Below are 53,854 nucleotides of genomic sequence, written 5' to 3' on the forward strand. Positions count from 1 at the left end.
GCTTAACCAATACGTATTGCAATTTACCTTGGAAACCGTTGTCCCAATCTACGCTGTCGTCTTGGTTATCCGTTAATACGATGTATTTCGCGTTCACGTTACCGCCGAAGAACTCAATACCGTCATCCGCGTTTTGGTGAACTTGAATGTACTCAACCGTTGTGCCTGAGCCAACACCACCAAAGGTGATACCGTTAAGTTCGTTGTCTGGTGCAATTTCAAAACCTGCATGCTTAACGCGAACATAGCGAAGCACACCGGAGTTATCGTCGGTAGCTGTACCGCCGAATACCGCGCCTTCTTCTACACCTTCAACTTGGAGCGCGCAGTCAGAGCCATCAACCGGACACTTGTTAGAAGGGGCATTGCCCAGTAACACGATGCCGCCCCATTGACCTGCTGCCGTTACATCACCGGTGATGTCTTGGCTAGAAGTGAAGGTAATGGGGTTGGAAGCGGTGCCTTCTGCGTTGATTTTTGAATCACGGCTAACCACTAAGTAATCGTTACCAGAACGACCAAATACCGTTACCCCCGGTTCAATAGTTAAGGTTGCACTGTCAGCTTTATCGCCACCGACAAATACCGCACCAGAAAGTGCATAGTGGTTGCCGGCTGTTAACGTCATATCGGAGGTAATGCGACCAGAAATTTGACACGTTGTTACGCCAGCAACTGGAGAGATTGCGGTTGTGCCAGTCGGACAACCTGCAACAGGTGCCGCAGCAGTTACTTCACCACCGCCAAAGCCAAATGCCCAACCTTGACGCCAATCGTCTGAACCAACTGCACCAATGAAGTCTGTTACATCGAAGAAGCCGTCAACTTGAGATGCGTCGGTACCTGTACCTAACAATGGAGAACCTGCAAGTGGTGCACCGTCGTTACCTAACATCACTGCGGTAGAAATCGAGTTGCCTGTTTGTGTGTTTAAGAACCAATCTTCTAGGTCAACCGCGCCACTCGCATTTTTAAAGTTTTCGCCGTTGCTACACGCGATAACAGAGTTAGCAATAGTGATAGTGCCATCAGCAAGGTTTGCTTGGCTTTCTGCGATGTTTTCAACTTCTAAACATTCGCCCATTTCAGAAGGACCAGTAATCACCATGTTATAGATTTGCGCACCCGTACCTTCACGTAGGTAAACACCCTCTGAATCGTCTTCACCGTCAAAGTTGTTACCAATAATGGTCAGGTTTGAAATGAATGGATTTGATTGAGGCTCGATGTCCGGCGTAGAACCGTCGTTATCCGCTTCAATACCACGGTTAGCGTCGCCTGCGTTTTTGTCGTGCTCAATATAAACGTATTGCATTTTACCGCGGAAACCGTTATCCCAGTCTACGCTGTCGTCTTGGTTGCCAGTTAACACGAGGTGTTTCGCTTGAACGTTGCCGCCGAAGAATTCAACGCCATCGTCTGCGTTAGCGTGAACTTGGATGTAATCAACGTTGGTACCTGAACCAACACCACCGAATGTAATACCGTTTAATTCGTTATCTGGTGCAATTTCAAAACCGGCGAATTTCACTACAACATAGTTAAGTGAGCCCGAGCTGTCAGTGTCGTCTGTACCACCGAATACCGCGCCTTCTTCAACGCCTTCAACTTGAAGCGCGCAGTCAGACCCGTCAACAGGGCATTTATTTGATGGCGCATTACCTAAAAGCACTAAACCGCCCCATTGGCCTGCTGCCGTGGCATCACCTACCACGTCTTGTAAAGAAGTCATGATGATGGGGTCGTTTGCAGTCCCTACCGCTTCAATTTTTGAATCACGGCTAACCACTAAGTAATCGTTACCTGATTGACCGAAAACAACGGTCCCTTCTTCAACAGTCAGCGTGGCGCTGTCTGCTTTGTCGTTACCAACAAATACCGCACCCGAAATCGCATACATTGCGTCGTTGCTAAGCACCGTGTCTTCAGTAATACGACCAGAAATAACTTGAACTGTTACCGTTTGACCTAACGCACTGGATACGGCTTGGCTTAAGCCTGCATTAAACTCACCCGGTAAATCCGGTGTTGTAGGAGTCGTTGGCGTTGTCGGTGTTGTTGGAGTCGTTGGCGTAGCTGGAGGATTCGTTACACTGTTATCGATGTCACCTTCGTTGATATTAACATCGCCACCACAGCCAGCTAATGCAAGTGCTGCCGTAAGCGCAGAAATTTTAAATACGTTTTTAAATTCCATTAGTGTGCTCCAATTCGGAATTTTAGATTGTGAGAAAATTCTGGCGCAAAGCCTATCGGACAACTGTGACACATTTGTTACAAGCGAAACCTGTCACAAATGTTTAATAGATATACATCGGATTTAGCCCAAAGAATCCGCTATGGAGGGGGAAAAAAGTTACTGATTGAAGGTGCGAAACCACTTGGTGATCACGTATTTTTCGCCATTTTTTACCGGATGAGCATGATGTATGGTCATGGGATTGACCGTGCCATTCGGCAGCAAATTATTCCACACGAGAGCCGTACCTTGTTCCGGCTTCACCGCATGATTTAATGCAATAAACTCAGTTTCGCCGCCTAACTCAACGCGGTTCAAATAAATCATGCAAGTCCATGTGCGTTGGCCTCGAACAGTAGCATGCTGACGAAACGCCTCTGTGCCGGGTTCAAAATAGTCAGTATGTGCTTTGAACTCTTGCCCAAGTTGATAACGCTGCGCTTGCATCACCTCGGTTTCGCCGATACCAAGCTGTAGCAAAGACACAATTTTTTGCTCCACAGCGCCAACAATGGGTGCATCCAAAAACGTTAAATTACAGGTAGTGGAAGTACGATGAGACGCATACCCAGACTCTGCGGCAATCGTCGAAGGCGTAAACCGATTGTCGGTGGCACGAATAATTGCATTACACTCATCTGCGCTTAAAAAGTCTGGGAAAGAGTACAGCTGGATTTGATGCCCCACACCTAACGCCTTGCCAATGTCGCGATATTCAAATGCCGCGTTATTTAAAAATGCCGGTTTAGATAACTTAAGATAAAAATCATCATTCAACGGACTTTTTACCGACGCAGGTAAATTGCTCCCCAGCACCGCTTTTGCATCTTCAAAACGAAAGCCATTTTGCATTAATGTCGATAGAATTTCGGTTGCAGAGGTGCCATTTAACAACGCCTTGAGTACCCAGTTTTTCCATTGCACCGGTAAAGCCATAATCGAATCAACACCTTTATCGCCGCAGCAAATTCAACTGACGTTTAACAGTCACTTCAGGAACACTCACGTACCCGCCCTGCCTAACCAAAGACTGCCCTTCATCAGATAAAATAAAGCGAAGAAATTCATTGGTGATAAACGGAAGCGGCTCTTGTGGTGCTTTATTGATAATCAAAAATAAGGTTCGCGACAGTGGGTATTCCCCGCTGGCAATGCTTTCTGAGGAGGGTGGAATATATGTATCGCCACTGGATTTAATGGGCAACACCTTCACACCCGAATAAGTATATCCAAAAGCTGCATACCCCAAACCGCCGGGTGAAAATGCGACAGACTGAATAATGGATGCCGAGCTTGGCATTTCATTCACATTGGCTTTGAAGTCGCCACGACACAAAGCGAGTTGTTTGAATAACCCATAAGTACCGGATACCGAATTTCGTCCAAAGAGCTTCATTGGCAAGCTCTTTTGCTTGTTATCACCGATTTGCTGCCAGTTGGTGATATTTTGGTTAGCCCCGCAATAGCGGGTCATCGAAAAAATAGCATCCACTTCTTGTAACGACAAACCTGTTACGGGGTTATCCAGCGACGTAAACAGCGTAATGGCATCCAAAGCTACTGTTAAGCGCTTTGGAGCATAACCAAACTTACGCCTGAAATATTCGACTTCACTTGCCTTTAATTCCCGGCTCATGGTGCCAATATTGGCCACCCCTTCTGTTAACGCTGTAGGTGCCGTTGCCGACCCCGTTGCTTGCATTTGAACATTAACATGGGGATAAATTTGCCGAAAATGTTGTGACCAAAGTGCCACCAACCCAGCCATCGTATCGGAACCAACAACGGTAACAGTTCCTGCTACACCCGCTTGTTTTTGATAAGGCGCCGCAGTCACCGCGCCACCGCCCCAAATGCTGAGCATCAACATCCAACCCACTCGCTTGAGTAAGCAACGTGGAAGTGTGAAACGAAGGTAAGATGGCCACTGCATGTTAGTCACGATTTACTGTCATATCTGCTTTGAAAACAAAAGAAAACTCACTGCCTTCACTCACGCGACTGGCAATGTCTAATTTCGAATTATGGTGTGATAATACATGCTTCACGATGGATAAACCTAATCCTGAGCCGCCGGTTTTTCTTGAACGTGCCTTATCCACTCGGTAAAAACGTTCGGTTAAGCGATTTAAATGTTCAGGGGCAATACCGTCGCCATTATCACGCACAGAAAAACGCGCACCATCGGGCAGATTATGCCAATCAACAACGATTTCACCGCCATTTGGTGTGTAATTAATGGCATTAAAAATAAGATTGGAAAATGCACTGCGTAGTTCCGTTTCCACACCTAACACAAGCAAGTTATTATCAATATTAAAACGAATTGTGTGCTGCTTGGTTTTATTGAGCGATAGGGTTTCAGTTTCGATCGCCTTTAACAACTTGGGTACGTCCACGGTTTTCTCGTAAACACGTTCAGAACTGGCCTCAATACGTGATAGCGTTAACAGCTCCTCTACTAAGTTCTGCATTCTCGTTGCTTGCGAGGCCATTTCGCTATGAGCTTTGCTCAGCAGTGCAGGCGGCATATCTACTTGGCCTTTAAACATTTCTAAATACCCAGTTAATACTGTTAACGGGGTACGTAATTCATGAGAAACATTAGCGACAAAATCTTTACGCATTTGCTCTAACTGGGAAATTTGAGTGACGTCACGAGCAATAAACAAGTAATGATTTTCACCATAAGGCATAACTCGGTACTCGAAGGTTTTGTCAACATTGGTCGGAGAAGGAATTTCCACTGGACGCTCGAAATTCCCCGCGTTAAAGAAAGCAACAAATTTAGGGTGACGGATAAGGTTATCTAAACGCCGCCCAGAATCTTCCGGCCACTTTAACCCAAGCTCTAAACGCGCTAATCGGTTACACCAGAAAATGTGTCCTTGATCATCTACCACAACCACCGCATCGGGCAGAGCCTCGGAGCCTTCTCGAAAACGACGGATAAGCAGACCCAATTGCTTACGTTTATTTCGCGCACGACGCTGGGAGTAATAAATGCCATCATAGATATTACCAAGCACGCCTTTAGCATGAGGAGGCGTCATTTTTTTGCTATACCACAACCAACGATTTAACTGAAATAATCGCCAATAATTGGTAACAACCAGTGCCGTCATAAACCCAGCCCAAGCAAGCAGAGTATTATCAAAATAAGCACCAATCATGAGCACTAACAGCAGCAACGCCGCTAATTTGGCAATGTTTTTAAACCAAGAAAATGGGTAGTACACGAGTAAAGTCGCCCCCTTGGAGCTTAAATGCAACAACCTATTTGTGCACAAGTGGATAAAAAAGTGAGGCTTATCTCAGTGATTTTTTATCGGTCATTGCAGAATAAAACCAATAGACAGAATAGATTACATTTTCGCAGAAAAACGGTATCCCGCACCACGAACGGTTTGTATCATATTTTCGTGCCCATTGCCCGAAATGGCCTTGCGTAAACGTCGAATATGAACGTCTACGGTACGATCTTCCACGTAAACGTTTGTTCCCCACACATGGTCCAATAACTGCTCTCGACTGTATACGCGGTCTAAGTGTGTCATAAAAAAGTGGAGTAATTTAAATTCGGTTGGCCCCAGTTTAAGATGGTTATCATTAGATGAAACACGATGAGAAACAGGGTCAAGAATCAAGCCATTAATATTAATGGGTTCATCTGCCGATGTGGGTGAAGCACGGCGCATCACGGCCTTTATTCGCGCGATAAGTTCTTTTGGAGAGAAAGGCTTAGTGACATAATCATCCGCTCCCGATTCTAACCCGCGCACCTTATCTTCTTCTTCACCTCTGGCGGTCAACATGATAATGGGGATGTCTCGAGTATGTTCGTGCAACTTCAACTTCTTCGCGAGTTGCACACCTGAGCCGCCCGGCATCATCCAATCTAATAAGATTAAATCTGGATAAGGTTCCTTTACCTTCTCCAGTGCGACATCAAAATCTTCAGCTTCAATCACTTCAAAATCGGATTGTTCTAATACAAACTTCACCATATCACGGATAGGTGATTCGTCTTCAACAACAAGAATACGCTTCGACATGAGATAACCCAGTAGTCCTAAAAATTCGCGGCAATTATTTGTCTAAAATATGACATTTTCATGAAATGTCTGAAAACTTTAGCCTAGTCATTGTAAGCTAAATCGCGTACATTTTTGTTTGTAATTTTGATTTTGGCCCGTCGAGCAGCATCCTCATTAGACTAAATAACGATGTCATTTGAGCAAATAGATTTCGACACGCTTATAAAATCAGCTTTACAATTAACGATTAGAAATTCCACGCATTAACATTAATGGTATACATTTCTTCAAGATAAGAAGTATTCGGAGTTGTTCCTGCCATCGCTCACTTGAACCGTTCAATAAGCAGTATAAACAATGGTTTACGAGTAAATAGCTGGCACAGACAGCGTCATAATAATAAGGGTTCTTTAATGTCTAAAGTCAAAACCGGGCTATCCACCAAACTGCTTACCCGGGTTTTATCGGTTTACTTTATCCTGACGCTGCTGGTAACTGCTGGTCAAATTCTGACGGAATATCTGAATGCAAAAAAGCATATTGTCGATGAGCTACAAACGTTAAAAAACACGTTTAGCGTCAGCTTAACCCGAGCCATTTGGGAGCTTAATACCCCACAAGCTAAATCAATTGCCGAAGGTTTAATGGAATTACCCATTGTTGAAGGGGTGCAAATTCGCGATGAAAACGGCAGCTATATTGCCAATTTAGGAACAACTTCACTTCTAGAAATTCCCCCTGTTAACACGGGTGTACGCCATGAACATGAAGGAGGCACCTTTGGTTTCACGTTCCCGCTTATTTTTGAATTTTCTGGGCGCACTTCGAATGTGGGCGACGTTACCCTCTATTCCAGTTTTGAAATTATCTTTTCACGAATTGAAGTAGGCATTTATTTTTTAATCAGTAATGCCATCTTAAAAACCGGTTTTTTGGTTTTTTTATTCCTCAATGCATTTCGCACGATGCTGACCGACCCTTTGTCCGAGCTCACACGACAGATGAATGAATTCGACATTGAGCGACTTGAGCAATCTAAACTAGTGGTGAAAATAGGCGAGAAAAACGAGTTGTATGTTTTACGAGATGCGTACAATGATTTGGTTGATGACCTCATCGATTTTCAAAGTCGGCTTGGAGGGGCGCAATCAGAGTTGCGCGATGCCAACCGCAAATTAGACGAACAAAACTTGATGCTCGAACAGGAAGTGGCCAGAAAAACAGCGACTCTCAGCCGAATCATGCTGGACTTAGAACAACAGCGTGATGAACTCATTGATAAACAATATGCGCTGAAAAAAGAAAATGAAAACCGCCGCCAAATTGAAACGCGCTTGCTTGAGAAAAACAAAGAATTAGCTGACTCAATGGAAACGCTACGCCTAGCTCAAGATCAACTTGTAGAGTCAGAAAGAATGGCCTCTTTAGGCGGCTTGGTGGCCGGCATTGCCCATGATGTGAATACCCCGATTGGTGTGGGTGTGACCGCTGCGAGTATTTTGCAAGAAAGACTACAAAAGCTCCAAAGTGACTTTGATAATAAACAACTCACAAACAAAGCCATGGCTAACTTTCTGGAAGATACCAGTAAAACAACTAATCTGTTAATGAATAATTTAAATCGCGCCTCCAACCTCATTGCCAGCTTTAAGCAAGTCTCGGTTGACCAAACCAGCGAAGCGATTCGAAACATCAATTTGCTAGAATACGTGAACGAAATCATTCACTCCTTAGCGCCCAGATTAAAGAAAACCGAGCATAAAGTGAACGTGAATTGTCGGGACGACATTACCGTATGTTGTGCTCCCGGCGCGATTGCACAAATCATCACCAATATGATGATGAATTCCCTGATCCACGGCTTTGAACATGTAACAAGAGGCACTATTACCATCGACATTTATCAAAAAGATGATGACATTTGTATCGATTACAAAGATGACGGTAAGGGTTTAAACGCAGAAATGTTAGAAAGGCATTTCGACGCCTTTTTCACCACTAAACGCGGTAAAGGGGGGAGCGGCCTAGGCACACATATTATGTATAACTTGGTCACGCAAACACTTAACGGGGAAATCACAGTGGAAAGCCGAGAAGGCGAAGGCGTTGCGTATCATATTAAATTCCCAAATCATAATATGAATGATGCATTCTGCTCGGAATAACTGGTTTGAGGCGTCACTTCCTGATAACCTCGCCCACCTAATTTTCGCACGTCATTCTTGCGCCTTTCAACACTCCGGTATCTAAGGGAAACAGCATTCATGTGGTTTAAGAATTTAAAAATTTACCGACTCACAGAAACCCTCAATCTTGATGAATCACAACTTCAAGATTTACTTACAGAAAACAGCTTCCGCCCTTGCGGCAGCCAAGAACTGGCAAGCATGGGATGGACCAATCCACTCGGTCAAGGCGAAGCCTTATATCACTCTGCGAATGGTAATTTCTGGTTCACCTTACGCAAACAAGAGCGCATATTGCCTGCGTCAGTTGTTAATGCAGAACTGGAAGACAAAGTAAACGAAATTGAATCCAGCACCGGCAATCCTGTTGGCAAAAAAGCCAAGCAAGATTTAAAGCAAGAAATCGTACATAAACTTTTGCCACAAGCCTTCACTAAAATTGGCGACACTCACGGCTTTGTTTGCTCGTCTGCCAATCTCATTATGATTGATGCCTCTGCCGACGGTAAAGCCGAGACCTACCTTGCGGTTTTGCGTAAAACACTAGGCTCATTGCCTGTTGTGCCGCTTTCCAAACGCAGCATCGCCGAAGAGCTTACCGATTGGTTGGTGTCCGATAGCTGGCCGCGCGACATCGAGTTATTAGAAGAAGGCGAATTGAAAGACCCAGCAGAAAGCGGCGGCATTATTCGTTGTAAAAACCAAGATTTATTCGCTGACGAGATCAAAGCGCATTTAGACGCTGGCAAACAGCTTCATAAAGTGGAAATTAGCTGGAAGGAAACCCTGACCTGCATTATCCAAGAAGATGCGTCAGTTAAACGTATTAAATTTTCCGACATGATGCGCGAAGAAAACGACGATATTCCACCTGAAGAATTATCCGCCCGCGCCGACGCCGATTTTGCGCTTATGGCTGGTGAACTGGTGAAACTCGCTGAGTGGATTGACGAAACCTTTAATTTAAAGGAATCGGGGATTTAAACCCCCCAAGTTAACAGAAAAGGCTACCTAAGGTAGCCTTTGTTATTTATTCCACTCTAAATACGTACTTTATCTTTTGCAGAAACTTTTCAGATCCGCAGAATCGCCAGTATCAGGATAAGGGGATTGAGTATAGTTACAACGTAAATCCCATGTCGTTACTCCTTCCCACGTACCATAGGTTTTCACCTCCGCACCTGTTCTCTTGGATTTTAACGTCATGACATACGGCACACTTAAGGTAGCTCTCCATACTTCTGCCTTAGCAATAACTTGGGTGTGAGGTGGAGCCACCACAGGGAAATTACATTGATAACTTTCAGAATAAGATTGTTCTTCACCAAAGGTTACCGACTCCTCTGTTGTGACCTCGATCGAGCCTTCCACATCTGCAACAAATGGAATTCCCGCTGAAAAGGTAAACCCTTCGGTTATGGAAAAGCCTGATGTCCGAGAAAAGCTAGAACTATTCTCTACCGATTTAGTTTTATCCAATTCCATAACTTGATCAGAATCAGTATCATTCTGATTTGTTAAGGTTGCTAAAACGTCTGGAGTCTGGTCGACTATTTGTGATTCATTGGTTTGATAATCAACATCTGTTACTTCCATATCTTCGTAGATGAAACAAAAATATTGGTCATTATAGATACCGCCGTCATAGGGGTAAGTAATAGCAGGATTACGCTCAACAATGCATTTAGAATCCTTATAAGCGAGAATTCTAAAATATCCTTCCGTCTCACCTGAGCCCGCTTCAAAACGCCAATATTGATCGCTATATACACCGCTACCTTTGTAATATTCGACAACATCTCGCTCAACAATGCAGCCACCATACTCAAGGCCAATAATCCGGTAATACCCCTCAAACTCACCCGTACCTGGCTCTAAGTACCAATACTGATCGTCATAGGTATTACCTGAATACATGACAACATCTTCATCCCGACCTATCAGCCATTCTTTAGTAGTAAACCCTTGTAGCTTAAACCTAATATCGCTTGGGGGAATATACATTGACATACTTCACTCCTTTTTTAACAACCTAAATATGGACCTTATTTTATCCTATATGTCAATTTATAAATAATAGATTTGCTTTCACATGACATAAATTCATACAAAATAATATTAAAAAACATTGAAACTTCTAAATTTTAAAATTTGAACAAAAATGTAATGTGTAATAACGTGAAATAGGCAAATTCTCAGACCACGACTACACTCATTAAGCCCAGTAATTTTCTAGGCACCCATCGCTAGCATAAAACAATACAGTATCGGCTTGCGATGGCTCATAACCACACTACAAACCTAAAAAGCGATAAGGCATGCCGAGGAGGCAATATGCAGCCCAAAAGAAACTCTCTTTATCTACGCTTATACAAAATACTACCGTTGATCATAGCAACATTGATGCTATCAATGAGCACCAACGTCAACGCTAAGCAAAACAGTGAATGTTTAGCAGAACCTGATTGGTTTCCTCATTCTCAAACACCAAGGCCAAACGATGCCACCTTTAAAAGTTCCACCAATTGCGTGTTCCACCAGTGGTCATGGCAAATGTTTTTATGGTTAACCCAAGAAGATGAAAACGGCAATCCGCGATTTTTATCTTTTGAGTCGCCGCAATCTTTAATAGGAATGGAGCATCGCGGCCTCATGCCACGACGTACCAAACATGCTACGGCAATGTCGTTTGATGAATATCTACAAGCGGGAACAGATGGCATTTTAATCGACCATAATGGTAAAGCGGTATATTACTCGCAATACGTGAACCCAACCTTTGCTAACTTTATTAAGGGAAAAGACGAAAGTGGCAACTACAACAAAAGCCAAGATTTTCGCTTCCCTCAAAATGTGATCAACATGGGTAAAACCGCGCCTCAAACCGAATTCCCCATTTATGGCACAGCGGGAGCATTAGAGTTAAAAGCCGCGTGGCGTGTGGTAAAAGAAGGTGAAGACACCAGCGATGTCTTTACTATGAAAACCGAGTTAGCCAAGCTCGTTAACACGGCTAATGGCATTCAAGTGAATCATGAGGAAACTTACTCAGCAACCGTAGCCTTAGTTGGCTTTCACATTGCAGGGATTGTACAAGGTCATCCTGAAATGATTTGGGCAACGTTTGAGCATCATAACAATGCGCCCGATGTGCAAGCCGGAACCAGCTTTACGTCGCCTGTTTCACCAGATGACTATACGTTTTACACGGCGAACACCAAACTTCAAGATTGCAACATTAACCCCGCCAAAGATGGTATGGAGTTAAACGAAGCAACGCAAACCTTTACCCCAATCACACAAGTGTGTCGACGCTATCCTTTTGGTAACGCCCCCAACGAACAGCAAAGCAATACCGCTCACATTACCCAGCTAAACGCGAGTGTCCAATCTAAACTCGATAACGGTGATGTTTGGGAAAACTACGATGAAATTGGCGCGATTTGGTTCGGTGGGGAAGACAAGCTAGTTCCCGGTTTAAGATTGGCTGACGATAGCCTGCTAACGGGTTCATTGAAGCTTTCTAACAGCACCATCGAAACCTTTACGCAAGTGGCAGACAGCATGAATAACTGCTTCCGTTGTCACAATACAGCGCAAGAATTCCCGCCGAAAATGAGTTTAGACCCACTCCCAGCCACCAACTTAAACATTAGTCATGCTTTCCAGAACATCTTTTTCTGGTCGCAAGAATTGGAAGAAGTCAAAACGTACCTCAATAAATTAGGAGACAAGAAATGAGTTACTTTCGCGTTCATCCCACCATTAACTTTGCTCGTGTTGGAAACAGTGAAGAATACTATCTTGCTCCTGAAACTGCCGCAGGAGAATTAATCGACAGGGAAACGGGGTTATTTGGCGGCTTACCGGTCAAACCTAACACAGAAGACACCCCCATCGACGAACATGATTTTCGTGATGGCGATGGTAAAGTGAAACGACAAGCAGCGCGTTTCCGCTTATTCGCTTACGACCAAGAACAAACCAACTACCCAGCAGAAGACAAAGGCAGAGAAATTAAGATTGGCGATACGGTAGGTGGCAAAGTCATTAAAGATATTGTTTGGCAAGTGCATTTAGCCAACAAGAAAAACAACAATTACACCATAGTTAACGATCAAGGCGAAGAAGAAGGCATCATCTCGTACGAAAATGGGAATACACCACCAGTACGCAACCCGCAGTATGGTGATGATTTGTCGAGTGCTAACCGCTTAAACACGTTAGTGGTAGATGCAGGCCCAAGAGCCATTTCAGTGTTAAATAACGCTGGAGCACAACTTGAGTTTAGCCAATCTTCTGAGGCCAGTTATACCTTAGATAACGGCAGCATTAAAAGCCTACCAAGCTACCCGATCAGTTTCCCGAATCAACACTTTGATATGTTTGAGCCGCTTGGCACAATCGATAGCTTAGGCGAAATGCAAATTGAGCAAATCTCTGGACGCTTAATTGTGACTGGTGGATACGGAAAAGCCAGTGCAATCAAAGACGATGATGGCAATCCGCCAAAACTCGATAACGCCATTGATAATGACAATTGGTTTGACGACACGTCCGATGGTCCTGTCTGTGCGACGGTGGTTTTTGAAGATGGTTCAAGCGTACAAGCCGTTCATGGTTGGATTGTTTGTACCGACCCTGGCTATGCACCACAAACCCGTAATGTAGTATCAACATGGGACGATGTTTACGACACTTGGGTGCAGAACTTATCATTAACACCAAGCATTTATAACGATGGCTTCCAAGACGGTTACAAAGCCTCTTTTTATGGCGATGTCATCCCTGTTTTTCATGCGGCTTTTTTACAACGTTGGAATACCGCATTACCTAACAAAGGCGTAAAAGGCCATGATTTCATGGCACAAATTAAGCCAACGGATGATCCTTCCAGCAAGATTCCTTCATTTACTAGCTTAATCCGCAAGCCTTCGCCTCCGGGGACATCAGATGCGCCGGGCAATGAAGATGGTGTTCCGGGTAAAATGCCCCTTGCCCTTGGCGACGCCATGAAGAGCTTTTTATCGCTAACTGAGACACAATACTTTTTGCTCATGCAGTGGTATCAAGGCCAATCGGTTGAAGCTTATGAGCCTTTAGGAAAGGGCGAGTATATGGACAAAATGGTGTTAGAGAACTGCTTAGGTGGACGTTATTCGCCGGGTATCGATCTGACCTTCATCGTGCGCGATGTCCACTTGTACCAAAAAGAGTGGCAAGGTAAAACAGGCCCTTTCCGTATTAACATGAAGCCTCTTAACTACAGTCATGCGACGGATAAAAGCACCCACTTTTTAACAGAGGGTTATGTGCCATTGCGTAAATACCAAGTAGAGCCGGGAGACCTGTGTAAATTCATGTCTCAACCTTGGCATACGGACTATAACAGCTGTGCAACCCACACCACCGACCCTAATCCAGATCAAAGCAATACGCTTTACTGGTCGTGGCCTGCGCAACGTCCGGTGTCGGTTTACCCGAAAGAATCCTGCCGATATGACAGCAAAACACAGACTTGGAGTATTGGCGATACTCTATTCAGTGTTAGAGGTACAGGAACGGAAACTCCCTACCCTCAACAACAAGGTCGATATCAATGTTATTTCGATTTTGTTGAAAATTGGCATAAAGTCGGGTTTATTATTCAGGGAACACAAATTGCCGATGAGGAACATAATACCCATTATGGTGCAGATAAGTTCCTTGAGGTATCCAGTCAATTTGACAGTCATGGAAATACGGTTGAGCCTTGGCCCACCGCGGTAGAACCGGGTTATACAAAGCCCAGTGACTGCGGCCCCAAATAAACAACCGACAGTAGCAATGGCTCAGGTAATGATTCAGGAATAAGCTTTATGAACTCTACTAATCTGAGCGTTAGCATTATTGGTGGCGGCCCTGCGGGGTGCGCCACTGCGCTAGCTCTACAAAAACATGCCAGACGAAAAGGATTTGAACTCAACATTTTCGTCTTCACCGCACCCAACACCAATGCCCCCTGCATTGGCGAAACGGTGCCCCCCGTGCTTAATCAACACCTCCGTGACATTGATGCCCATGAAATACTTGAGGGTGACGATCATCTAATTTGCCCCGGCAGCATTTCTGAGTGGCAAGAAAGCCGAGCAGGATATAACGACTTTCTATTTACTCCAGTTGGCAACGGATACCACTTAAATCGAGAGTTGTTTAATCAACAACTTTTAGCAACCTGCAAAAAGCAGCTTATTGAAGTGGTCGACAATGCACGGTTAACCGATATTGAACCCCATGAAAATGGATACCGCCTTGCTCTAAAGCGAAATGGTCAGCGCAACACGCATTACAGCGATTTTGTTGTAGATGCAACAGGCCACAACCGTAGCTTTACCTCTAAATTAAATATTGCTGTCAATCACTTCGATAAAGTGATGTCGATTTGCGCGATTTACGCCTTACCAGAAGGCGAGAAGCGCGCCGCAAATACGATGGTTTCGAGTGCACCGAGTGGATGGTGGTACGGTACACAATTACCTGAAAATAAGGCGCTTATTAGCTTTTGCACAGACTCATTCGAACTCAAGTCGCAAGATTTGTCTGCGCCACGTAATTGGTATCGCACATTACTGGATAGCACATGGTTTTACCAACAATGCATCCATCAATTAGGTTGTGAATTACCTGAACCAGACAGCCTACATTTACGCCCATCTCCTTCCGATATTTTATCGAATGTGGTTGGGAGAAATTGGCTAGCGGTGGGTGATGCTGCCTCAAGCTACGATTCAATATCTTCAGCAGGAATTACCAAATCAGTGATACACGGCAACCTCGCGGGGGAAGCCATCTGTAAAAGCATTTGCAAACAGGATGAAAAGCCGCTTCTGGATTATCAAGACAGTGTATTCAACGACTTTTCCCAATATATCAAGCAACATCAGATGCATTACCACGCAGGAGGCAGTCGCTTTAACTATTCAGGTTTTTGGAAACGAAGACTGGTAAACGCATAAAATTCCTTTTTACAAAGCAAGAAATCAAGTACCTATCAGTCGAACGCCTCTTTCACAAGCTGTAAAGCGTCAAGGTACTCGGTTTCTTCGAACACCTCTATATCTCGAATGATGTTCTTCTTCATTGCTGTCTCTATCACTTTTCCTTGATGTGATTTGAAATACCCTGCGGCGACCGCGCCTAGGCGTATGAAATCGGTGTAATTTGGTTGCGTTGATTGCAGGTTCAGATCTCGCCAGCCCAATACGACCTGCTCGAAATCACTGCCCAAATGCCAAGCACGAACAATAGACAAGCCAATTCTGCCGGACAATTTTTGGATAGCTGTATTTAGAAAATCAGGGGTAGCGTAGTCTTTCGGTGAGCGCTCCGCTTCGGTTAAAATCGGTAATACCCCGATATTATGCAACAAAGCACATAACGTCATCACATCCAAGTCCAGCTTTGAGCCTTTATGGTATTTGGAGAAATAGTGAAAAACGGCAATCGAATGCGACATCACAGCAATGTTACGTTTCCAAACTTGCTCTAAGTAGGCTTTTATTACATCATTTTTACTAACGTATAATTGCTCAAGCGCCAACGCCGTAGCAATGTTTTTGATTTGATCAAGACCGATTCTATTGACCGCCTGCAACATTGATTCCGCTTTTATGGCTCGTCCTAAAAACGCACTGTTTGCGATACGCATCATTCGCGCACTTAAGGAAGGATCGAGTGAAATGACTTCCGCCATTTGATTTAAGCTCACATTTGGATCATCTGCCGTTCTTCGCACTTTTAACACGATGTCAGGTAGGGTTGGCAACACGAGAGTGTCGTTGTTGATTTTATCGACCAGCACTTTGAGCAGTGTATTTTCAGCAGACATGTTCGAATTTAACCCATCCCAAAGGTTTAAGAATATCGGCATTAATTGCCGCACAGTATCCACCATTTAAACAAATGTAAATAGTGGGAAATGCGTGGTAAGTATCAATTTGTATCTTGCGATTAGGCGTTGCATTCTCCATCGATGACAGCAAGAATAAGCGCAACCATAACTATAACGAATAGAGATCATTGCATGAACAAAAAGCTCATCGCCCCAGCACTCATTGCAGGTGGACTTATCCTCGGCGGCTGCTCCCCTCAAACAACCGAGCAGACAACCAATAGCGTATCTGCCAGCAGCGAAAAACCCACCTTACTTCCCGATTTCAAAAAGCGCTTAGATATTTATCATCCCGTTGAATTAACCGCAGACATCTCTCACCTTAACGCTAACCAAAAGAAAATGTTAGGCGTTTTAATTGATGCGTCGAAAATTATGGATGAACTGTTCTGGAAACAATCCTATGGTCCCAATTATCAAGATTTGCTAAACAGTATTACCGACCCTGCCACTCAAAAATTCACCGACATCAACTATGGCCCTTGGGATCGCCTACAAGGCGATGCGCCGTTTTTAAGTGGCGTTGAAGAAAAACCGAAAGGTGCACAATTCTATCCTGCGGATATGACCAAAGAAGAATTAAACAGCAGTGATGTAAAAGACAAAACCGGTTTGTATTCCATGATTGTTCGTGGCGACGACGGCAAGCTGACCAGCGTCCCTTATTCAGAGTATTTCAATGAAGAGTTAACACGCGCGGCCAAATTGCTAGAGCAAGCGGCATCATTGGCTGAAGATGAGTCATTCGCGAATTACTTGACCATGCGTGCAAAAGCCTTGCTGACAGACGATTATCAAGCATCAGATTTTGCATGGATGGATATGAAAACCAACCCTATTGAGTTGGTTTACGGTCCTATCGAAACTTATGAAGACTTACTGTTTGGCTACCGCGCGAGTTTCGAGTCTTACGTTTTAATTAAAGACTTAGAGTGGAGCGCACGTTTAGCAAAATACGCCGCGTTTTTGCCTGAACTGCAACAGGGCTTGCCAGTTCCAGCTAAATACAAAGCGGAAAAGCCGGGGGCTAATGCCGACTTGAATGCTTACGATGTGATTTTTTATGCGGGCCATTCCAATGCGGGCAGTAAAACTATTGCTATTAACTTGCCCAATGATGAGCAAGTTCAACTAGAAAAAGGCACGCGCCGCTTACAATTGAAAAATGCCATGCGCGCTAAATTCGATAACATTCTGGTGCCAATTGCCAACGAATTGATTGTACCGGAGCAACGCAAACACATTACATTTGATGCTTTCTTCGCCAACACCATGTTCCATGAGGTTGCACATGGCTTGGGCATTAAAAACACTTTAGATGGCAACAGCACAGTGCGTCAGGCGCTACAAGAGCATGCTTCTGCATTAGAAGAAGGTAAAGCTGATATTTTGGGCCTGTACATGGTTAGCCAACTATTAGAAAAGGGTGAAATTACCGAAGGCGTTTTGGCTGATTACTACGTCACTTTTATGGCCGGTATTTTCCGTTCAGTACGTTTTGGCGCTTCTAGTGCTCATGGTAAAGCCAATATGATCCGCTTTAATTATTTCCAAGAAAAAGGCGTATTTAGTCGCAACGACAAGGGCTTGTATCAGGTGGATTTAGAAAAAATGGGCGATGCTGTTGATAGTTTGTCTGAACTCATTTTAACGCTGCAAGGCGATGGCAATTACCAAGGTGTAAACACGCTAGTTCAAGAGAAAGGCGTGATTGGTAAGCAACTGCAAAGCGATTTAGATCGTTTGTCGAAAGCCAGCATTCCTGTTGACATCACCTTTAAACAAGGCCGCTCAGTTATGGGGCTTTAATCGCTCTCTTAAAACATAATTAAAACAAAGGAAGGACAAGTATTAATCGCTTGTTCTTCCTACTTCATGTCCTCCCTTTACACATCCTGATTTACCCCCAACGCTTTTTGCTTCTTCTTCGTTAATCCCAGCGAAACTAAACGATACGACTCACTTAAATAGTAACGCAATTCCTCGTCTCGCTCAGCGTTACTGGCAGTTTGTTGAATCCATTTTAATCCTCTTGAGGCTAGATACGGTGCGGGCCGATACCCCTCACTTTGCTTTAAAAAGTCGTAGTTTAAGTCGGATGTTTTAAAGGTATAGGCTGGCAATCCATCGTTATCAGTTGTGCCAATCGCAAACACTTTCTCCCCCACTTTCCAAATATGTGAATTTCCCCATTGCATCACATAAGTTGTGCCTGTGTAAGATTGGCAATATTGGTTAAATTCGTCGTGTGTCATATTAACTCATTGGGTATCGGGAACTGATTACTCCATTTAAAGCATCTTGTGTGAGATTTCAAATAAAAAGGGGAAGCACGGCGCCTCCCCTTCTTTGTTTTACGTTAAATAACGTTAACCTTAATCATCTCCAAATTCACGAATAACAGAATTAAGCGTGTCTTTGGCGTCTCCATATATCATACGGGTATTGTCTTTAAAGAATAATGGATTATCGACGCCCGCAAAACCGGCATTGGCAGTACGTTTCAGTACAAACACAGTACGCGCTCGTTCCACTTCAATAACCGGCATACCGTAAATTGGGCTGCCTTTCATTTCTTTTGCTGCGGGGTTAACAACATCGTTTGCCCCAATAACAATTGCCACATCGAAGGTTTCCATGCGCTGGTTCACCGCATCCATTTCTAGCAATAAATCGTAAGACACATCTGCCTCTGCAAGTAGCACGTTCATGTGACCCGGCATGCGCCCGGCAACAGGGTGAATTCCGTAAACCACTTCGCCACCGTTACTTTCAATGAGTTCTTGTAACTCTTTTACCGCATGTTGTGCTTGCGCTACCGCCATACCGTAACCCGGCACGACTAATACACTTTGTGCAGCTTCTAACACGTAGAATGCATCTTCTGGCGATAATGCTTTAAGTTCACCTTCAACCTTCATTGAAGTATCAATAGGTTTGCTAAAACCAGACAACAGCACATTCACTAGGGAACGGTTCATAGCTTTACACATGATATTAGTGAGAATGATGCCGCTCGCGCCCACCAACAAACCCGCTACAATCAAGATATTGTTGCCAATAGCAAAACCTGCTGCCGTTGCTGCAATACCGGAGTAACTATTTAATAGCGAAATCACCACTGGCATATCTGCGCCACCAATGGGAATGACCGACAGCACTCCTAACACAACAGACAGTACGATAATGCTATAAATTAGGTTGGCATTATCTGGCGTTTGCGTTAGCTGATAACTAACTGCCACCAAGGCAAGAATCAAGGCAATATTGACCCAACGCTGTCCTGCAAAGGTGATAGCACCCGAGGTCATTTTGCCGCTGAGTTTACCCCATGCAATCACACTGCCCGAAAAGGTAATGCCACCTATAATGATAGATAAGTTTGAAATGGTAAGAGAAAGCCCTTGGTTTGAACTCCCTTCGACGACCCCTCTGGCTAATTCAGAAACACTTTGATTCGCCAAAGTGAGTACCGAGATCCAGCCAACCGCTAAACTCGCTAAGCCGCCAAAGCCATTAAACAACGAGACGAGCTCTGGCATGGACGTCATTTCGACTTTCTTGGCAAATATCGCCCCAATAACACCACCAATAGCAATGCCGGTAATGATCCAGTGATAGCTAATAATGTCTTTATCTAGCAAGGTAATCACCACAGCGAGAAACATGCCAATAGCAGAAACCGTGTTGCCCTTTCTTGAAGTGGACGGATGGCTTAACAACTTTAAGCCAAGGATAAATAAACATGCTGAAACGATGTAGGTAGCATTAATTAAAATTGCACTATTCATACTGGCTACCCCTTATGCGTCTTTCGCTGATTTTTTCTCAGCTTTCTTTTTGAACATGGCAAGCATTCTGTCAGTTACCATGTATCCGCCCACCACGTTAACAGTAGCGAGCACAACAGCAACGGTGCCAATAATGGTAGTTAAGGTTCCGTCTTCGCCCCCTGCGGCAACCAACGCTCCGACTAAGGTAATGCCAGAAATAGCATTCGCCCCAGACATCAAAGGGGTATGTAATGTAGCGGGCACTTTACGGATAAGTTCAAATCCCAAGAAGGCTGCCAAAACCGTGATGAACAACAGATAAATCGTTTCCATTGTTTATTCCCCCTGAAGTGTTTGGTAGTGATTAATTAGCATCTCGTTACGTAACTGCCCGTCATAGGCAATGACGCAACTGGTCAAAATGTCGTCATCAAAATCAATGGCTATTTCGCCTTTTTCGGTATCCCAATATTCATCTAATAAATTGAAAACATTATTGGAATACATGGCAGTGGCATCTTTTGCGACTTGATTTTCCCAGTTTCCTGTTCCAACAATATGCACTCCATTAATTTGCGAGACCTCACCGGGAACAGAACCTTCTACATTCCCCCCCATCTCGGCTGCCATATCAACAACAACACTGCCCGGTTTCATCGCTTCAACCATATCTTTGGTAACAATAACAGGCGGTTTTCGACCAAATAGCTTTGCTGTAGTGATAACAATGTCAGCATCGGCAATGGCTTGCTTTTGACCGGCTTTCTGTTTTTCGACCTGCTCAGGTGAAAGCGCATTGGCGTAACCATCTTTGGTTTGTCCGGTTTCACCAAGGTCGATTTTTAAGAACTTGGCTCCTAAGGATTCCACCTGTTCAGCAACAACTTCTCGGGTATCAAAGGCAAGCACACTGGCACCTAAGCGTTTTGCCGTTGCAATTGCTTGTAAGCCGGCAACACCAGCTCCAATAATGAAAACCTTGGCGGGTTTAATGGTGCCTGATGGCGTCATCATCATGGGTAGAATGGTAGAAAGTTGATGAACAGCGTTCATTACCATCACATACCCAGCAAGGTTAGATTGGGAACTTAGCGCATCCATTTTTTGCGAGCGCGTGGTCCTTGGGATCATTTCCATACTGATGAGGCCAACTGACTTGGCAACCAGCTTTTCGATGAGTGATTTTTCAAAAAAGGGATCTAAATGACCAACAACAAGCTTTCCGGCGCGTAATAGCGCAATATCAGCTTCGCTTGGTCGAGTGACGTAAAGAATAATGTCAGCAACCTCGATGGCTGCCTTACGATCGGAAACAAGCTCTGCACCCGCTTGTTCATATTCGGCATCCAGATAACCTGCTAACTTCCCCGCTCCACTTTCAACGAGCACCTTGGCGTTTGCCAGTTTCATTTTTTTAACCGTGGCTGGAGTTGCTGCACAACGTTTCTCTGTTGCGACTCCTACGTTATCTAACGTAATACCAGGAGATTCATTAATAACTAATATTGTGGACATCGGGAACTTTCCTCTGACAAGTTCGATTAATAAGTGTTTGGCCTGATTAGAAAACTTATATCAGGACAAACATCCTATGCCAACCGAGTCTATGAGGTGTGTTCCAAATAGGAAAATAAAGATTTCCTATTGTGACAATCAGCTTTTACGTATACGTAAACTCAACAACAAAACTTATTCGACTTTTAGCGTATCCTGATAAGGAGGCCAACCCATTGGTTTTCCTGCCAAAACATGAAGGTGAAGATGGTAAACCGTTTGACCACCGAATTTATTACAATTCATCACCACACGATACCCTTCATCTGCGAAACCCTGATCCTTTGCAATTTTCGCAGCAACGAAATACAAATGACCCATAACTTCCCGGTCTTCTTCTTCAATGTCATTAATTGTTGCTATCGGTTTTTTCGGAATCACTAAAAAATGAATAGGGGCTTGAGGGGCAATATCATTAAACGCAAGTACCGAGTCATCTTCATAAATAATCTCTGCTGGGATTTCTCTGTTGATGATTTTGGTAAAAATCGTATCAGACATATTTAAGTTCCTTATACGAATAAATTAAACGAAAAAAAAGAGGGCCACATGTAACATGCGCCCTACTTTTATAAAAAATTTGCTTAGATTCAACCCAAAAGTTGTGCTTCTAACTACAGCAACAATACCAGCAAGAAAACGCCAAGTAAAAGCCGATAAATGACGAAAGGCAACATACCGATGCGCTCTATCCAAGAAAGGAAAAGATAAATACAAGCGTAAGCACTGACGAAGGATAAAAGCGTGCCCGATACGATCATGCTCCAATCTACGGCTTGCGATGTTGACAGCAAATCAAGCCCCAAAAGTACACCGGCCCCTAAAATCGTTGGAATTGAAAGAAGAAAGGAAAAGCGCGCAGCGCTGTATCTGTCTAGCCCTAATAATAAACCCGCCGTGATCGTAATTCCCGAACGCGATGTCCCGGGAATCATGGCAAGCACCTGAAAAAAACCAATGGTTAACGCTTTTTTCCAGCCCAATGATTTCAAGCCTTCTGCTTGCTTCGCCCGTGAATCCGCTAACCATAGTAAAGCACCAAACACTATTGTGGTAAACGCGATGACTAAACCGGAACGAGCAAACTCTTCCACTAACGATTTGCCTAAAAACCCTAGGACAACCGCAGGAAGAGTGGCAATAATCAACCACCAAGCCAATTGACTTTCTGCTGTTGCTTTACCACCAACAAGTTGACGCGTCCACGCTTGTGTCATGCCCCATAAATCATGTCGAAAATAGATAACAACAGCGGTTAAACTGCCAATATGCACCGCCACATCAAACGCTAACCCTTGCTCTTTCCACCCCAATAAAATACTGGGCAGTAAAAGATGCGCGGAACTTGAGATAGGCAAAAACTCCGTAATACCTTGGATAATAGCGAGAATAACAACTTCAAATAGGGTCACAATTTAGTCCTGTCCATTCCAAATAAAGGGAATTTTCCATAATTTTTGAGAATCTTTATCAAAGCATTTCCAAAGCTCTGAATAACTTTTTTTCACTTCTGGATGTGATTTGTGAGGCGTTAGATCTTGTAAAGGTAATAAGACAAAGGCGTTGTACAAAATTTCCGGTCTTGGCAAAATAATGGGTATTTTTATTACCTCATCATTAAATAATAACAAATCCAAATCCAAGGTACGCGGCGAGAATTTTTTCTCTGATGAAATGCGCCCATTCTCTTTTTCAATTTTTTTAAGTAGATGACAAACCTCTACGAGTGATTTTTCTGTTTTAGCGCCAACCACCAAATTGTAGAAAGGATTTCCATCAAACCCAACCGACTCACTTTCATACACGGGACTCAACTCCAGCTCACCAAACGCTTCAAATAGAGCATCCAAACCCGCTTTTGTGTGTTTTTCTCGCTCAATATTAGTACCAAGACTAATGTAAATGTGATTCATAAATGGCAAGCCTGTTAATCATGACAGCGACATGAGGAAGATTGATGTGTTATCCATTATTGACTTCACGCTGCAAGTAAACCGCCACATTTTTCGCCTTTGGCAATATATCGGGTTTGCTCAGCTTAATTTCCACTTTCTCAACCGGAAAATTCGCTAGGATATGCGCACACATGGTTTCGGCAAGAAATTCGAGCAATTGGGGTTGGTGGATCTGACACAGGTTTTCCATCGCCTCTGCAATTTTCGCGTAATCAACAGTATGGCTCAAATCATCTGACTTCCCGGCTTCTTGCAATGGCAAGTGCAGCACTAAGTCGAGTAACAAGCGTTGCGGAGCCTGACGCTCCCATTCGTAGACGCCAATAATGGCAAGAAGCTGAAGCTCCTCTATATATATTTTATCCATCAAGGATGTTACCTTTTTACACAGGGCGCGTTTGAACATAACGCGTGAAAGTCGAGTACGCTTAAACGGGAGGCAGTTTACCTGTTTTGTAATGTGGGTCCAACACCATGACAGCACTTAGTTTACTTCTCGTTGTTAGCGCTTACTTAATAGGCTCCCTCATGGGCGCGCTAATTGTAAATCGTCTTTTTCAGGTTGCCGATCCACGACAATCCGGTTCGGGTAATCCCGGCGCATCCAACATGCTGCGTAATTACGGTAAATGGGCAGGTTTTTTGACGCTGTTCATTGATGTCATTAAAGGCATCGTTCCCGTTGCAACCGCATTATTCTTGCAGCAGCCCGAATGGGTACTTGGCGTGACTGGTGTTGCGGCTTTGCTTGGTCATATTTTCCCACTCTACTACGGTTTTTCTGGCGGAAAAGGGGTGGCGACGGCACTGGGTATTTTTTCTGTTTTTAGCTTAAAAATAGCCAGCGGTTTACTCTGCATTTGGATCGTAATATTTGCACTAAGCCGTTATAGCTCCTTAGCTTCCCTTAGCGCAACATTGGCAGCACCGATTCTCACGTATTACTTTGTGCCAACGTTTTTTGTACCTGTGATTGTGATGTCATTTTTCATCTTTCTGAAACATAAAGATAATGTGAATCGATTGTGTAGAGGCAAGGAATTTCGCTTTTCCGTGAAAGAAACAAAAAAGACTTCAAACTAGGCATCACGCTGAATAGAAGCGCCTAACGCCCCAACACAAAAGGATTCACGCAGACTGAGCTCCAATCTCATCCTGCGACTATGGATCTACGTCTAATTCATTTAGCGCAACTTAGGTAGTTTCAGAATGATTTAAAGCGGGTAGATTATCCAGCGACCAACGTGGCGAAACTTGCTCAGACATATCGCCTAGCTGACCCGCCTCAAGGCGCTTCGCACCAGCATAGGCAATCATGGCACCGTTATCAGTGCAAAATTCCAAACGTGGATAGTAAACCTGCCCACCCAGCTTTTTCATCATTGTTTGCAAGGATTCGCGCAACGATTTATTGGCGCCCACACCACCAGCAATGACTAATCGCTTCAAGCCAGTTTCTGTTAATGCGCGTTTGCACTTAATAGCTAAGGTTTGCACTACCGCAGTTTGAAACGCGAGTGCAACATCGGCTTTATCTTGAGGCGATAACTCCCCTTGTTTTTGAATATCTTTAATGGTGTTCGCTGCAAAGGTTTTAAGACCACTAAAGCTAAAATCAAGACCGGGCCTGTCAGTCATTGGGCGAGGAAAAGTAAAACGCCCCGCAGTACCATCGTCTGCCATTTTTGCCAGCACAGGGCCTCCGGGGTAATCTAAACCGAGCAATTTAGCCGTTTTATCAAAGCCTTCGCCTGCGGCATCATCAAGTGTTTCACCTAACGTTTGATACTCTCCAATGCCATCAACTCTGACCAACATCGAGTGACCTCCAGAAACGAGCAATGCAACAAACGGAAATTCAGGTGCGGGCTCATCTAACATCGGGGCCAGTAAGTGTCCCTCCATGTGATGCACTCCTACCATAGGTACTTTCCAGCCATAAGCCAAACTGCGCGCAAACGAGGAGCCAACAAGCAGTGCACCAACCAGTCCCGGCCCACGAGTGTAGGCAACGCCATCAATATCGGCTTGGGTAGAGTTCGATTCCATTAATGCTTTTTGTACTAAAGGAACAAGCTTGCGAATATGGTCACGCGACGCTAATTCAGGAACAACACCACCATAATCAGCATGCAGCTTCACCTGACTATATAATGCATGGCTTAATAAGCCCTGCTCCGTGTCGTACACAGCCACACCGGTTTCATCACAGGAGGTTTCTATTCCTAATACTCGCATTTTGTCTTCTTTAATTGGTTCTTAACTGAAAATTTGGCTGGCATTCTACCTAAGCTTAGTGTAAAAACTAAAGCGAATTACTTGCCTAAATTCGATAAATTCAGAGATAAATTCAGAGTAAAAGCTCTGTATTTTCCGTGAAATCACTACCTTACAAGCACACAATAAAAACACCGCATTAGTTAAGCGCAAATTAAGCTAAATAAATAGTCACTCCAGCTTTACTTTGATTGTAGATATGATTAGAATTGCGCACCATTTTTAAAGATAGCGGTCATTTTTTGACCCACCTAAAGACCAAAAATACAGATTTTATTTTTGAAGTGAGAGATTAATGCCAATAGTAAAAGTCAGAGAAAACGAGCCGTTTGACGTAGCATTACGTCGTTTCAAGCGTTCATGTGAAAAAGCAGGTGTACTTTCAGAAGTACGTCGTCGTGAGTTCTTCGAGAAACCAACTTGGGAACGTAAGCGTAAAAAAGCTGCTGCTAAAAAACGCCATTTGAAAAAACTAGCTCGTGAAAATGCTCGTAGAGTAAGAATGTACTAAGAACAACATTTGTTGTTCTTTTTTGTACAGTTTTACTTCTATTAGTAGTTAATCGACTTTCAAGGTAATTCATTGATGTCTCTAATACTTAGACTCAAAGATGCTCAAAAAGACGCAATGCGTGCCAAAGATAAGGTACGCCTAGGTACAATTCGCTTAGCTTTATCTGAAGTTAAACAACGTGAAGTTGATACCCGCGAAGAGCTTTCTGACGAAAATGTTATCGTTTTACTAACCAAAATGGTTAAGCAAAGACGTGACTCTATCACCCAGTTTAAAGCTGCGGAGCGTCAGGACCTTGTCGATCAAGAAGAGTCTGAACTGGCTATTTTGCAAGAGTTCCTTCCTGAACCACTTTCTGAAGAAGAAGTTGCAGCTTTAATTGCGGAAGCGGTTGAAGCAACAGGAGCAAATGGAATGCAAGATATGGGGAAAGTCATGGGTTGGCTGAAACCAAAAGTTCAAGGACGCGCAGATATGGGTAAATTAAGCGGTCAGATAAAAGCAAAGCTTAATGCTTAAGCTAATTTATTTCGTACTCATCAAGGCTTAATTGCTCATTTCTAATACCAACAAGAGGCTTTATTGCCTCTTGTTTTGTTTTTACACAACGACTTTATTTCTCAAGCTGTTTTTCTAAATTTAGGCAGCACCTTGCCCCAATTTATTTATAATGCATTCCTAATTCGGTAAATAACGCAAACACATGTCAGGCAGAATTCCACGAAGTTTTATTGATGATCTCCTCGCTCGAACCGATATTGTTGAGCTGATAGACGGTTTCGTACCGTTAAAGCGCGCAGGAAAGAACCATCAAGCATGCTGCCCTTTTCACAGTGAAAAAAGCCCTTCATTTACTGTCAGTCAAGAAAAGCAGTTCTATCATTGCTTTGGTTGCGGAGCCCACGGCAATGCCATCTCTTTTTTAATGGAGTATGAGCGTCTAGAGTTTCCTGAAGCAGTTGAAGAGCTTGCTCGTTATCATCATGTAGAAGTACCTAGGGAACAAACTGCTTTTTCAAATGCCAAACCCTATATTCCTGCCAATAAACTTGAAGATGACTTCAATTTAATGGAAAAGGTAAGTCGTTATTTTGAAAAACAGCTAAAAGATAATACGCAATCAGCCAAAGCCATTGACTACCTAAAATCACGCGGACTAAGCGGCGAAATTGTTAAGGCATACAATATTGGCTACGCCCCGGCACAATGGGACGCCATTTTAAATGCGTTTGGTCAGTCTCAACCTGTACAGCAACAATTGCTCGATTTAAAACTCATCACGGAAAACAGCCAACACAAACGTTATGACTTTTTCCGTGACCGCATTATGTTCCCTATCCGCGACAAACGCGGCAGAGTCATTGGTTTTGGTGGTCGAGTGATGGGTGATGACACGCCGAAATATTTAAACTCACCTGAAACCCGAATTTTTCATAAAGGCAGTGAACTTTACGGCTTTTATCAAGCTCGCCAACAACACCGAAAATTGCAACGCGTGCTGGTCGTTGAAGGTTATATGGACGTAGTTGCTCTGGCGCAGTTCGGCATCACCTACGCCGTTGCGGCACTTGGCACAGCAACCACGCCTGAACACATTCAAATGTTATTGCGCAGCACACCTGAAATTGTTTGCTGTTACGATGGTGATAGAGCGGGCCGAGAAGCAGCCTGGCGGGCCATGAACAATGCACTTCCCCATTTAAAAGACGGAACGCAAATGCGCTTCTTATTCTTACCTGACGGCGAGGATCCCGATACCATGGTGCGCAAAATCGGAAAAGAAGCGTTTGAAGATTTGTTGCAAGACAAGGCAGTGCCGTTATCAAAATTCTTGTTCGATAATTTATTACAGCGCCACTCAGTTGCCACAACAGAGGGGAAAGCATCGCTGAAAGCTGAAGCGGAACCGCTTATTTCTCAAATTCCCGGCGAATATCAACAACAAATGCTAATGGAAGTGCTGAGCAAGCATACGGGTGAATATGAAAAACACCGTGCTCAAGTTGCCGCTAAAGAATCCAATAACCAATCACAAATTGCCAAAGTAGGTTACTCACGACCCAATAAACCTAGCTTCTCACCTGGCAGAATGATGTTACGTTTGCTACTCGACAACCCGAAGTTAGCCTCTGAGTGTAAAGATGTGACTCCAGAAGCAACACAGCAACTTCGTGTTGGCAACTTAGACATGTTAATCGATATGATGCGGTTGTGTATCCACTCCCCTCATTACAGTACCGCGCAAGTTCTAGAACACTATCGCGATCACCCAAATTATAAGGCGTTAGGCAAGTTACTCTCATGGGAGCACGCCGTATCAGATGAAACGATGGCAACGGTTTATCGTGACAGTTTCAACCGATTAATTAACCAGCATTTACAGGGTAGAATGGAAGAGCTTTTATCAAAAGCACGTCAAGGAAACATAACAAATGACGAAAAAAAAGAGCTTATGTTGCTAAGCAAAGCTAATCAATAATGTATAATTTTTGCAGGCTAAGCTTGAAAAACCAGCAGCTAGCCCTCATTGTAGGTTAGGTTGTCCTCGACACTGCCTTGTAGCCGTAGCCGCAGCGTCGAAAATTCACTATCTCTTAAACAAACAAACGTAGAATGCGCTGTAACTTTTCTGCTATAATGGTCGATTCTGTGTGCCCTGTATGCCATAACTGTTACGTTTTTGCTTTATTACAATCAGAACGCTATTTTTACTAAATGGCGGGCGAGTGAATTCAGGCCACAGATAATACTATATATTTATAGTCGAGTGCCCTCAGGGCTAGTTCTACATTAATTGGTCGCGGAAGTATATGGCAAGCAAGCAGTCTCAGATAAAACTCCTCATCGCTAAAGGTAAAGAGCAAGGTTTCCTAACGTTTTCAGAGGTTAATGACCATCTACCTCAGGATATTGTCGATTCAGACCAAATTGAAGACATTATCCGTATGATCAACGACATGGGTATTCAGGTGTTCGAAAACGCTCCAGATGCTGATGAATTGTTGATGCAGGAAACAACTACCGATGAAGAAGTCGCAGAAGCGGCAGCACAAGCTTTAGCTACCGTTGAAAGTGAAATCGGTCGAACAACTGATCCAGTGCGTATGTACATGCGTGAAATGGGTACAGTTGAACTACTTACTCGTGAAGGCGAAATTGAAATCGCAAAGCGCATTGAAGAAGGTATCAACCAAGTTCAATGTTCTGTTGCAGAATACCCCGAAGCTATCACTTATCTACTTGATCAGTGGGACCTTTTCGAAGCAGAAGAAATCCGCTTAAGTGATATTATTCTCGGATTTATAGATCCAAACGAGGAGCAAGATCTCGCTCCCACCGCAACACACATTGGTTCAGAATTGTCTGATGAAGAATTAGACGATGAAGATGATGATGGCGATGACGATTCAGAGGAAGAAGAAGACAACTCTATCGACCCTGAACTAGCACGTGAAAAGTTTTCGGCACTGCGTACTCAATATGAGAAAACGCGTGAAATTATCGCGAATAAAGGTCGAAGTCATGCCATTGCAAAAGAAAATATTGGGATTTTAAGCGATATTTTCAAAGAATTCCGTTTGGTACCTAAACAGTTCGATAGAATGGTACGCAACATGCGTAACATGATGGATCGCGTACGCGTTCAAGAGCGCTTGGTCATGAAGTATTGCGTTGCGAATGCAAAAATGCCGAAAAGCGACTTCATCAAGATGTTCGCTGGCAGCGAAACCTCTACTGACTGGTTAAATAAAGCGGTCAACTCTGATGCGCCTTACGCTCAACTACTCAGTGCTTTTAAAGAAGAAATTGAGCGCTGCGTCAATAAAATTAATCAGGTTGAAGAAGAGACCGGTTTAAATATTGATGACATTAAGGACATCAATCGCCGTATGTCTATCGGCGAAGCCAAAGCCCGTCGTGCGAAGAAGGAAATGGTTGAAGCTAACTTACGTTTAGTTATCTCCATCGCCAAAAAGTACACAAACCGAGGCTTACAATTCTTGGATCTTATTCAGGAAGGCAATATTGGCTTGATGAAGGCAGTGGACAAGTTCGAATATCGTCGTGGATACAAGTTTTCAACTTACGCAACGTGGTGGATTCGTCAGGCAATTACACGTTCTATTGCCGATCAGGCAAGAACAATCCGTATTCCTGTGCATATGATTGAAACTATTAACAAGTTGAACCGTATTTCACGCCAAATGTTGCAAGAAATTGGTCGTGAGCCAACACCGGAAGAATTGTCAGAGCGCATGATGATGCCTGAAGACAAAATCCGTAAAGTGCTTAAGATTGCAAAAGAACCCATTTCAATGGAAACACCAATTGGTGATGATGAAGATTCGCATCTTGGTGACTTCATTGAGGATAGCACGATTGTGCAACCTCTGGATTCGGCAACAGGTAACAACTTGAAACATGCGACTCAAGACGTCCTTGCAGGTTTAACTGCAAGAGAAGCAAAAGTATTGCGAATGCGTTTTGGTATCGACATGAATACTGACCACACGTTAGAAGAAGTCGGCAAACAGTTTGACGTTACTCGCGAACGTATTCGTCAGATTGAAGCAAAAGCACTTCGCAAGCTCAGACATCCTAGCCGTTCTGAGCAATTACGTAGTTTCCTTGATGAATAAAACGTACATAGCTATTAATTAAGATTTAAAAAGCGGCCTTTAGCCTAATGCCGATCAGTTAAGAAGTTGACATTTGGCATAAGAGGATAAAAATCCGATGATCGTAAGGTCATCGGATTTTTTTGTGCAACTTCAACAAGCCCTTAATACTAATGCCAGTCAGCTTAACTGACTGGCATTAGCCTTTAGCCGCTTTTTTACTATCTTAGATTGTGCAAAAGCTTCTCTTCACAACCTATGTCTCTGGCTATCACATCACAAGCAGCCTTTTCCTCGAATAGATCAAACTAAGGTAACTATTATTACCTATTCATCGTTAATTTATGTTTATTCATCTCAAATCAGTACATTTTTTCACAATTTGTAAGATTTTGTCCTACCTTTTATTGCATAGATAGTTTCTCCGTCAACGCTTTCGATAACTCAAACCTACAACGAGAGGCAAACTCGTGCGAAAAACTGAATGAAACCGATAAAAATTAGAAACATATTACTTATCCCATTTAGCCTACTTATTATTGTTTTTTCAGCACTTGTAGGCTTTCAGTCGTTGTTAAGTAGCCAAAACTACATTAATAATCTTCTAGCTGAGATCATGGTAAATACCTACCAGCTTATTACAGCAGAGATTAGCGACAGATTATCGGTGCATGAGCAACTCAACCAAGCCAATCGTATCTACCTTGAACAAAATGATTACAAAGAGAATTTTGAAGCGTTAAACAACCTTATGTTTAACCAGCTAAAAGCTTTCCGAGATATTGATGCCGTTTATTTCAGCTCTCGGGAGAATTGGTTTTCAGGTTATGCCCGATTCGACGACACTATTGTTCACATGTATGCAAATGAGGACACACAATACAACATTCATTATGAACAGCTTCAAGAGGATCAAAAGACTAGAAAGCTATTACAAATTGCGCCCGACTTCTACGCCACACAAAGTAACTGGTACCAAGAGGCTGCCCCCCAACCAGAACGAGGATGGGGCTCTAGTTTTTCGTACTATGTTTTGCCAACGCTGGCAATGCCTAATAGCGTCAAGATTATTGACGACAACGGTAAAGACGTGGGAGTTGTGGGTAATGACCTATTTCTCGATAAGTTAGGTGACGTATTAAAAAACTTTTTTGAACTCAACAGCGGCAGCGCCTTTATTATTAACGACTCTGGAGACCTTATCGGTAGCTCCAATCATTATCGTCCTTATCACATTATCAATGGCGACATCATTCAGACCAACGTTGAAGATAGTCAAGACAGGCTTATTCAAACAGGCATGGAAGTCTACAACTCTCTCCCCAGAGAAGAACAACGCTCACCGCAACTCCGTCCAGTAACGATTGATGATCAATCGTACCAATTAGGCATCTTCCAATTTACCCACGGCGATAGCATTAGCTGGACCCTCTTTATTTATTTGGCTGAACAAGGCATTTTGGAACAAGCCAACCGGAGCTTGTACCAATCTTTAAGCTCTATTCTTGCTGGTATGTTGCTAACCATGTTTATGTCGGCTTTCCTAGCCAATAAAATTGCAGCGCCCATCCATAACTTGAATAAAAAAGTACAAGAATGGAAAAACCACCCTTCCAAATTAGTCGAAGAAGAAAAAATAGAATCAAGAATTGTAGAGGTTGGGCAATTAACTGACTCCGCTTTGCAAATGCATAACAATACCGCACGAGTCATGCAGGAACTTCAGAAAACAATCACCGAAAACCGCCATTTTATTAACGAAATTGAAAAATTAGCAATGGTGGCGGAAAACACCGATGACATGGTGCTCATTTGTAATGCTGAGCAGATGATAGAATGGGCCAATAACAGTTTTCTTAATAACTATTCTTTGGCATTAAGTGATGTCATAGAGTGCTCCGCGCTTGAACTGCTACTCTCACCAAAAGAACGTGAAACAGAAACTCACTCAATCAATGTACAATTGTCTTCCCTCGGGTTCGCCAAGGTACAACATGTCCACTATGACGCTACTGGCTCCCCTCATTGGGTTAAGATCAATATTCGCCAAGTCATGGAAAAAAGTGACACCAAACATTACATATTTATTATGCAGGACATCACTGCACAAAAGTCGTATGAACAAGAATTAACAAAATGGAAAACTGTTTTCTACGCAGCGGATTGGGGCATTGCAATATCAGAAAATGATGACATGTCATTAACGCTCGCCAATCCGACTTTTGCCAAGCTACATGGATATGATCTACAAGTTTCTAACAAGGCCAATATGAGTATGTTTTATCCTGATGAAGCACTTCCACTCATCCGTGATTACATGAATATTGCCAAAGAAACAGGTTCCGTAACCTTTGAAACAGAGCACATTAAGAACAGCGGACAGCGCTTCCCCGTGCTTCAAAATATATCCGCGTTCCATGATCAACAAGGCGAATTAGCCGGTTATATTACTTCCATCCAAGATATTTCTGAGATCAAGTCTTTACAGTATCAACTGGTGCAATCTCAAAAAATGGAAGCCATGGGAACGCTTGCAGGAGGCATGGCGCACGACTTTAATAATATTTTGGCCTCCATTCTCGGAAATGCAGAGTTATGTAATTTATATATTGAAAACATCAGTGACGTATTCAAACATAGCCACCTAGAAACACTTTCTGAGCGACTCGAATCTATCGTAAAATCTTGCAGCAGAGCATCCGACTTAACGAATAAAATTCTGTCCTATAGTCGCATGGATTCACCGGATTTTGCGCCGTTACACCTGAGTGAAATATTGCAAGAATCCATTGCGATGATTCGCCCAATGCTGCCCGCAACAATACATATTGATTTTGAAGATAACGCATATATCGATATCATCGAAGGAAATGAATCCCAGTTACAGCAAGTCTTTATGAACTTGTTGACAAATGCACTTCACGCTATCGAATCAGCCAATCGCAAATCAGGAAATGTTTGCGTACACATGGAAAATCAAGTCGACGATATTGGTGAGGCTTATGTCAAACTCGAATTATCCGACAACGGAAGTGGTATTTCAAAATCCGCTTTGACACATATTTTCGATCCTTTCTTTACGACCAAGGAAAAGGGAAAAGGAACCGGACTCGGGTTATCCGTTGTTAGCGGTATTCTAAGGGGCCATAACGTCAAAATTGATGTAAAAAGTGTCGTTGATCAAGGCACCCAGTTTATTATGCTATTTCCGTTAAATGGCGACCAAGCGCTAATCCCTAGAGAAACCGATGCCAATACCATTCTACCCGATATTCCAAACAACTCTCACCTTGTGATTGTGGATGATGAAAGTCAAATTACAGAAGTTTGGGGAAGGATATTATCGGAAAAAGGCTTTAGAATTACCGCCTTTAATGATGCTAAATCGGCTTTAAGTTTCATTCGTGACCACTATAAAGAAGTTGATCTTGTTATATCTGACTATGATATGGCAGATATGAATGGTGCGGAATTTTGTGGACAACTGCATCGAGAACTTCCAACCTTACCGTTAATTATGCTAACAGGCTATTCTGAGAAAATGGATGATAACTTGGCAAAGGAACTCGGGATCTGTCGCCTGCTTTTAAAGCCAATTTCTCTTGGTGCCTTGTTGAAAGCCATTACCCAAACGTTACGATAAAAACCTCAATTGCAGTTTGCGGTAAATTTCAGTTTAATAGCCTCCCAACGATACCGAAGGTTTTCCATGAAATTAACAAAAGCGCTACTGGCTTTCACCTTATTGCACTACATTACTGCTTGCTCTTATGCACCACCTTCTAGCCCAATGTGTCGCATTGCCAAAGGTCAACAAGAAGCCCCCCCGGCAAACGCTGGCTGTATTGTTCGTGTCAAAAAGCGCATCCTCGCTATTACCCACTTTTATTCAGGAAAATTTGATTTACCCGCTGGCACAAGTGCTGATTCTGATGAATCGGCTCAATGTACGGCACATCGAGAAACATGGGAAGAAACAGGTTTTAACGTTGAAGTGGGAACATTGCTCGGCATAGCCGATAGTGGAATGCACTTTTTTGCATGTGAACTAGATGACGACTTCGACGGACTCATTACCGAATTTCCTGTTCCGGCTTGGTCTGAAACAGAAGTGAATGCCATTCGTTTAATTAACCCTTTCTCAACAACCCCTTCTGAATGGCGCTTTCCAGACCAACTAATAAAAATACGAGATGCATTCAATAAACTCGGGGAAATTCAATCAAAACACGCTAAAACTAAAAAAGCGCACGAATCTTCTTGATTCATGCGCTTACACTGATTCTACGATGAGAAATTACGATGAACGATAAGCCGCAACCAGTTTATCAAGTTGCTCAGAGAGCGCTTGTAGATTAACGCTGGCTTTTGCCACATCGTCAGACGCGCGCAAATTCACTAAGGTATCTTCACGAATTTGCTCTAGGCTAAAACTTATGTCTTTCGCGACCACGGCCTGCTCTTCTGTTGCGGCGGCAACTTGATTATTAATATCTTTCAGATGAACAATACCATCCGCAATATTAACCAAAGCACTTTCTGCTTCAATCACAGCCTCCACCCCTCTTGAAGCATGGGACTTGCTCTCCACCATCAAGCTTACTGCGGTTTGCGTTTCTTTTTGCAACTCTGTAATAGTTGTTTGAATTTCATCTGTCGATTCAGCCGTTCGTTGCGCTAAAGAACGGACTTCATCCGCTACAACAGCAAACCCTCTGCCCATTTCACCAGCCCGAGCCGCCTCAATGGCAGCATTTAATGCTAATAAGTTCGTTTGCTCAGAAACGCCTCGGATAACCTCTAATACCCCGCCAATAGCTTGAGTATGACTGGCTAATTTATTGATAACCGCACCGACGTCATCAACATGATGCGACAACAATTCTATGGATTTTTTCGCTTTTATTGAGACCTCTTTCCCCTGACTTGAAGAAAGCTCCAGTTCATTGGCGGTGTCAGCTGCTTGGGTAGCGTTACCAGCGACTTCATGTACCGTATTCCCCATTTGTGTCACCGCAGTGGCCACTTGCTCGGTATGAGTAGATTGCTGTTGACCGTGATGTAAAAAGTCTTTTGCCGATTGAGCAACTTCACCAGCGTTGTTACGTAATAATTCACTGGTGTTTGAAACACGCTCAACTGTTGCCTGTATCTTGCTAACAAAGGCATTAAAGCCCTCTTGAAGCGCCTGCAATTCTGTGGAGCTTTGGCGCTCCAAACGAACATCTAAGTTTGCTTCTGCTTTTCCTAAATCAGCAAACACTTCTGCAAGATGTGTGATCGGCGCAGTTAAACGTTGGGCCAGCCAAAGTGCAATAACAGTGAACAGACCAGCTAGCACAATGGTCCACAAAATCATGCGTAAACTGTTGGCATTAAGCTCGGCAAAAATTTCACTTGCGGGGACCCTTGCAACGATATACCAATCCGCAGATTCTATATAGCTACTAGCGAGGTACACAGCCTCGCCATCGACTGTGACTTCCTCAAGCGCGAAGGCTTGTCGCCCCAGTAAATGTTGTTGAGTGTCAGCGCCGTATATTTCAGACAAACGCTTTCCAAGCCGTTCTTTATTACGGTGAATTTGTATCTTCCCTGCCGCATCCGTAATAAACACAAATCCGGTATCAGCAATTTTAAAATCGTTCAGCACATCAACCATTTGATCCATGCTACGACCAACACCGGCTAAAACTCGCCCATCCAATTGCTGAAAGTTGATAAATAACTTGGTCACCCCTTTTTCAACATAGAGACTCTTGCTTACCGCATTGCCACTATCCCGAAATGCAAAAAACCAACTATCAAATTTATCATTTTGCAATACCCGTAAAAACCCGTCCTGATTCCAATATTTAGCCGTTTTTCTGTCTGCTATAGAAGAATTCGTTAAACCGTACTGTTTTTGTACATTGATGAGTGTTTTTACTACATCAGCTTCGCCTTCCTTTGGTGCACCATTTTCAATCCAGCGGCTAATCAATGCATTAGAAGAAAGTTGCTCTGTTGCATTTTGTAATACGGAAATTTCTTTATCTACCTGATTACGGATTTGCCAAAGAATATTAGGCAACTCAACCTCAACAAGGCGATTTGAAATCATATTTTTTGAGGAAATCTGACTGATTAAACCAATCATGACACTTGAAAATAAAACACCAATAAGAATAGCAAGCGCTAACTTACGACGGATAGAAAGTAACGACAAATTCATAAATACACCAATCGCGATTAATACTTACCGAGCTGTTCCATGCCTAATAAAGAGGTATTTTTACCTCACTCTTTTGATCCACAGTCATCATTGACAAAAAGTTAAATTCAACGCTACCTGTCTAACCGGTCAACAGTTTAGACACCTCAAATTCAAAATCAATTTATTCATAAAATATTTAACAAAAACAGGTAATTAAAATACCCTGGCGAGATTTATTCTTCCCTTTCAAGGCCATTTTAGGGTTTGTTTTTGTACCCAAGCATTAAAGAAGATTTACGACATTAGAGTGGTACTCTACAAACCGATTAGCTAAACTACATCACTCATCTGACCACTGATATTTTTTATTAGGAGCAACTCATGCCGGATTACCGTGCCCCCACTACCGATCAGCAATTCCTCCTCCACGATTGGTTGGATATTGCCAGTCACTATCAAAGCATCGGTAAAGGTGATTTTGATAAAGAGCTTGTCAATGAAGTATTACAACAAGGCGCCAAGTTTGCAGAGGAAGTCGTCGCCCCATTAAACCGCGAAGGCGATGAAACCGGATGTAAATTAGAAAACGGAAACGTCACCACGCCAAACGGTTTTGCTTCCGCTTACAAAGAATACGTAGAGAATGGCTGGAACTCGATGTTAGGCAACGAAGAGTTTGGTGGTCAAGAATTACCCTACTCAATGGCAGTCCCTTTTCATGAAATGTTAATGTCAGCTAACTTAAGTTGGCGCTTACTAAGCATGTTAACTGAAAGTGCAATTTTAGCGGTCGATAAACATGCGAGCGATGAACTAAAAGCAACCTACTTACCCAACTTAATTAGTGGTGAGTGGACAGGTACAATGTGTTTGACCGAACCTCAAGCTGGCACCGACTTGGCATTACTCAATACCAAAGCAGAACCCGCCGAAGATGGCAGTTATCAGATTTCAGGCAGTAAAATCTTTATCTCAGGTGGCGACCAAGATTGGACCGATAACATTGTTCATCTTGTTTTGGCGCGTTTACCTGATGCACCTCCCGGTGTTAAAGGTATTAGCTTATTTATTGTGCCTAAATTTTTGCCAAATGAAGCTGGCGAATTTAATCAACCTAATACATTAGGTGTTGGCAGCCTCGAGCATAAAATGGGCATTAAAGGCTGCCCAACTTGTGTTATGAACTTTGATTCAGCGAAAGGCTGGTTAGTTGGCGCGCCACATACTGGTCTTGCGTGCATGTTTACGATGATGAACGATGCGCGGTTCCAAGTTGGTTTACAAGGTTTAGGACTTGCGGAAGCCTCGTATCAAGGTGCTGTGACCTATGCAATTGAACGCCTACAATCTCGCGCCCCACAAGGCACTCAACAACCTGATCAAAAAGCCGACTCCATCATTCATCAACCGGATGTGCGCCGTATGCTTTTAACACAAAAAGCATTGGTTGAAGGGTGTCGCGCACTATCATTAGTTTATGCGAAACAAATGGATGTAGAGCGCTTTGGTGACACAGATAGCAAACACCAAGCCAGTGAGATCACCGCCTACCTAACGCCAATTGTAAAAGCGTTCTTCACTGATGTGAGTATGGAGGTTACGAATATTGGTGTGCAAGTGTTTGGTGGTCATGGTTACATTCGAGAATGGGGCATGGAGCAATTAGTACGTGATAGCCGTATCACTCAACTTTACGAAGGGACTAATGGCATCCAAGCGCTCGATCTCATTTCTCGTAAATTAGCCCGTGATGGCGGTAAAAAGCAAGCTGTGACTCATGCGTATTTCCGAGATATGGCACAAGCTATTGAAGATGCAGACAAGAAAACACATGCACTTGCTCTACTCGATGAATGGAATGAAGTTTCTCAAACCCTTATGCAGCAATCACCAGACTTCCTTGCGTCAGGAGCCTATGACTACATGTTATACAGTTCTTACGCACTAATTGGTGTAATTTGGTTGAGTATGGCCGACACCGTAGCACAAAGTGACAACCCCGTATTTAAGTCCAGCAAAGTGAAAACCGCTGACTTTTACATCAAGCGTATTCTTCCAAGAAAAGACTTGCACAAGAGTGCAATTCAATTTGGCAGTGACGATTTACTCGCACCAACAGAAGAAGAATTTACGTTGTAAGAAGCATTCAAAGGCTGCCCTTTTCTTTTGGGCAGCTTCCCTTTCTATTCCCATTCGACTTTTCATGCTTCTGTATTCCGACTAGCTTTATTAGGGCGTGCTGTTTTTAGTTTGCCCGCAACTAAGACCCATTCAACGGCTTGTAGTGTCGGTTTTAATATGACTCCGCCAATAATTTAAACCGTCTAACCAATTGAAATTAAAGAATCTCACTAGCAATGCGTGTGGTTGATTCAGATCAATGTGGGATTTGCTAAAAGTCCGATAATAACCTCCATTGATAAGACGTAGTAAAAACTAGGACACACAACATGGTAATTAAAAAACTTGCATTGGGCTTAGCGGCAGCAGTGGCGACTCTTTCATACACTGCTAACACATATGCTGAAGACGCGGGCGACTGGTTAATTCGAGGCCGTATTGTTAATGTAAGCCCGAATGATGACTCAGGTGAAGTAACTGGTATTGCTGGTTCTGGTGTTGGTGTTGACAGCGATACAACCGTAGAAGTCGATATTAGTTATTTCCTAAATAAAAACTGGGCATTAGAGCTTATCGCAGCCACAACAAAACACGATATTTCTGGTGCAGGTGCCATTGCCTCGCTAGGCAACATCGTTGAAACCAGAGTATTGCCACCAACGTTAAACTTGCAGTATCACAACTATTTAAGTGAAGACACTCGTATGTATTTTGGCGCTGGTGTTAACTACACGGTTTTCTTTGATGAAGAAGGCAAAGGTGCATTCACTGGAGCCGATGTTGATTTAGACAATTCATTTGGTTTATCCACCCAAATTGGTGTGGACTTCAACATCAATAAAGATTGGTTTATTAACTTGGATGCAAAATACATCTTTATGGACACTGAGGCTGAAATCCGCCCGGGTGATGGTTCAGTATTGAAAGTAGATGCTGATATTGACCCTTGGGTCATTGGCGTTGGTATCGGGACTCGCTTCTAAATCCCACTAACAGTTTACCCATCTAGAAAAATCAAAGGCGGCAAATCTATTGCCGCCTTTTTTCGTTCGTCGTATGCTGGTTAATATTTTATATCTCTCATTGTCCTTATGAACTGCTCGAGAACCTCGTTTTTAGAAACCAAAATCCCACCTATTGTGGTTATATTCGTTTTTGCTGGTTTTATGTGGCTTGCAAAACAATCAACGTTACTGGATTTATCCGTTCCTGACGCTTTATTGATATTAAGAAAGCCCACTTTTACCTTATTCAGTATACTCGGAACACTGTTACCCATTTTAGGTGTTATGAGTTTTAAACAGGCCAAAACCACCGTCGATCCCAGAGATCCAAGCAAATCGGAACATTTAGTCATAACCGGCATTTATCGATGGACACGCAATCCTATGTACCTTGGTTTTCTATTCTGGCTAATCGCTTGGGGAATATATTTAAGTGATGGGGCGAGCCTACTTCTGGCGTTTTTGTTCGTGCCGTATATGAATCGATTTCAAATTCACCCGGAGGAACGCATGTTAAAACAATTCTTTGGTCGACAATACGAAGACTATTGCCAACAAGTAAGGCGCTGGTTATAGGTCTAAATCTAACTGACCCGATTCTTGTATATCCTGAGAAGCATGTCGCTTTCTGGCTTCCCTTTCGGCTCGTTTACGTCTTTGCACAGCCGCTTTAATAATTTTACGCTTAACCTCATCTTCAATTACATTCCAGTGCAAACGTTCCTCTCGGCTCCTAAAGCAGCCAATACAATAGCCTTTGGGTCCTGACTGGCAGATCCCAATACACGGGCTAGGTATTTCGAAAAATTCTATTTGCTCCACAAGATATTTAAGACTCGGTTATTAGAAACAATCTACAATTGTTAAAGAATGTCACCTTAACTGCAAGCCTGAGTGCACGATTACCTACAAAAAAGCAGCCATATAAAATGACTGCTTTTGTTTCCATAGATTGCTTTTAGCGAATATTGTTAATATTCAGCTTACCAGATAACAACTCGGTCTTCTGGCGCAACATACATACCATCGCCCTCTTCAACACCGAATGCTTGATAGAAAGCATCAACGTTAACTAAAGGACCCACGACTCGGTACTCAGATGGAGAATGCGGATCACTCAAGATTTGTGAACGTAATCTGTCTTCACGATATTTAGCTCGCCATGCTTGTGCGTGTCCCATGAAGAAACGTTGCTCTCCGGTAAAGCCATCTATAACTGGTGATCCCTTGCCATTTAACGACATTTTATATGCTTTATACGCAATCGTTACCCCGGCTAAATCGCCGATATTTTCACCTTTAGTAAGCTGTCCATTAACATGGAGACCTTCAATTGGCTCGTAAGCATCAAATTGTGCGGCAAGCTTTTCGCCTAACACGTCGAACGCACTACGATCATTCTCGGTCCACCAACTTCTCAAGTTGCCGTCACCATCGTATTTAGAACCTTGATCATCAAAACCGTGACCGATTTCGTGACCAATCACCACACCGATAGCCCCGTAGTTAACGGCATCTTCAGCTTCAAGATTAAAGAATGGCGGCTGTAGAATACCCGCAGGGAATACGATTTCGTTACGTGTTGGGCTGTAGTAAGCATTAATCGTTTGCGGCGTCATACCCCAATCGGTTGGATCAACTTGTTTCCCAATACGCTCAACCCAATACAAATGCTCAAACTTGTCGTGACGCATGTAGTTACCCACTAAGTCATCTGCTTTAATTTTTAGCGATGAATAGTCACGCCATTTGTCTGGATAACCGATTTTTGGAGTGAATTTGCTTAACTTGTCCAGAGCCGCTTTTTTGGTTTCCTCAGACATCCATTCTAAATCTTTGATGCTGTCACCGTAGGCGCTGATGAGGTTGTCTACTAACTCAGACATTTTCGCTTTTGCTTCTGGCGTGAAGTGCTTAGCAACGTATTGTTGACCCAAAACTTCACCAAGTACATTACTGGTTGCGCTAACTGCACGTTTCCAGCGGTCACGATTTTCAGGCACACCATTTAACGTTGTTGCATGGAAAGCAAAATGCAGATCAACAAAGTCTTGGCTTAAACGTGGCGCGTAAGCATCTAACAAGTTATAAGCCATGTAGGCCTTCCATGTTTCGACATCTGCACTACCAAATACTTCAGAGAAGGCTTGGAAATAAGGTAATGCGCGCACAATCATTGCTTCGGTATTTTCTATACCACTGGCTTTTGCGTAAGCATCCCAATCAAAGTCGCCAAGTAGCGTGCGAAGCTCTTCGACCGTATGACGGTTGTAGTTCTTTTCTGCATCGCGACGCTCAACTTTGGTAATATGCTTTTGCGCGATGAGTGTTTCTAACGCCATGATCTTTTCTGCGAATTGCTCAGGGTCTTTGTAGCCTCCCATACGCAATAAATTGCCGATGTATTTCACTAATTCCGCACGGAAATTAACGTATTTTTCGTCTTCTTCTAGATAATAATCACGATCAGGTAAAGATAGGCCGGATTGATACAGCCACATCGCATACTGCTCTGGGTTTTTGGCATCTGCGTAAACATAGAAACCAAATGGGCCACCCACACCGTATTCAAACATCTCGCCTAACTTTGCTGCCACACCGGATTTTGAATCGATTGCTGCAATGGCATCTAAGTTTGGTTTAAGTGGGCTAACACCTAACTTATTAACCAACTCTATGTCCATGAAACTGTTGTACATGTCGCCTAATTTTTGCTCATTGGAGCCCATTTTGGCATCAGATTCGGCTGCATTTTGAATAATGTTCTTAAGACGCTTTTGTGTTCTGTCGTGAACCACATTAAACATCCCAAAGCGGGATTTATCGGCAGGAATTTCTGTTTCACTTAACCAACTACCATTGGCATATCGGAAGAAGTCATCCTGAGCTCGCACATTCTTGTCGATTGCCGATAAGTCAACACCAGAGATCATGGCGGCTTTTGTTTCTACAGCATCAGCCTTCGCTTTTGCAGCATCATTCATGGTCGCAGGATTAGGACCACATGCTGTTAATGTTCCCAACGCCAATGAAATAGCGACGGCAATGGAGATTCTCTTGTTCATTATAGTATCCTTTGCACTACTTATGCTTTTGTTATTGTTTTGTGTTCTGTCGGTTTTAGTGATTCACACAAGCGGAACAGTGTAATCTTTGCAGAGAGAAGACGCAAAAGTGTAAGAAAAGAGAGATTTAGATTAAATGTAATGAAGTATGAATTGAAAAATAAGTCTCTGTTTTAAAAAGTATTAACCCAAATGGTTACTTTTTGTTTCGGAGTGGTAAACCGAACCTCCTTGTCCGATTATTCACTCTATGAAAGTCTTTTTTAACGCATCTGAAACGCCATTCTTATATAGAAAAGTCGCTGTTTGATGAGCAAAAGAGGGGTTTGCCTAACGGAGATAAACACCATCAGAGCCAATTTTTCCCGGTCCATTAAGCACGTAAATTCCCGCGCTGTAGCCTTTAACGTTGAATGATAAACTGCCATTGGTCACAGTAACGCTATTACCCGTTACCACGTCACGATAAGTACCATTTAGAACACCAGAAACCGTAATGCTTTGCGCCCCACCCGATGCTAATCCTACAACGGCATAACTGCCACCAACACTATAATCCCTGACGAAACTCATACCCGCGCCCCACTCATTTACTTTCGACGTCGGCGCTTTTTGTAACGCCGGAATGGCTTTGCGAATTTGATTCAAGCGCTTGATATGTTGATACAGTGGATGCGATTGGGTTGTCGCCAAATCATCTAAATGTGGGCCGAAGTAGGCACGCCCTGTTTGATCAATCGTGTCATTTGCACTGGCAATATCTTGCGGCGCACCGGCTTTGAACATAATTTCTTCGCCATAATACAACGTTGGAATACCACGGTTTGTCCATAGTAAGTTGTACACCATTGCCGCGTTAGCTTCTTCGCCGCCGTAACGATATTTGAAGTCGTTGTCGGGGCCAACATCGTGGTTTTGGAAGAAGGTCACTAATTGCGTTGCATCACCGTAAATCCAATCCCAACCAAGCATGCCTCCAACACCACCGAAAGAACCTCGTGTAACGTTATCTCTGAAAGTAGAGAATACCGAGAAGTCCAATACTGAGAAACCTGAATCACCACCACCGTTGGGATTGCTTGGATCTTGCGTTGTGCGTGTGTACCACCAAGGGCGGATCACCGCAGAAGCATTGTCGTTGGCTAACTCAGAACCTAAACCGGACCCTTTAACCAAGTTTTCACCAAATACGAATAAACCGGGTTTATGTGCCTTCCAGTTATTGACGTATTCAAGTAATTCGTCGCGCTCGATGTGTTTAACGGTATCAACGCGGATCGCATCAACGCCCATGTCGAGGTACTTGCGAATCGCCCCGTTAAGGTAATCTTTTACGTTTTGGCGCTCAGTCGCTAAATCAATGGTATCGCCCGCCAAATGTTTGTTTTGCAGTGGAATAGGATTTTCCCAATCACCGCCCGCCATGAAGCCGTCAAGGTGATACCAATTTGGATCTAACCCTTGTGCATCAATGCCAAAGAAACGATTGGGGTCGAAACCTGCTTTCGGCACGGTTTCACCAGTTTTTGGATCGACTAACGGCACAATGCCTTCTGGATCGGAGTTATGGCGATCTTTAAACCACTGCGGCGCAACACTGTTGTCGTTGTCATCTCGATTAGCAGATAAATAATCACCTAAATTACCAAAGTATGGGTCGTTGGAAATCTCGCCCTGCTCTGCCCCGGCTGGCACGTAATATTTAATCGGCAGATGGTCGATCCATACTTGATCACGAATTCCGTATTGACCAGAGTGATTGATTACCACATCTTGAATGATCTTTAAGCCTTTCGCGTGCGCTGCGTTAATTAAATCTTGATAGCTTGCATCTGGCGACTCTAAACGTGGATCAACTTTGTAAAAATCGTAGGCGTGATAACCGTGATAGTCCAAACCGCTGCGGTTTTCCACTGGCGGTGTAATCCAAATGGCGGTAAAGCCTAAATCTTTAATGTAATCTAGCTTTTCAATGAGCCCCTTGAAATCGCCTCGCCAATGCGGGTCGCCAATTTTAATTCGATCACGGTTGTAATAGTTGTTGTTGCTGTCGCCATCGTAAAAACGCGCAGTTAACAAGAAGTAGATGGTTTCTTCGCGAAAATCGACGCTAGTGGTTTCACCAATGTAATAAACGAAGCTTTGCTCTTGTTGGTTGCCATCAGCGTCAATGGAAAGGGTTTTGATGCTGAGATCTACCCCAGCGCCAACATCCTGTGCAGCAATAGTCTGCCCTGTATATTGGGTGGAAGCTGTTGTCGGAGTTGAGCCATCGGTTGTGAAATATAAAATCGGCGACGCGTCCTGATTATCGCTTACGCTAAGAGTAATGCTTTGACTCGATGCATAATTACCCGCTGCCGGATTAGCGCTCACTGACGGCGCGGTTAAGTCAACACCATCCACAATTGTTACGCTAATGGCTTTGGTAGTTGCGTTGAAGCAAATGTCGTAAGTGGTATTGCTATTCACGCTATAATCCGTACTTGGGTAGCTTTCAGTCCAATCGGCATAGTGATCTATTTTAAAGCGCGGTCCGCCACCTGCGTCCCCCCCTGCAAAAGTTTGTTGGGTGCAGTAATTTAGGTTGTCCGATGTTGTCATTAATGTTGAAGACCAACCGTTTGCCGTACCACGGAAATACCAGCTATCTGCTTGTTGCTGTGCTTCGACGCTTATAGTAACTGATGCGGTATTGGTTGCGCCTTGGTCGTCAGTAACGGTAACACTAACGGTTTGCGAGCCGAGCGTATTGAAGTTGTAACTGGCGCTGCTTTGGCTGCTACCGTTGCTCCAACTGTAACTGGCAATGCTGCCGTCAGGGTCAGATGAGCCACTGGCATCAAATAAAATTTGGGCACCTAAAACAACCGTTTGGCTTCCCGGCGTAATGGCGGCTGATGGAGCAAGGTTACCGAAAACCGGCGTGAGTGAGTAGCTTAGTGTGTCTTCGTTAACCTCGACAACATAATCACCAACAACCGAGGTACGAATGTCATCGCCCGAAAACTCAAGAATGTTGTCAGCATTGTTATCACCATAGTTTTGTGACCAATCACCTAGAATATCAAACTTAAAGCGCTGCTCAGCTTGACCATCGAAGTACACTTGAGTTTGCCATAAACTCGCCGAAACTCGCGTCATGGCAGTATTGCCCCATGCGTTAGCTGTGCCTCTGAAGTTTAGGCTGGGAAAACCACTGACTTCACCACAGCTACTTACCTGCGTGGTTGTTACCGCTTTGGTATCGACATTGAAACTGATGACATAACTTGTATCCGCAGACACCACTACATCAGCGCTAGGATAGCTTTCACTCCAGTCGCCAAAGCGGTCGACTTTAAAGCGCGGCCCCCCGCCATCACCTTGAGCGAAAGACTGACAAGTTTGGAATTGTGTCCCCGAAACGTAATCTAGCTGCACTGCTTGCCAATCACTTGAGGTCCCTCGAAAGAACCATTCAGCGTGAGAAACGCCGCTGAATAGCATAGATACAACAGGTATTAACCAGTTCATTTTCATTTTATTTGCCTGTAATGCATTTTAAATTAACGTTTAGGTAACAAATTTTTTACTTTTTTAGTATTAACGAATTATTTGCACAGTAAACAGGCTGAAATCGTATTCATCTAACACTGCATATTATTCATTTGTAGAAATGTAGATGGACAAATAAGCAACTAAGCGTCCACGGGACAGCCATGCTTCAAATGGATTTTTTGATTATTTTTTGTTCTGGAATTAATGCGAGATTTGAAAATTCAGAAGGAATTTGAAAATGTAGGTAGGAATTTAAGAAATGGCAGGTTAATTTTTAAGCCATTCCCTAAAAACCAACCTTGCGAAATATTACCCGTTATATTGTGGACGTTTGGACGGGGCACCGAAATTGGAGATTTAGCGTTCAACAATGAGACGGCGAGTGCAAAGCTTGCTCAAGGTCTAAATTAGAAAACTTATTCGCAGTTTCCCTAGTTATTATGCCACGATGTTTCGCAAACAGGGCAATCGCTAATAACTGAGACATAAAGACAACAATGGAGTATGTGGGTTGGAAAGGCGTCCAATCTGCAATGCGTTATATTTCAAGCAAAGATCCATTGCTAATCAATTTCAAGCATTAACTGATGACCAAGTATACCTAGGGACAAAGGTAAATAAAGATTATCGAACCCATATTTGCGTAGGTGGTTTTAGTCAAAAAACCATTTAAGTCATATAGTTAGTCATCGTATTTTATATTTTTAAATTCGTCCCCAGCCCCCCGTAAACGCCCAACAGCTCTCTACTTAGTATGTTTTTACGTACTACATCATAAAATTATGAGTACTTGTTAGTTTTCAATGTATACCTTAATGTCTATCAGCAGTGCCAAGTTAGGACATTTGCGGAGCACTCGTTACAAGCAAGTTATATCTGCGCCGCATTTTGACGACAAGGCAAAAGTAGGGTCTTGGTAAAACGTGTGTGAGCCAATCATGGCTTGTACACATCACGCCGACCCAAGATCGCAAAACAAATGTTGCAAAAGCTACCGTTTCGCATTGCTGTTGGAGCATAGAAAATCGAACATCAATCAAGCGGCATACCACTTAACATTTACGGAAACTATCTAGTGAAAAAAAATATTTTAATTGTTTACGCGCACCCTGAACCCACTTCGCTAACACGGCAGTTGGTCGACGTGACCGCTGAGACGTTGTCGGCAGCTGGGCACACCGTAGTCCATTCGGACCTCTACGGCATGAAGTGGAAAGCGGTGTACGATGCCAACGACTTTCCAGTTCGTGACAACCCCGAACGGCTGTCATTTATCATGGAGTCGGGCCATGCTTACACAAGCGGGCATCAGACGCCCGACGTAATCACCGAGCAGCAGAAGCTGCTCGAGGCCGATGCCGTGATTCTGCAATTCCCGCTGTGGTGGTACGGCATGCCTGCGATACTGAAGGGCTGGATAGAGCGGGTCTATGCCTTCGGTTTTGCGTACGGCTATCAAAATGGCTCCAACCAGTTCCGCTTTGGCGAGGGCATACTCAAGGGTAAGCGAGCGCTGGTCAACGTGCAGACAGGCGGTCCAGCGGCCGATTTTGGCCCACGCGGTATCAACGGGCCGATCGACCAACTGCTGTTCCCGCTGACCCATGGCGCGCTGTTCTACCCCGGCATGGACGTGCTTCCAACACATGCGGTATATGGTGCGGCTCACGTTTCCACTGCGGAAGAAGTGGACGCCATCAAGACAGCATGGCGTGAGCGTCTTGCTGGGTTATTCACCGACAAGCCGATTCCCTTCCGTTCGCAAAACGGCGGCGACTTCCCCGATCGCCACACCATGGCTGACCACGTTGCGCCAGGCCAAACTGGCCTCGTCGCGCACGTTGCCGATCTGGTTGGAGCATAAGAAGATGGATGTAGCTTTCATCGGACTCGGGCAAATGGGCTCGGGCATGGCCGACAATCTCGTGGCGACCGGCCACAAAGTAACCGTATGGAACCGGGACTGGACCAAGGCCGAGCCGTTCGCTGAGCGGGGCGCTATAGTCGCCGCCGATCTTGCCGTGGCTGCCCGGACTGGCACCGTTATGACGATGCTCGCCGATGACGCTGCCTTGGAGGCAGTTTCGTTCGGCGACGGAGGGCTGCTTGCGGCAGGTCCCGGCCTGCTCCATGTCTCGTGTAGCACGGTCAGCGTGGATCTCACTGCCAGGCTTGCGGCGGCGCACGCTGCCGCGGGACAGCGATTCGTGTCGGCGCAGGTATTAGGTCGCCCGGACGTCGCAGCCGCCGGCAAGCTGTCGGTCATCGCGGCAGGCGCGGAGGACGATCTGGACATTGTACAGCCCTTGTTCGACTCAATCGGGGCTACGACACATCGTGTCGGCGAACGCCCGATGATGGCCGCGGCGGCAAAGCTCGCCTTTAACGCCGGCATCCCGGCCATCATGCAGATGATGACGGAGCAGTTCCGCATCGTTGCCGCCCACGGCATCGCCGCAGACCAGATGGCGGCGCTGCTGCTCGAGGTGAACTACGGCAACCGCCTGATCGGCAGCTACGGACCGATGATTGCGGAAAAGCGATTCGAGCCCGCTGGATTCCCTATGCGGCTGGGCCGTAAGGATGTGGGCTTGGCGCTCGCGGCGGCAGCCGATGCCGAACTGCCACTGACAGAACTGATCGCAGAACGCATGGACGTGATCATCGCCGCTGGCGGTGTGGAGCGCGATTGGTCTGCGATCGGCCAGTCAAAATAGAAATTGAGGAACCTCACTTAATTCCGAACTGAGACGAAAGCCGCTTTCGTCTTCCAGTCACCATCATTGGAGAAAACCAAATGCGTATTCTTAAAACGCTCAAGCTCTCGCTTATACTCGCCGCGCCATTGCCGATAGCAACAGTCCAAGCGGCTCCCGCCAATGTGCAGGTGGCCGTCGCCGCTTCCGAGAGGCCAGCCGAGGCAGTGGCGCTCGATGAAAGCCGCAAGCCCATTGAAGTGCTGCAGTTTTTAGGGCTTGAACAGGGAGACCGCGCGCTCGACCTGTTCACCGGGACCACCGCCCCGTTCTCGCGCGTCGGCTACTATGCCGAAATCATGGGCCGCGCGGTCGGTTCCAAGGGCGCGGTTGTCGCGTGGGAGCCCGCCAATCTTCTCGACAATGCAGGTAAGAAGAACTTTGCTGGCCTGGCCGCGCGCGTTCCTAATGTCCACCTGATCTCGAGCACCGCCGTCGATCTGACGCTCGACCGGGCGAGTTTCGACTTTGTGCTAATGCACCTCGTCTATCACGATACCTATTGGGAAAACGAAAAGTTCCAGTTCCCGCGGATGGACCCAGACGCGTTCCTCGCGAAAATCTTTGCGGCTACCAAGCCGGGCGGGATTGTCGGCGTTGTCGATCACGTCGCCGTGCCCGGCGGCGACACTCGCGCGGTCGTCAGAAAGCTTCACCGCATTGACCCAGCGAAGATCCGCGCGGATTTCGAGCGCGCGGGGTTTACGCTCGAAGAGGAGTCCGACCTGCTGCGCAACCCGGCCGACGATCATTCGAAGCTGGCGCTCGATCCAGCGATCCGAGGCAGAACTGACCGCATCATTTACCGCTTCCGTAAACCCGGGTGAAGCGCATCGGCCGTCGATCGATGGCCTTATCCCCATGGACGATAACACCGGTATGTCGGAGGCTAATGCGGAAGCCACGGGGTTTAAGCTCGGCGACCATGTCGCGCCGGACCAAAGTCATGATTGGGCTTTCGATTGGACCGATGACCTGTTCTCGACCAGCCACTGGATTGCAGTTGCAATTCGCCTTACTGATAAAGCCCGCCTACTGGTGCTCGATTGCATGGCCGTGACCGAGGTCGGCGAATCATTCGTAGTTTTCGCTTTCTCGCGCCGTTGCTGACGCAGGTAATGCATGTGTCTCTGGTCTCAGCCAGCTTGGCGCTCATGGCATTCAACTCGACCGCGTTCCTCGGCAGCGGCGACTTGAAAACCACTTCGATAAAGTTGGTCGAACTCGAAGTTAGCAAACGTTGTTTGCGAAAGTGGGGCTTAATTGTAAATGGCTTTAATCTTCAGGCCGTGAGGCCGAGCGTATTGAGCATAGGAGCACTGGGATTATTAAATGCTCTGAAGGTGTGTAAGCCAGAATTGTTGTTTGCTCGTGAGGTTAGTCATCGGTTGGATGTTTAGAGCAGAGATTGTTAGGTTAAGAGGCTTCATTATAGGGAGTGGTTTGTGGTGCGCTTACATTCGTTTTAACTTTTACTCATAATTTTATGATATATTCATAAAAAACATACTAAGGAGGAAATGATGGATGCAGGTACAAAAACAAAAATCTATTCTTGTCCTGTCGAGGTGACAATTGGCGTGATTGGCGGGAAATGGAAATCCGTTATTCTTTACCACCTAATAAGTCAACCAGTCATTAGGTTTGGTGAGTTCAAACGTATTCTTCCCGGTGTGACAGTGCAGATGCTTACCAAACAACTTCGGGAATTGGAATCTGATGGGGTTATACACAGGGAGGTATATCAGCAGGTGCCACCGAAGGTGGAATACTCCCTAACTAAGTTTGGAAAAACGCTTGTACCGATTGTTGAATCGATGACGAATTGGGGAATGAATTACGCAAAAAGCTCGGGTAAACGGATAGAGTTGGTTGGCAAAGGCAAAGGTTAGCTTGTTTGGGCTGTTCATTATAAAACCCAAAGTCAACCATTTTCAGCCCAATTTAAAAAGACTTTAATTAATTCTTCCAAATTGGAAGTACCACCTGCTCCTTTGAATACATCATCAGAAACATTGCAATAAATCCAATTAGTCTCACTCCTCTGAATATCAACTTCATCAAAGCATTTTCCCGAGAGTCCTGTCTCAGCAATATCAACTTGAATAGTCCAGCCAGGATTATCCAAAGTATCTATTTTTACTCCGAAGCTATGCTCCCAATCACCATCACAATTAGATGCATACCAGTTCATTATTTTTTCTAATGTATTCATATAATTTTCACTACTTTGGAAGTTCGTCTGGACGAGCTGGCCTTATACCACCTGGAGCAGAACTATCATGAGTATGAGGCGTATCAACCCACCGCTTGGTTTTTTTATTAAATTCAGACTTACCCGAAACATCAGTACGATTACCTTTCATCCATTTGTTTGGGTTTTTAGGGTTTGTATTCGGTTTAAAGGTTTGATGGTTTGTAACCTCACCTTTATTGTTCTTTTTCCAAACCGTATGAGAGCCGTCAGCATCCTCTATTGGTTCCATGAACTTCCTTTGCCCGCCTCCCTTTGTAACAACTCCTTTCGCCTGCCTGACTTTCTTAGCCAAAACATTAGAAGCAACATCAACTACCGTTTCTAAATCTAGAGAATTAGCAGCAAGTGCCTCTACTGTTTGATCACGTACATCAATAGCAACCGAAACAGGGTGATTATCCGCGAATATCGGTAAAAAGTCCCTGATAGCATCGACAATTATCTGATCAAGTTGCTGAACTTGCTCAACAACCCCTACTTTATTCGGCGAGGGAGATTGTGATGTTGATGATGGAGGAGGTGTAGACGAAACTTGCTCCTGCCCCATTACATCAACATTATTCTGGGGCTTGTCCGCCGAAGGCGTCGTCTGACCACTCGACTGTGCACCATTGCTAGTTCCACCAAATGAACCATTAAATTTAATACCACTTGATGTTCCAACCAGAGAGTTCCCACTTGCTTCAACCGCTTGAGGTATTCGAGTGCCTGTTGTCGCAACTTTCGCACACTCCTGCCCTTGCGGACACGATTCATACCCCGTCGGGTCTGTCCCTGACATCGGATTATTCATAATGTAAGAATACGGGTTTACACTTTGAGTGTTTGCCGGACTTTGAATCACTGGGTCCACTGACATAAACCTGCCCACATTGTAGTCGTACACGCGCCCATTCATATGAATGAGTTCGGCTTCGTCTAGGTGCTCGTGGTCGGTAAAGCCGCGGCGGGTGGTCATGCTGGTATCGAGCAGGTTGGTGCCAAGTTGCGCCGCAAGGCTTAGGCTTTCTAGTTGGCTCCAATCACCGTTTCGAGGTTTGCCGAAGGCATCGAAGTGGCGTCTGGCGGTGACGTTGTTTTGTGCATTGGTGAAGGTCGCCGCACTGCCTAAGCGGTCGCGGTGGGTGTAGCTGATGTGCATCCCTTCGCGGTCGCTGTCGGTGATAATGGCAAGGTCGCCTAGGTAGGTTTTGCGCTCACGATTGCCACTTTCGTCGATTTCCACTTCATAATGTTTGCCGATGTAGTGAGTCGTGATAGTTTTTTCTTGACCGTCTTCTTGTACCACTCGGATTTGTTTGTAGCGGGCTAAGTCCGCACCATAGGCCAGCGTGATGTCGCTGCCATTTTTGTGAATCGTCAGCGGCTTATTAAACACATCGTAAGTGAGATTGTAGGCAGCGTTACCCGTACTGCTTGTCACGGTCTGAAGGGTTTGATTGCCTTTGTTGTCGTAACCAAAGCTCACCGTGCCCGCGTCATCTTTTAAGCGGATGCTGCTGATTTTGTTGGTGCCAGTGGTGTAGCTGTAGGCATTGGCACTGTTTTCGGAGTAGTCGGATTTTTTGGTGAGGTTACCCACGGCGTCATAGCCGTAGTCAATGCTCGCCGTTTGCCCGTTAACAGTAATGCCCGATTGGGTTAAGCGGTGCAGCGCATCATAGGTGAAACTGTCTTGGGAATGGGTCACTTCGTTGGATTGCACTTTTAAGTTGCCAAAGCTGTCATAAGCATTGGCAGCGTTGTAGGCCAAATGATGCAGTGGCGATGTCGCACCTATTTGCACTTTGGTCGATAACATTTGCCCAGTCACACCGTGATACAGATATTC

Annotated in this window: 43 protein-coding genes (1 of these 43 only partly in view); 21 read left to right on the forward strand and 22 right to left on the reverse strand. The window is 44.3% G+C overall.

The window, feature by feature from the left end; genetic code table 11:
• The 5 genes from HJG39_RS11515 to phoB all read right to left on the reverse strand — a co-directional run.
• A protein-coding gene (locus HJG39_RS11515; RefSeq protein WP_268409326.1) for a hypothetical protein crosses the window boundary here: on the reverse strand, window positions 1-2,197 show its 5' portion. 545 nt of this gene lie to the left of the window's left edge; the window shows 2,197 of its 2,742 coding nt (coding positions 1-2,197); its start codon is at window positions 2,195-2,197; the stop codon falls past the left edge of the window.
• A 159-nt stretch (window positions 2,198-2,356) separates the two neighbouring features.
• Window positions 2,357-3,175 (reverse strand): prolyl hydroxylase family protein, encoded by an 819-nt coding sequence (locus tag HJG39_RS11520; RefSeq protein WP_268409328.1) that lies wholly within the window; start codon window positions 3,173-3,175, stop codon window positions 2,357-2,359.
• A gap of 16 nt (window positions 3,176-3,191) precedes the next feature.
• Window positions 3,192-4,172 carry a PstS family phosphate ABC transporter substrate-binding protein gene (locus tag HJG39_RS11525; RefSeq protein WP_268409330.1) on the reverse strand — a complete coding sequence of 327 codons (981 nt, stop codon included), beginning with the start codon at window positions 4,170-4,172 and terminating at the stop codon, window positions 3,192-3,194.
• 1 nt (window position 4,173) lies between these two features.
• Window positions 4,174-5,478 carry a phosphate regulon sensor histidine kinase PhoR gene (phoR, locus tag HJG39_RS11530; RefSeq protein ID WP_268409332.1) on the reverse strand — a complete coding sequence of 435 codons (1,305 nt, stop codon included), beginning with the start codon at window positions 5,476-5,478 and terminating at the stop codon, window positions 4,174-4,176.
• A gap of 126 nt (window positions 5,479-5,604) precedes the next feature.
• Window positions 5,605-6,294, reverse strand: a complete 690-nt coding sequence (gene phoB / locus HJG39_RS11535) for a phosphate regulon transcriptional regulator PhoB (protein ID WP_268409333.1) — start codon at window positions 6,292-6,294, stop codon at window positions 5,605-5,607.
• Between the two features lie 395 nt (window positions 6,295-6,689).
• On the opposite strand from phoB, the gene HJG39_RS11540 reads away from it, so the two are divergent.
• Window positions 6,690-8,441, forward strand: coding sequence for a sensor histidine kinase (locus HJG39_RS11540; RefSeq protein WP_268409334.1), 1,752 nt, complete (start codon window positions 6,690-6,692; stop codon window positions 8,439-8,441).
• 99 nt (window positions 8,442-8,540) lie between these two features.
• Entirely contained in the window at window positions 8,541-9,446 is a 906-nt protein-coding gene (gene rdgC, locus HJG39_RS11545; protein WP_268409336.1) for a recombination-associated protein RdgC, read from the forward strand.
• Window positions 9,447-9,515: 69 nt separating this feature from the next.
• Here rdgC and HJG39_RS11550 read toward each other — a convergent pair whose 3' ends face one another.
• Complete coding sequence (locus tag HJG39_RS11550) at window positions 9,516-10,472, reverse strand: ETX/MTX2 family pore-forming toxin (RefSeq protein WP_268409338.1); 957 nt, start codon at window positions 10,470-10,472, stop codon at window positions 9,516-9,518.
• Window positions 10,473-10,796: 324 nt separating this feature from the next.
• Between HJG39_RS11550 and HJG39_RS11555 the strand changes: the two genes are divergently transcribed.
• The 3 genes from HJG39_RS11555 to HJG39_RS11565 are packed head-to-tail and all read left to right on the forward strand — an operon-like array spanning window position 10,797 to window position 15,457.
• Entirely contained in the window at window positions 10,797-12,203 is a 1,407-nt protein-coding gene (locus HJG39_RS11555; protein WP_268409339.1) for a hypothetical protein, read from the forward strand.
• Window positions 12,200-14,272 carry a LodA/GoxA family CTQ-dependent oxidase gene (locus HJG39_RS11560; protein ID WP_268409341.1) on the forward strand — a complete coding sequence of 691 codons (2,073 nt, stop codon included), beginning with the start codon at window positions 12,200-12,202 and terminating at the stop codon, window positions 14,270-14,272. Before HJG39_RS11555 ends, HJG39_RS11560 begins: the two co-directional genes overlap by 4 nt.
• Window positions 14,273-14,320: 48 nt before the next feature.
• Window positions 14,321-15,457, forward strand: a complete 1,137-nt coding sequence (locus HJG39_RS11565; protein ID WP_268409343.1) for an NAD(P)/FAD-dependent oxidoreductase — start codon at window positions 14,321-14,323, stop codon at window positions 15,455-15,457.
• A 35-nt stretch (window positions 15,458-15,492) separates the two neighbouring features.
• Here the strand turns inward: HJG39_RS11565 and HJG39_RS11570 are convergent, their stop codons facing one another.
• Window positions 15,493-16,329, reverse strand: a complete 837-nt coding sequence (locus tag HJG39_RS11570) for an HDOD domain-containing protein (RefSeq protein WP_268409345.1) — start codon at window positions 16,327-16,329, stop codon at window positions 15,493-15,495.
• Window positions 16,330-16,524: 195 nt separating this feature from the next.
• Here HJG39_RS11570 and HJG39_RS11575 point away from each other — a divergent pair, with 195 nt between their 5' ends.
• Entirely contained in the window at window positions 16,525-18,201 is a 1,677-nt protein-coding gene (locus tag HJG39_RS11575; protein WP_268409347.1) for a dipeptidyl-peptidase 3 family protein, read from the forward strand.
• Window positions 18,202-18,278: 77 nt separating this feature from the next.
• Here the strand turns inward: HJG39_RS11575 and HJG39_RS11580 are convergent, their stop codons facing one another.
• The 8 genes from HJG39_RS11580 to folB form a co-directional block, all read right to left on the reverse strand.
• Window positions 18,279-18,647 (reverse strand): MmcQ/YjbR family DNA-binding protein, encoded by a 369-nt coding sequence (locus HJG39_RS11580; protein WP_268409348.1) that lies wholly within the window; start codon window positions 18,645-18,647, stop codon window positions 18,279-18,281.
• Between the two features lie 120 nt (window positions 18,648-18,767).
• The gene (locus HJG39_RS11585) at window positions 18,768-20,183 is read right to left on the reverse strand and encodes an NAD(P)(+) transhydrogenase (Re/Si-specific) subunit beta (RefSeq protein WP_268409350.1); all 1,416 of its coding nucleotides are present in this window, start codon (window positions 20,181-20,183) and stop codon (window positions 18,768-18,770) included.
• A gap of 12 nt (window positions 20,184-20,195) precedes the next feature.
• Window positions 20,196-20,498 (reverse strand): NAD(P) transhydrogenase subunit alpha, encoded by a 303-nt coding sequence (locus HJG39_RS11590; protein WP_268409352.1) that lies wholly within the window; start codon window positions 20,496-20,498, stop codon window positions 20,196-20,198.
• A 3-nt stretch (window positions 20,499-20,501) separates the two neighbouring features.
• On the reverse strand, window positions 20,502-21,680 hold the full coding sequence (locus tag HJG39_RS11595; RefSeq protein ID WP_268409353.1) for an NAD(P) transhydrogenase subunit alpha: 1,179 nt from the start codon (window positions 21,678-21,680) through the stop codon (window positions 20,502-20,504).
• Window positions 21,681-21,854: 174 nt separating this feature from the next.
• The gene (locus HJG39_RS11600; protein ID WP_268409355.1) at window positions 21,855-22,220 is read right to left on the reverse strand and encodes a histidine triad nucleotide-binding protein; all 366 of its coding nucleotides are present in this window, start codon (window positions 22,218-22,220) and stop codon (window positions 21,855-21,857) included.
• Window positions 22,221-22,333: 113 nt separating this feature from the next.
• Window positions 22,334-23,131: an undecaprenyl-diphosphate phosphatase gene (locus HJG39_RS11605; protein WP_268409357.1), complete on the reverse strand. Its 798-nt coding sequence runs from the start codon at window positions 23,129-23,131 to the stop codon at window positions 22,334-22,336.
• Between the two features lie 3 nt (window positions 23,132-23,134).
• Complete coding sequence (gene folK, locus HJG39_RS11610; RefSeq protein ID WP_268409359.1) at window positions 23,135-23,632, reverse strand: 2-amino-4-hydroxy-6-hydroxymethyldihydropteridine diphosphokinase; 498 nt, start codon at window positions 23,630-23,632, stop codon at window positions 23,135-23,137.
• 49 nt (window positions 23,633-23,681) lie between these two features.
• The gene (folB, locus tag HJG39_RS11615) at window positions 23,682-24,041 is read right to left on the reverse strand and encodes a dihydroneopterin aldolase (RefSeq protein WP_268409361.1); all 360 of its coding nucleotides are present in this window, start codon (window positions 24,039-24,041) and stop codon (window positions 23,682-23,684) included.
• 107 nt (window positions 24,042-24,148) lie between these two features.
• Between folB and plsY the strand changes: the two genes are divergently transcribed.
• On the forward strand, window positions 24,149-24,757 hold the full coding sequence (gene plsY, locus HJG39_RS11620) for a glycerol-3-phosphate 1-O-acyltransferase PlsY (RefSeq protein WP_268409363.1): 609 nt from the start codon (window positions 24,149-24,151) through the stop codon (window positions 24,755-24,757).
• A 111-nt stretch (window positions 24,758-24,868) separates the two neighbouring features.
• Here the strand turns inward: plsY and tsaD are convergent, their stop codons facing one another.
• Window positions 24,869-25,912 (reverse strand): tRNA (adenosine(37)-N6)-threonylcarbamoyltransferase complex transferase subunit TsaD, encoded by a 1,044-nt coding sequence (gene tsaD, locus HJG39_RS11625; protein WP_268409365.1) that lies wholly within the window; start codon window positions 25,910-25,912, stop codon window positions 24,869-24,871.
• Window positions 25,913-26,246: 334 nt separating this feature from the next.
• Here tsaD and rpsU point away from each other — a divergent pair, with 334 nt between their 5' ends.
• From rpsU to HJG39_RS11655, 6 genes are all read left to right on the forward strand, one after another.
• Entirely contained in the window at window positions 26,247-26,462 is a 216-nt protein-coding gene (rpsU, locus tag HJG39_RS11630) for a 30S ribosomal protein S21 (RefSeq protein ID WP_268409367.1), read from the forward strand.
• A gap of 75 nt (window positions 26,463-26,537) precedes the next feature.
• Window positions 26,538-26,984 carry a GatB/YqeY domain-containing protein gene (locus HJG39_RS11635; RefSeq protein ID WP_268409369.1) on the forward strand — a complete coding sequence of 149 codons (447 nt, stop codon included), beginning with the start codon at window positions 26,538-26,540 and terminating at the stop codon, window positions 26,982-26,984.
• A 184-nt stretch (window positions 26,985-27,168) separates the two neighbouring features.
• Entirely contained in the window at window positions 27,169-28,944 is a 1,776-nt protein-coding gene (gene dnaG / locus HJG39_RS11640) for a DNA primase (RefSeq protein WP_268409371.1), read from the forward strand.
• Window positions 28,945-29,275: 331 nt separating this feature from the next.
• The gene (gene rpoD / locus HJG39_RS11645; RefSeq protein ID WP_268409373.1) at window positions 29,276-31,105 is read left to right on the forward strand and encodes an RNA polymerase sigma factor RpoD; all 1,830 of its coding nucleotides are present in this window, start codon (window positions 29,276-29,278) and stop codon (window positions 31,103-31,105) included.
• A gap of 463 nt (window positions 31,106-31,568) precedes the next feature.
• Entirely contained in the window at window positions 31,569-34,727 is a 3,159-nt protein-coding gene (locus HJG39_RS11650; RefSeq protein WP_268409375.1) for a PAS domain-containing protein, read from the forward strand.
• Between the two features lie 66 nt (window positions 34,728-34,793).
• Window positions 34,794-35,348, forward strand: coding sequence for an NUDIX hydrolase (locus HJG39_RS11655; protein WP_268409377.1), 555 nt, complete (start codon window positions 34,794-34,796; stop codon window positions 35,346-35,348).
• Window positions 35,349-35,381: 33 nt separating this feature from the next.
• Here the strand turns inward: HJG39_RS11655 and HJG39_RS11660 are convergent, their stop codons facing one another.
• Window positions 35,382-37,298 carry a methyl-accepting chemotaxis protein gene (locus tag HJG39_RS11660; protein WP_268409379.1) on the reverse strand — a complete coding sequence of 639 codons (1,917 nt, stop codon included), beginning with the start codon at window positions 37,296-37,298 and terminating at the stop codon, window positions 35,382-35,384.
• 363 nt (window positions 37,299-37,661) lie between these two features.
• On the opposite strand from HJG39_RS11660, the gene HJG39_RS11665 reads away from it, so the two are divergent.
• The 3 genes from HJG39_RS11665 (at window position 37,662) to HJG39_RS11675 (ending at window position 40,981) form a co-directional block, all read left to right on the forward strand.
• Window positions 37,662-39,419 carry an acyl-CoA dehydrogenase family protein gene (locus tag HJG39_RS11665; RefSeq protein ID WP_268409381.1) on the forward strand — a complete coding sequence of 586 codons (1,758 nt, stop codon included), beginning with the start codon at window positions 37,662-37,664 and terminating at the stop codon, window positions 39,417-39,419.
• Window positions 39,420-39,730: 311 nt separating this feature from the next.
• Window positions 39,731-40,384: an OmpW/AlkL family protein gene (locus tag HJG39_RS11670; RefSeq protein WP_268409383.1), complete on the forward strand. Its 654-nt coding sequence runs from the start codon at window positions 39,731-39,733 to the stop codon at window positions 40,382-40,384.
• Between the two features lie 183 nt (window positions 40,385-40,567).
• A complete protein-coding gene (locus tag HJG39_RS11675) occupies window positions 40,568-40,981 on the forward strand; it encodes a methyltransferase family protein (protein ID WP_268409385.1) in 414 nt (137 codons plus the stop codon).
• Here the strand turns inward: HJG39_RS11675 and HJG39_RS11680 are convergent.
• From HJG39_RS11680 to HJG39_RS11690, 3 genes are all read right to left on the reverse strand, one after another.
• Window positions 40,976-41,227: a DUF1289 domain-containing protein gene (locus HJG39_RS11680; RefSeq protein WP_268409387.1), complete on the reverse strand. Its 252-nt coding sequence runs from the start codon at window positions 41,225-41,227 to the stop codon at window positions 40,976-40,978. The two genes, HJG39_RS11675 and HJG39_RS11680, sit on opposite strands and share 6 nt — an antisense overlap.
• A gap of 161 nt (window positions 41,228-41,388) precedes the next feature.
• Window positions 41,389-43,470, reverse strand: a complete 2,082-nt coding sequence (locus tag HJG39_RS11685; RefSeq protein ID WP_268409388.1) for a M13 family metallopeptidase — start codon at window positions 43,468-43,470, stop codon at window positions 41,389-41,391.
• Window positions 43,471-43,800: 330 nt separating this feature from the next.
• Window positions 43,801-46,992: an alpha-amylase family glycosyl hydrolase gene (locus tag HJG39_RS11690; RefSeq protein ID WP_268409390.1), complete on the reverse strand. Its 3,192-nt coding sequence runs from the start codon at window positions 46,990-46,992 to the stop codon at window positions 43,801-43,803.
• Window positions 46,993-48,085: 1,093 nt separating this feature from the next.
• Between HJG39_RS11690 and HJG39_RS11695 the strand changes: the two genes are divergently transcribed.
• The 5 genes from HJG39_RS11695 (at window position 48,086) to HJG39_RS11715 (ending at window position 51,658) form a co-directional block, all read left to right on the forward strand.
• A complete protein-coding gene (locus HJG39_RS11695) occupies window positions 48,086-48,874 on the forward strand; it encodes an NAD(P)H-dependent oxidoreductase (RefSeq protein ID WP_268409392.1) in 789 nt (262 codons plus the stop codon).
• A complete protein-coding gene (locus HJG39_RS11700; protein WP_268409394.1) occupies window positions 48,819-49,727 on the forward strand; it encodes an NAD(P)-dependent oxidoreductase in 909 nt (302 codons plus the stop codon). Before HJG39_RS11695 ends, HJG39_RS11700 begins: the two co-directional genes overlap by 56 nt.
• 80 nt (window positions 49,728-49,807) lie before the next feature.
• Window positions 49,808-50,593, forward strand: a complete 786-nt coding sequence (locus HJG39_RS11705) for a class I SAM-dependent methyltransferase (RefSeq protein WP_268409397.1) — start codon at window positions 49,808-49,810, stop codon at window positions 50,591-50,593.
• Window positions 50,594-50,627: 34 nt separating this feature from the next.
• On the forward strand, window positions 50,628-50,876 hold the full coding sequence (locus tag HJG39_RS11710; RefSeq protein WP_268409399.1) for a hypothetical protein: 249 nt from the start codon (window positions 50,628-50,630) through the stop codon (window positions 50,874-50,876).
• A gap of 410 nt (window positions 50,877-51,286) precedes the next feature.
• Window positions 51,287-51,658 carry a winged helix-turn-helix transcriptional regulator gene (locus HJG39_RS11715; RefSeq protein ID WP_268409401.1) on the forward strand — a complete coding sequence of 124 codons (372 nt, stop codon included), beginning with the start codon at window positions 51,287-51,289 and terminating at the stop codon, window positions 51,656-51,658.
• Between the two features lie 32 nt (window positions 51,659-51,690).
• Here the strand turns inward: HJG39_RS11715 and HJG39_RS11720 are convergent, their stop codons facing one another.
• Window positions 51,691-51,981, reverse strand: a complete 291-nt coding sequence (locus HJG39_RS11720) for an immunity 53 family protein (RefSeq protein WP_268409403.1) — start codon at window positions 51,979-51,981, stop codon at window positions 51,691-51,693.
• A gap of 10 nt (window positions 51,982-51,991) precedes the next feature.
• The coding region (locus HJG39_RS11725; protein WP_326849257.1) for an RHS repeat domain-containing protein at window positions 51,992-53,854 on the reverse strand (1,863 nt) is incomplete at its 5' end.

Source organism: Alteromonas sp. a30 (assembly GCF_026788005.1).
Classification (GTDB): Bacteria; Pseudomonadota; Gammaproteobacteria; order Enterobacterales; family Alteromonadaceae; genus Paraneptunicella.

What these genes read in the sequence shown, in the direction of transcription:
- HJG39_RS11520 (WP_268409328.1), bottom strand. Translation starts at nt 3,175, where the DNA reads ATGGCTTTACCGGTGCAATGGAAAAACTGGGTACTCAAGGCGTTGTTA.
- HJG39_RS11525 (WP_268409330.1), bottom strand. Translation starts at nt 4,172, where the DNA reads ATGCAGTGGCCATCTTACCTTCGTTTCACACTTCCACGTTGCTTACTC.
- phoB (WP_268409333.1), bottom strand. Translation starts at nt 6,294, where the DNA reads ATGTCGAAGCGTATTCTTGTTGTTGAAGACGAATCACCTATCCGTGAT.
- HJG39_RS11540 (WP_268409334.1), top strand. Translation starts at nt 6,690, where the DNA reads ATGTCTAAAGTCAAAACCGGGCTATCCACCAAACTGCTTACCCGGGTT.
- rdgC (WP_268409336.1), top strand. Translation starts at nt 8,541, where the DNA reads ATGTGGTTTAAGAATTTAAAAATTTACCGACTCACAGAAACCCTCAAT.
- HJG39_RS11550 (WP_268409338.1), bottom strand. Translation starts at nt 10,472, where the DNA reads ATGTCAATGTATATTCCCCCAAGCGATATTAGGTTTAAGCTACAAGGG.
- HJG39_RS11555 (WP_268409339.1), top strand. Translation starts at nt 10,797, where the DNA reads ATGCAGCCCAAAAGAAACTCTCTTTATCTACGCTTATACAAAATACTA.
- HJG39_RS11560 (WP_268409341.1), top strand. Translation starts at nt 12,200, where the DNA reads ATGAGTTACTTTCGCGTTCATCCCACCATTAACTTTGCTCGTGTTGGA.
- HJG39_RS11565 (WP_268409343.1), top strand. Translation starts at nt 14,321, where the DNA reads ATGAACTCTACTAATCTGAGCGTTAGCATTATTGGTGGCGGCCCTGCG.
- HJG39_RS11570 (WP_268409345.1), bottom strand. Translation starts at nt 16,329, where the DNA reads ATGTCTGCTGAAAATACACTGCTCAAAGTGCTGGTCGATAAAATCAAC.
- HJG39_RS11575 (WP_268409347.1), top strand. Translation starts at nt 16,525, where the DNA reads ATGAACAAAAAGCTCATCGCCCCAGCACTCATTGCAGGTGGACTTATC.
- HJG39_RS11580 (WP_268409348.1), bottom strand. Translation starts at nt 18,647, where the DNA reads ATGACACACGACGAATTTAACCAATATTGCCAATCTTACACAGGCACA.
- HJG39_RS11585 (WP_268409350.1), bottom strand. Translation starts at nt 20,183, where the DNA reads ATGAATAGTGCAATTTTAATTAATGCTACCTACATCGTTTCAGCATGT.
- HJG39_RS11590 (WP_268409352.1), bottom strand. Translation starts at nt 20,498, where the DNA reads ATGGAAACGATTTATCTGTTGTTCATCACGGTTTTGGCAGCCTTCTTG.
- HJG39_RS11595 (WP_268409353.1), bottom strand. Translation starts at nt 21,680, where the DNA reads ATGTCCACAATATTAGTTATTAATGAATCTCCTGGTATTACGTTAGAT.
- HJG39_RS11600 (WP_268409355.1), bottom strand. Translation starts at nt 22,220, where the DNA reads ATGTCTGATACGATTTTTACCAAAATCATCAACAGAGAAATCCCAGCA.
- folK (WP_268409359.1), bottom strand. Translation starts at nt 23,632, where the DNA reads ATGAATCACATTTACATTAGTCTTGGTACTAATATTGAGCGAGAAAAA.
- folB (WP_268409361.1), bottom strand. Translation starts at nt 24,041, where the DNA reads ATGGATAAAATATATATAGAGGAGCTTCAGCTTCTTGCCATTATTGGC.
- plsY (WP_268409363.1), top strand. Translation starts at nt 24,149, where the DNA reads ATGACAGCACTTAGTTTACTTCTCGTTGTTAGCGCTTACTTAATAGGC.
- tsaD (WP_268409365.1), bottom strand. Translation starts at nt 25,912, where the DNA reads ATGCGAGTATTAGGAATAGAAACCTCCTGTGATGAAACCGGTGTGGCT.
- rpsU (WP_268409367.1), top strand. Translation starts at nt 26,247, where the DNA reads ATGCCAATAGTAAAAGTCAGAGAAAACGAGCCGTTTGACGTAGCATTA.
- HJG39_RS11635 (WP_268409369.1), top strand. Translation starts at nt 26,538, where the DNA reads ATGTCTCTAATACTTAGACTCAAAGATGCTCAAAAAGACGCAATGCGT.
- dnaG (WP_268409371.1), top strand. Translation starts at nt 27,169, where the DNA reads ATGTCAGGCAGAATTCCACGAAGTTTTATTGATGATCTCCTCGCTCGA.
- rpoD (WP_268409373.1), top strand. Translation starts at nt 29,276, where the DNA reads ATGGCAAGCAAGCAGTCTCAGATAAAACTCCTCATCGCTAAAGGTAAA.
- HJG39_RS11650 (WP_268409375.1), top strand. Translation starts at nt 31,569, where the DNA reads ATGAAACCGATAAAAATTAGAAACATATTACTTATCCCATTTAGCCTA.
- HJG39_RS11655 (WP_268409377.1), top strand. Translation starts at nt 34,794, where the DNA reads ATGAAATTAACAAAAGCGCTACTGGCTTTCACCTTATTGCACTACATT.
- HJG39_RS11660 (WP_268409379.1), bottom strand. Translation starts at nt 37,298, where the DNA reads ATGAATTTGTCGTTACTTTCTATCCGTCGTAAGTTAGCGCTTGCTATT.
- HJG39_RS11665 (WP_268409381.1), top strand. Translation starts at nt 37,662, where the DNA reads ATGCCGGATTACCGTGCCCCCACTACCGATCAGCAATTCCTCCTCCAC.
- HJG39_RS11670 (WP_268409383.1), top strand. Translation starts at nt 39,731, where the DNA reads ATGGTAATTAAAAAACTTGCATTGGGCTTAGCGGCAGCAGTGGCGACT.
- HJG39_RS11675 (WP_268409385.1), top strand. Translation starts at nt 40,568, where the DNA reads ATGTGGCTTGCAAAACAATCAACGTTACTGGATTTATCCGTTCCTGAC.
- HJG39_RS11685 (WP_268409388.1), bottom strand. Translation starts at nt 43,470, where the DNA reads ATGAACAAGAGAATCTCCATTGCCGTCGCTATTTCATTGGCGTTGGGA.
- HJG39_RS11690 (WP_268409390.1), bottom strand. Translation starts at nt 46,992, where the DNA reads ATGAAAATGAACTGGTTAATACCTGTTGTATCTATGCTATTCAGCGGC.
- HJG39_RS11705 (WP_268409397.1), top strand. Translation starts at nt 49,808, where the DNA reads ATGCGTATTCTTAAAACGCTCAAGCTCTCGCTTATACTCGCCGCGCCA.
- HJG39_RS11710 (WP_268409399.1), top strand. Translation starts at nt 50,628, where the DNA reads ATGGACGATAACACCGGTATGTCGGAGGCTAATGCGGAAGCCACGGGG.
- HJG39_RS11715 (WP_268409401.1), top strand. Translation starts at nt 51,287, where the DNA reads ATGATGGATGCAGGTACAAAAACAAAAATCTATTCTTGTCCTGTCGAG.
- HJG39_RS11720 (WP_268409403.1), bottom strand. Translation starts at nt 51,981, where the DNA reads ATGAATACATTAGAAAAAATAATGAACTGGTATGCATCTAATTGTGAT.